Origin of the sequence: Grimontia sp. AD028 (assembly GCF_000973155.1) — a bacterium.
In the GTDB taxonomy this organism is placed as follows: Bacteria; Pseudomonadota; Gammaproteobacteria; order Enterobacterales; family Vibrionaceae; genus Enterovibrio; species Enterovibrio indicus.
The window spans coordinates 1-57,671 of the sequence record NZ_LASY01000004.1; the positions used below are offsets into that span (position 1 = coordinate 1).

The 57,671-nt window shown below is 49.7% G+C and carries 51 protein-coding genes; 20 read left to right on the forward strand and 31 right to left on the reverse strand.

Going from position 1 to position 57,671, the window contains the following annotated elements; genetic code table 11:
- The first annotated feature begins 155 nt into the window (after positions 1–155).
- The 8 genes from RN22_RS00820 to RN22_RS00855 all read left to right on the forward strand — a co-directional run bounded on the left by RN22_RS00820 (position 156) and on the right by RN22_RS00855 (position 6,940).
- Entirely contained in the window at positions 156–1,307 is a 1,152-nt protein-coding gene (locus RN22_RS00820; protein WP_046302712.1) for a methyltransferase, read from the forward strand.
- Positions 1,308–1,310: 3 nt separating this feature from the next.
- Positions 1,311–1,883, forward strand: a complete 573-nt coding sequence (locus RN22_RS00825; protein WP_002537032.1) for a YajG family lipoprotein — start codon at positions 1,311–1,313, stop codon at positions 1,881–1,883.
- Complete coding sequence (locus RN22_RS00830) at positions 1,883–2,449, forward strand: peptidylprolyl isomerase (protein ID WP_046302713.1); 567 nt, start codon at positions 1,883–1,885, stop codon at positions 2,447–2,449. Before RN22_RS00825 ends, RN22_RS00830 begins: the two co-directional genes overlap by 1 nt.
- 18 nt (positions 2,450–2,467) lie before the next feature.
- Positions 2,468–2,833, forward strand: a complete 366-nt coding sequence (locus RN22_RS00835; protein WP_002537029.1) for a hypothetical protein — start codon at positions 2,468–2,470, stop codon at positions 2,831–2,833.
- Between the two features lie 48 nt (positions 2,834–2,881).
- Positions 2,882–4,276 (forward strand): MFS transporter, encoded by a 1,395-nt coding sequence (locus tag RN22_RS00840; RefSeq protein ID WP_046302714.1) that lies wholly within the window; start codon positions 2,882–2,884, stop codon positions 4,274–4,276.
- Positions 4,277–4,532: 256 nt separating this feature from the next.
- Complete coding sequence (locus tag RN22_RS00845; protein WP_039849697.1) at positions 4,533–5,315, forward strand: outer membrane protein OmpK; 783 nt, start codon at positions 4,533–4,535, stop codon at positions 5,313–5,315.
- A 148-nt stretch (positions 5,316–5,463) separates the two neighbouring features.
- Positions 5,464–6,354, forward strand: coding sequence for a 2-dehydropantoate 2-reductase (locus tag RN22_RS00850; RefSeq protein WP_046302715.1), 891 nt, complete (start codon positions 5,464–5,466; stop codon positions 6,352–6,354).
- The gene (locus tag RN22_RS00855) at positions 6,341–6,940 is read left to right on the forward strand and encodes a DJ-1 family glyoxalase III (RefSeq protein WP_046302716.1); all 600 of its coding nucleotides are present in this window, start codon (positions 6,341–6,343) and stop codon (positions 6,938–6,940) included. Before RN22_RS00850 ends, RN22_RS00855 begins: the two co-directional genes overlap by 14 nt.
- Before the next feature lie 100 nt (positions 6,941–7,040).
- Here RN22_RS00855 and thiI read toward each other — a convergent pair whose 3' ends face one another.
- The 3 genes from thiI to pomA all read right to left on the reverse strand — a co-directional run bounded on the left by thiI (position 7,041) and on the right by pomA (position 10,322).
- On the reverse strand, positions 7,041–8,489 hold the full coding sequence (gene thiI / locus RN22_RS00860; RefSeq protein WP_046302717.1) for a tRNA uracil 4-sulfurtransferase ThiI: 1,449 nt from the start codon (positions 8,487–8,489) through the stop codon (positions 7,041–7,043).
- A gap of 131 nt (positions 8,490–8,620) precedes the next feature.
- Positions 8,621–9,550, reverse strand: coding sequence for a flagellar motor protein MotB (locus tag RN22_RS00865; RefSeq protein WP_039849695.1), 930 nt, complete (start codon positions 9,548–9,550; stop codon positions 8,621–8,623).
- A gap of 10 nt (positions 9,551–9,560) precedes the next feature.
- The gene (pomA, locus tag RN22_RS00870) at positions 9,561–10,322 is read right to left on the reverse strand and encodes a flagellar motor protein PomA (protein WP_002537012.1); all 762 of its coding nucleotides are present in this window, start codon (positions 10,320–10,322) and stop codon (positions 9,561–9,563) included.
- A gap of 414 nt (positions 10,323–10,736) precedes the next feature.
- Here pomA and xseB point away from each other — a divergent pair, with 414 nt between their 5' ends.
- The 5 genes from xseB (at position 10,737) to RN22_RS00895 (ending at position 17,841) form a co-directional block, all read left to right on the forward strand.
- Positions 10,737–10,982: an exodeoxyribonuclease VII small subunit gene (gene xseB, locus RN22_RS00875; protein ID WP_002537010.1), complete on the forward strand. Its 246-nt coding sequence runs from the start codon at positions 10,737–10,739 to the stop codon at positions 10,980–10,982.
- Entirely contained in the window at positions 10,975–11,874 is a 900-nt protein-coding gene (gene ispA, locus RN22_RS00880; RefSeq protein ID WP_046302718.1) for a (2E,6E)-farnesyl diphosphate synthase, read from the forward strand. The genes xseB and ispA overlap by 8 nt, the downstream gene beginning before the upstream one ends.
- Positions 11,875–11,900: 26 nt before the next feature.
- A complete protein-coding gene (gene dxs, locus RN22_RS00885; protein ID WP_046302719.1) occupies positions 11,901–13,766 on the forward strand; it encodes a 1-deoxy-D-xylulose-5-phosphate synthase in 1,866 nt (621 codons plus the stop codon).
- 182 nt (positions 13,767–13,948) lie between these two features.
- Positions 13,949–14,917: a substrate-binding domain-containing protein gene (locus tag RN22_RS00890; protein ID WP_046302720.1), complete on the forward strand. Its 969-nt coding sequence runs from the start codon at positions 13,949–13,951 to the stop codon at positions 14,915–14,917.
- Positions 14,914–17,841 carry a GGDEF domain-containing phosphodiesterase gene (locus RN22_RS00895; RefSeq protein ID WP_046302721.1) on the forward strand — a complete coding sequence of 976 codons (2,928 nt, stop codon included), beginning with the start codon at positions 14,914–14,916 and terminating at the stop codon, positions 17,839–17,841. Before RN22_RS00890 ends, RN22_RS00895 begins: the two co-directional genes overlap by 4 nt.
- Before the next feature lie 28 nt (positions 17,842–17,869).
- Here RN22_RS00895 and pgpA read toward each other — a convergent pair whose 3' ends face one another.
- The 9 genes from pgpA to glyA form a co-directional block, all read right to left on the reverse strand.
- Positions 17,870–18,355 (reverse strand): phosphatidylglycerophosphatase A, encoded by a 486-nt coding sequence (gene pgpA / locus RN22_RS00900; RefSeq protein WP_046302722.1) that lies wholly within the window; start codon positions 18,353–18,355, stop codon positions 17,870–17,872.
- A 3-nt stretch (positions 18,356–18,358) separates the two neighbouring features.
- Entirely contained in the window at positions 18,359–19,330 is a 972-nt protein-coding gene (gene thiL / locus RN22_RS00905) for a thiamine-phosphate kinase (RefSeq protein WP_046302723.1), read from the reverse strand.
- A gap of 57 nt (positions 19,331–19,387) precedes the next feature.
- Positions 19,388–19,843: a transcription antitermination factor NusB gene (nusB, locus tag RN22_RS00910; protein WP_002537000.1), complete on the reverse strand. Its 456-nt coding sequence runs from the start codon at positions 19,841–19,843 to the stop codon at positions 19,388–19,390.
- A 12-nt stretch (positions 19,844–19,855) separates the two neighbouring features.
- On the reverse strand, positions 19,856–20,326 hold the full coding sequence (gene ribE, locus RN22_RS00915) for a 6,7-dimethyl-8-ribityllumazine synthase (RefSeq protein WP_002536998.1): 471 nt from the start codon (positions 20,324–20,326) through the stop codon (positions 19,856–19,858).
- 170 nt (positions 20,327–20,496) lie between these two features.
- Positions 20,497–21,606: a bifunctional 3,4-dihydroxy-2-butanone-4-phosphate synthase/GTP cyclohydrolase II gene (ribBA, locus tag RN22_RS00920; protein ID WP_046302724.1), complete on the reverse strand. Its 1,110-nt coding sequence runs from the start codon at positions 21,604–21,606 to the stop codon at positions 20,497–20,499.
- 36 nt (positions 21,607–21,642) lie between these two features.
- Positions 21,643–22,305, reverse strand: a complete 663-nt coding sequence (locus tag RN22_RS00925) for a riboflavin synthase (protein ID WP_046302725.1) — start codon at positions 22,303–22,305, stop codon at positions 21,643–21,645.
- A gap of 18 nt (positions 22,306–22,323) precedes the next feature.
- On the reverse strand, positions 22,324–23,442 hold the full coding sequence (gene ribD, locus RN22_RS00930) for a bifunctional diaminohydroxyphosphoribosylaminopyrimidine deaminase/5-amino-6-(5-phosphoribosylamino)uracil reductase RibD (protein WP_046302726.1): 1,119 nt from the start codon (positions 23,440–23,442) through the stop codon (positions 22,324–22,326).
- Positions 23,443–23,450: 8 nt separating this feature from the next.
- Positions 23,451–23,900, reverse strand: a complete 450-nt coding sequence (gene nrdR, locus RN22_RS00935; RefSeq protein ID WP_002536993.1) for a transcriptional regulator NrdR — start codon at positions 23,898–23,900, stop codon at positions 23,451–23,453.
- A 121-nt stretch (positions 23,901–24,021) separates the two neighbouring features.
- Positions 24,022–25,272, reverse strand: coding sequence for a serine hydroxymethyltransferase (glyA, locus tag RN22_RS00940; protein WP_002536991.1), 1,251 nt, complete (start codon positions 25,270–25,272; stop codon positions 24,022–24,024).
- A gap of 555 nt (positions 25,273–25,827) precedes the next feature.
- On the opposite strand from glyA, the gene RN22_RS00945 reads away from it, so the two are divergent.
- Positions 25,828–26,397 (forward strand): YitT family protein, encoded by a 570-nt coding sequence (locus RN22_RS00945; RefSeq protein WP_046302751.1) that lies wholly within the window; start codon positions 25,828–25,830, stop codon positions 26,395–26,397.
- 197 nt (positions 26,398–26,594) lie between these two features.
- A complete protein-coding gene (locus tag RN22_RS00950) occupies positions 26,595–28,073 on the forward strand; it encodes an alkaline phosphatase (protein ID WP_046302727.1) in 1,479 nt (492 codons plus the stop codon).
- A 57-nt stretch (positions 28,074–28,130) separates the two neighbouring features.
- On the opposite strand, the gene glnB is transcribed toward RN22_RS00950, so the two are convergent.
- From glnB to purL, 3 genes are all read right to left on the reverse strand, one after another.
- The gene (gene glnB, locus RN22_RS00955; RefSeq protein WP_002536987.1) at positions 28,131–28,469 is read right to left on the reverse strand and encodes a nitrogen regulatory protein P-II; all 339 of its coding nucleotides are present in this window, start codon (positions 28,467–28,469) and stop codon (positions 28,131–28,133) included.
- 92 nt (positions 28,470–28,561) lie between these two features.
- Positions 28,562–28,999: a GNAT family N-acetyltransferase gene (locus RN22_RS00960; protein WP_002536985.1), complete on the reverse strand. Its 438-nt coding sequence runs from the start codon at positions 28,997–28,999 to the stop codon at positions 28,562–28,564.
- Between the two features lie 128 nt (positions 29,000–29,127).
- Positions 29,128–33,036 (reverse strand): phosphoribosylformylglycinamidine synthase, encoded by a 3,909-nt coding sequence (gene purL, locus RN22_RS00965; RefSeq protein ID WP_046302728.1) that lies wholly within the window; start codon positions 33,034–33,036, stop codon positions 29,128–29,130.
- 353 nt (positions 33,037–33,389) lie between these two features.
- Here purL and mltF point away from each other — a divergent pair, with 353 nt between their 5' ends.
- Positions 33,390–34,895, forward strand: a complete 1,506-nt coding sequence (mltF, locus tag RN22_RS00970; protein ID WP_231590823.1) for a membrane-bound lytic murein transglycosylase MltF — start codon at positions 33,390–33,392, stop codon at positions 34,893–34,895.
- A gap of 102 nt (positions 34,896–34,997) precedes the next feature.
- The gene (locus RN22_RS25090; RefSeq protein ID WP_002536980.1) at positions 34,998–35,159 is read left to right on the forward strand and encodes a hypothetical protein; all 162 of its coding nucleotides are present in this window, start codon (positions 34,998–35,000) and stop codon (positions 35,157–35,159) included.
- On the opposite strand, the gene tadA is transcribed toward RN22_RS25090, so the two are convergent.
- Both tadA and RN22_RS00980 read right to left on the reverse strand, forming a co-directional pair.
- Positions 35,156–35,674 carry a tRNA adenosine(34) deaminase TadA gene (gene tadA, locus RN22_RS00975; protein ID WP_082111329.1) on the reverse strand — a complete coding sequence of 173 codons (519 nt, stop codon included), beginning with the start codon at positions 35,672–35,674 and terminating at the stop codon, positions 35,156–35,158. The two genes, RN22_RS25090 and tadA, sit on opposite strands and share 4 nt — an antisense overlap.
- A gap of 54 nt (positions 35,675–35,728) precedes the next feature.
- On the reverse strand, positions 35,729–36,613 hold the full coding sequence (locus tag RN22_RS00980) for a LysR family transcriptional regulator (protein ID WP_046302731.1): 885 nt from the start codon (positions 36,611–36,613) through the stop codon (positions 35,729–35,731).
- A 173-nt stretch (positions 36,614–36,786) separates the two neighbouring features.
- Here RN22_RS00980 and RN22_RS00985 point away from each other — a divergent pair, with 173 nt between their 5' ends.
- On the forward strand, positions 36,787–37,917 hold the full coding sequence (locus RN22_RS00985; protein ID WP_046302732.1) for an S-(hydroxymethyl)glutathione dehydrogenase/class III alcohol dehydrogenase: 1,131 nt from the start codon (positions 36,787–36,789) through the stop codon (positions 37,915–37,917).
- Positions 37,918–37,976: 59 nt separating this feature from the next.
- Complete coding sequence (gene fghA, locus RN22_RS00990) at positions 37,977–38,819, forward strand: S-formylglutathione hydrolase (protein ID WP_002536975.1); 843 nt, start codon at positions 37,977–37,979, stop codon at positions 38,817–38,819.
- Between the two features lie 59 nt (positions 38,820–38,878).
- Here fghA and RN22_RS00995 read toward each other — a convergent pair whose 3' ends face one another.
- The 4 genes from RN22_RS00995 to guaB all read right to left on the reverse strand — a co-directional run bounded on the left by RN22_RS00995 (position 38,879) and on the right by guaB (position 45,875).
- On the reverse strand, positions 38,879–40,435 hold the full coding sequence (locus RN22_RS00995; protein WP_046302733.1) for an AbgT family transporter: 1,557 nt from the start codon (positions 40,433–40,435) through the stop codon (positions 38,879–38,881).
- Positions 40,436–40,833: 398 nt separating this feature from the next.
- A complete protein-coding gene (locus tag RN22_RS01000) occupies positions 40,834–42,393 on the reverse strand; it encodes an AbgT family transporter (RefSeq protein ID WP_046302734.1) in 1,560 nt (519 codons plus the stop codon).
- A 355-nt stretch (positions 42,394–42,748) separates the two neighbouring features.
- Entirely contained in the window at positions 42,749–44,326 is a 1,578-nt protein-coding gene (guaA, locus tag RN22_RS01005; RefSeq protein ID WP_046302752.1) for a glutamine-hydrolyzing GMP synthase, read from the reverse strand.
- An 82-nt stretch (positions 44,327–44,408) separates the two neighbouring features.
- Entirely contained in the window at positions 44,409–45,875 is a 1,467-nt protein-coding gene (gene guaB / locus RN22_RS01010) for an IMP dehydrogenase (RefSeq protein ID WP_046302735.1), read from the reverse strand.
- Positions 45,876–46,040: 165 nt separating this feature from the next.
- On the opposite strand from guaB, the gene xseA reads away from it, so the two are divergent.
- The gene (xseA, locus tag RN22_RS01015; RefSeq protein ID WP_046302736.1) at positions 46,041–47,369 is read left to right on the forward strand and encodes an exodeoxyribonuclease VII large subunit; all 1,329 of its coding nucleotides are present in this window, start codon (positions 46,041–46,043) and stop codon (positions 47,367–47,369) included.
- Between the two features lie 34 nt (positions 47,370–47,403).
- Here xseA and RN22_RS01020 read toward each other — a convergent pair whose 3' ends face one another.
- From RN22_RS01020 to ndk, 10 genes are all read right to left on the reverse strand, one after another.
- Positions 47,404–47,637, reverse strand: coding sequence for a zinc ribbon domain-containing protein (locus RN22_RS01020; protein WP_046302737.1), 234 nt, complete (start codon positions 47,635–47,637; stop codon positions 47,404–47,406).
- Between the two features lie 617 nt (positions 47,638–48,254).
- On the reverse strand, positions 48,255–49,748 hold the full coding sequence (gene der, locus RN22_RS01025) for a ribosome biogenesis GTPase Der (protein ID WP_046302738.1): 1,494 nt from the start codon (positions 49,746–49,748) through the stop codon (positions 48,255–48,257).
- An 88-nt stretch (positions 49,749–49,836) separates the two neighbouring features.
- Positions 49,837–50,994 carry an outer membrane protein assembly factor BamB gene (gene bamB, locus RN22_RS01030; RefSeq protein WP_046302753.1) on the reverse strand — a complete coding sequence of 386 codons (1,158 nt, stop codon included), beginning with the start codon at positions 50,992–50,994 and terminating at the stop codon, positions 49,837–49,839.
- A 12-nt stretch (positions 50,995–51,006) separates the two neighbouring features.
- Positions 51,007–51,612 (reverse strand): tetratricopeptide repeat protein, encoded by a 606-nt coding sequence (locus tag RN22_RS01035; protein ID WP_046302739.1) that lies wholly within the window; start codon positions 51,610–51,612, stop codon positions 51,007–51,009.
- 13 nt (positions 51,613–51,625) lie between these two features.
- Entirely contained in the window at positions 51,626–52,894 is a 1,269-nt protein-coding gene (hisS, locus tag RN22_RS01040; protein WP_046302740.1) for a histidine--tRNA ligase, read from the reverse strand.
- A gap of 53 nt (positions 52,895–52,947) precedes the next feature.
- Positions 52,948–54,066, reverse strand: coding sequence for a flavodoxin-dependent (E)-4-hydroxy-3-methylbut-2-enyl-diphosphate synthase (gene ispG, locus RN22_RS01045; protein ID WP_002536953.1), 1,119 nt, complete (start codon positions 54,064–54,066; stop codon positions 52,948–52,950).
- A gap of 15 nt (positions 54,067–54,081) precedes the next feature.
- Complete coding sequence (rodZ, locus tag RN22_RS01050; RefSeq protein WP_046302741.1) at positions 54,082–55,056, reverse strand: cytoskeleton protein RodZ; 975 nt, start codon at positions 55,054–55,056, stop codon at positions 54,082–54,084.
- Positions 55,046–55,801, reverse strand: coding sequence for a type IV pilus biogenesis/stability protein PilW (gene pilW / locus RN22_RS01055; protein WP_046302742.1), 756 nt, complete (start codon positions 55,799–55,801; stop codon positions 55,046–55,048). Before pilW ends, rodZ begins: the two co-directional genes overlap by 11 nt.
- Before the next feature lie 26 nt (positions 55,802–55,827).
- Positions 55,828–56,949 carry a bifunctional tRNA (adenosine(37)-C2)-methyltransferase TrmG/ribosomal RNA large subunit methyltransferase RlmN gene (locus RN22_RS01060; RefSeq protein ID WP_002536949.1) on the reverse strand — a complete coding sequence of 374 codons (1,122 nt, stop codon included), beginning with the start codon at positions 56,947–56,949 and terminating at the stop codon, positions 55,828–55,830.
- Between the two features lie 210 nt (positions 56,950–57,159).
- Positions 57,160–57,591 (reverse strand): nucleoside-diphosphate kinase, encoded by a 432-nt coding sequence (gene ndk, locus RN22_RS01065; RefSeq protein WP_046302743.1) that lies wholly within the window; start codon positions 57,589–57,591, stop codon positions 57,160–57,162.
- Positions 57,592–57,671 lie beyond the last annotated feature (80 nt).

The window sequence follows — 57,671 nt, forward strand, 5'->3', positions numbered from 1 at the left end:
GCCAGTCAAACTCGCTGAATGCTGCATCTTTAGGTTGTTTGGGTATATAAACAACCCGAAGTTGCTTGGATATATCCCTATTCTCTCTCCATCCCAAGCCGTTTCGTTATATTATCTGCGACAATATACTCGATTATCTCTAGCTGATACACGCCATGAAAACCACGTTAGACATTGCTGGACAAACGTTTGCACTCCACCGCTATCCTATTCAGAAGAACGAAACCCTGCAGGCATGGGATGCAGCAGATGAATACCTGATCGAGGAACTTGAGAACAGTGTGTTACCAGACAACGCACACATCTTGATTTTCAATGATGGTTTTGGGGCATTGAGCTGCTGGGCAATTCAGAAAGGATATCGTGTCACCATGGTGAGCGACTCCCATTTAGCCCAGTTAAGCACCGAGCAAAACCTCAAAGGTAATAACCTTGAAGGCGTCGATATCCTTTCATCTTTAACGCCTCTGCCGGTCGATGCCGATATCATCGTGATGAAGCTGCCAAAATATACCCGTTTTCTGGTGTGGCAACTCCAGCAGATTTCACATTCTGCGCGGATGAATGTTCAAGTATTAGCGGGTGCAAAAGCCAAAGACATCCATACATCAACACTTAAGCTGTTTGAAAAACACCTTGGTGCTACCCGTACCTCGCTCGCTAAGAAAAAAGCGCGATTGATTTTCTGTCAGAAAGAAAAGCAGCTTGAATCAGCGCCGGTTGAAACGACTTCTTTTGACGTTCCCGATTACAAAATGACACTGCAAAATCATGCCAACGTGTTTTCGTCGGAAAGTTTGGATATCGCCGCTTACCTCATGCTTGAACATATTCCTGAAGACCAAGGGATTAAGCACATCATCGATCTGGGTTGTGGGAACGGGGTACTTTCTGTGGAAGCTGCCCGTCGCAATCCACAGGCAATCATCACAGCTGTGGACGAAAGTCACATGGCAGTGGCGTCAGCATCTGCAAACTTGCTCAGTCATGGTATTAAACCAGAACGCATAAATTGCAGAGTGGACAACTGTCTGGAAGGTTTCGAACCAAACAGCGCTGACCTAGTGCTGTGTAACCCTCCATTCCATCAACTCAACACAGTGACAGACCACATTGCGTGGCAAATGTTTTGTGACGCCAGACGGGTTCTTGAACCCAAGGGACGCATTGTAGTGATTGGTAACCGTCACCTCGGCTATCATACTAAATTGAAACGTCTTTTTGGCAATGCACAAGTCATTGCTTCTAATCGTAAGTTTGTTATTGTCGAAGCATATAAACAGCCAGACTCTAAAGGGATGCGTTAACTCATGAAAAAACTTCTGCTTGTTTCCGGACTGGTATTGGGCCTGAGTGCTTGTTCGTCACCCCGCGAACCTCAGATGACAATTGCCCCACAACCTTCTATTTCTTCGGTACCCGTTGCGCAAAGTAAACCTGTTACCGTTGAAAGCCGAGATCTGCGCACAGCTCAGTTTGTGGCAGTGGTAGACAATGGCCGTAAAAATGTGCAGCCAATCCAGGCAACCTCAAACGTTCGCGTGGTACTGGAAGATGCCCTGATCCGTCAACTGAATTCTCAAGGCTACAAAGTGGTTGCCGACAGCAAAGGTAAACTACGCATGGATCTGCTGGACGCACTGGTGAAAGTGGAGCACAGCGTGTTCTCACATACCATGAATACCAATGTTCAAATCCAATTGGTTGCAGATAATGGTCAGAACAAGTTCGTGAAACGCTACACCGGTAAATCAACCACTGAAGGTTCCACCAGCGCGTCTGTTGAAGACATGGAAATGGCCTTGAATAGCCTGCTCGAAGCTGTACTGCAAGACATTGCTCGCGACCAGCAGCTGATGACCTTCATGAATGAGAACTTCTAATGAAAACCGTTTTTAAAACAGCATTATTCGCTGCCACACTATTTGCAGCCAACGCGATGGCAGCGAACCCTGTTGTCAACGTTGAAACCAGCGTGGGTAACTTCAAACTCGAGCTTTACCCAGAAAAAGCACCGAAAAGCGTCGAAAACTTCCTGAAATATGTGGAAGACGGTAGTTACGTGGGTACCCAATTCCACCGAGTAATTCCTGGATTTGTCGCACAAGGCGGTGGCTACGACGCCAAATTCCAGCCTCGTCCAAGCACCTATGGCGAAGTGGTTAACGAGTCCAAAAATGGATTGGGTAACGAACGTGGCACCATCGCTATGGCAAGGCGTCAGGCGCCAGATTCTGCCACTCGACAGTTCTACATTAACCTGCAAAACAACAGTAACTTAGATGGCAACAGCTACAACTATGGTTACACCGTGTTTGGCAAAGTCATCGAGGGTTTTAATACCGTTGAGAAGATGGCAAAGGTTAAAACCGTCACAATCCCTGAAACTCGTATGCGCGATGTTCCCCAGCAACCTATACTTATCGAGAAGATTCTCATTACCAATTAAGTAGCAGGTTGAGAGGGAATGCTAAAACTCGTTGCAGACAATCCCGAACAAAACAATGATGAGCTCGCCGGTGAACATGTTCGACAACATGCACCGGCTTTTGCTGCAGACGTCATTCGCTATGTCTTGCAGCAAGCTTCCTATGAAGATCTCAAACTTTCCTGCCGAAACCAGTTTCTTGAATGGTGGCAACTCTCTATTTCTGGAGGCTCTCCGGAAGATGATTACGAATCCGTTTATTGGTACCTGTTGTACATGATCGAGTCGCGCCGCGAAGATGAATTACGCGGGAACAGATTTGTGAACCAACGTCTCAAAGAATGCGCTTGTTATCTGATCAATAAAGGAAAACTACCGCGTTTTGCGCGTGGCATTCGTCCTTGAAGCACGGTAGCATGGGGTTACCTATGCACATAACAAGGACGTACATTCATGTCCCCTTCTTCTCACCCTACCTGGCGGGAAACGCTAAACAGCTATCTTGACCGCAGGCTCCTTTGGGTTTTCATGTTGGGCTGCGCAAGTGGCTTTCCATGGCTTTTGATCGGTTCAAATATGTCTGGCTGGCTCAAGGATGCGGGCTTAACCAGAACAGCAATCGGCTTATTCGGTTCTATTTTTGCGGTTTACGCGATTAACTGGATGTGGGCGCCACTCATCGACCGCGTGAAACTGCCCATGCTTCACCGAGTATTGGGGCAACGCCGCAGCTGGATTTTCCTGATGCAGGTGATCATGCTGGTCTGTACCCTTTTCATCGCTAATACCGATCCTTCATTCAACCTTTGGCTGACTTCGGTTCTGGCTTTCACCATAGCACTGGCTTCTGCCACCCAAGACATTGCCGTAGATGCTTTCCGTATCGACAGTTTTGGTGAGCAGGAAAAGTCAAAAATGCCGCAGGCTGCCGCCATGGCGGTGATTGGTTGGTGGACAGGTTACAGCCTTCCAGGGTATTTCGCTTTTATCAATGCCGATTCGATAGGCTGGAATGGCGTTTACTATGGTATGGCAGGTTTTATCGGGCTACTCATCTTATTTACCCTGTTTGTTGGTGAGCCAGATTCACAACGCGACGAACTCCAGGCAGAAGCAGAGTCCCGTTACGCCAAGCGTTTAAATCAAGGTGAAAACAGTGTTCTGGTGTGGTTCTCCGTCACCATCGTTGAGCCTTTTGCTGAGTTCTTCCGACGCAATGGCGTGAAAGTCGCGCTCACGCTTCTTCTCTTTGTATTCCTGTTTAAGATTGGTGAGGCCTTCTTAGGGCGTATGTCGATCGTCTTTTACAAAGAAGTGGGGTTCAGCAATGAACAGATTGGCTATTACTCTAAGCTGATCGGCTGGGGAGCCACTGTTGTTTTCACTTTGATTGGCAGCGCGATTAACGTTCGCTTCGGCGTCGTTAAAGGGCTTCTGATTGGTGGCATTGCCATGGCTGCCAGTAACCTTATGTTTGCCCTGATGGCACAGGTTGGACCGAATGAGAACCTTTTCCTGGCAACCATTATCGTCGATAACTTTACCAGTGCATTTGCAACCATTGCCTTTGTATCCTTCCTGACTTTCCTTACAGGCAGGGCGTTCTCCGCAACCCAATATGCTTTGCTGGCGTCTCTGGGCAATCTGGGGAGGACAACCCTCTCGTCCTTCAGTGGCTCACTAGTCGACTGGATTGAACAGTTTGAATGGATTCACAACATCAGCTGGCTTGATCCTTGGTCCTTCTTCTTCATCCTCACCACTATCATGGTCATTCCAAGCCTTGCCATGATTGTTGGACTCAGAAAGCACTTTAAAAAGCTGCAAGACATGCAGGAAACCGCTTAATCTGTGTTTAATCCGCGACAATTGTCGCGGATTTCATTCACCTACTCTGTTTAAACCGCCCTGTAGATCATCTTTTGAAACACTTATCTCTAATGTAATCCATTTCAACGCGATCTAAATCACATTTAGCAAACGATTGCGATTTCATTGCATTTTCTTTTTTGAACTTTCCCATAGAATGGCGCTCGTTACGGCGGAGGTCCAACCAATTAAGGTCCAGTGCCGCTCCTTTCTCACGATGTTAAGAGAACAGAAAATGCGTAAATCACTTCTAGCTCTAGGCCTAATGGCTGCTACTTCTGCACCAGCAATTGCTGCTGATTACTCAGACGACGTTCGCAAGAATGATCACACATGGATGCAATTCAATGTGATGCACACCATCGACGAGAAGCCTGGTGATGCAAACCACACCTACCTAGAAATGGAGTTCGGTGGCCGCTCTGGTATTTTCGATCTGTATGGTTATGTTGACCTGTTTAACCCTAGCAATAGCTCAAGCAGTGAGAAAGACGGCGCTGATCGCCTGTTCATGAAATTTAACCCACGTATGTCTATCGATGCTGCTACTGGTGTTGATCTGTCTTTTGGCCCAGTTCAAGAGCTGTACATTGCAAGCGAAAACATCATTGATGGTGGCGATGCGGGTTACAAAACTAAGTGGGGTATCGGTTCTGACGTAATGGTACCTTGGTTTGGCAAAATGCAGTTCAACCTGTATGCGCGTCACGACCTACAAAACCACGAATGGAACGGTTACCAAATCTCAACTAACTGGTTTAAACCTTTCATTAACTTCGAAAATGGTTCATTCATTTCTTACCAAGGTTACCTAGACTACGAGTTCGGTATGGATGACAACAATGGTGCAAACTCAAGCCACGGTGGCGCGATGTTCAATGGCATCTACTGGCATGTTGACAACTTCGCTCTTGGTTATGGCCTGAAGCTGTACAAAGACGTGTACGGTATTGAAGATAGCGCTGGATTCCCATCTTCTGGTGCGGGTCACTACTTTGCAGCTACCTATAAGTTCTAACCAAAGAGCTTAAAGCGCCGGTATTTAAGAACACTCTTAAATCAGATTTATATGAGGCAGCCACTTTGGCTGCCTTTTTACTTTTCAGCGTTCGGCTCTTGTATCAACAGTGGTATGCTTTCAGCCAGTTAAACAATAAGGATGAAGCATGCGCTTTACGCTTGTCGGTGCCGGTGCGGTCGGTGCGTTATGGGGTTTAAAACTACTTGAAGCTGGGCATCAGGTTCATTTTGTCACCCGCAAAGAAGAGTCTGACATCACGCTGGGATTCGAACATCAGAGTCCACTGATTTTTCCCTGCAACCAATCCGCTCGCATTGAAGAAAGCGACTGTGTTCTGGTTTGCGTCAAAGCCTTCCAGGTGCTGGATGCCATCCATCTTATACAGCGTTATCTTCATCCAGATACCCCAGTAGTCTTGATGCACAACGGCATGGGTACAGCTGATGCTGTTCTTCAAACACTGGACACAAACCCTCTCGTACTTGCCACGACCTCCCACGGCGCTTTAAAGCTCTCTCCATCGGTATTACGACATACTGGCCTTGGGGAAACACGCCTAGGTGGTGCGAATGTCAGTGGAAAACAGTGTGACTTTCTTGCTGACGTTTTCAGCCATGCTCTACCCAGTGCTCAATGGGAAAAAGAAATTCAGACAGCGCTTTGGCGGAAACTGGCCGTCAATTGTATGATCAATCCTATGACTGCACTGCGTCAGTGTCAGAATGGCGAGTTGCTTTCTGATAACTTGCGAGAGCAGCTAAACACATTAAGTGAAGAGATCGCTTTGGTCATGCAAGCCGAAGGATTGAACATCGCATCGGGTGACGTCTTACAACACGCATTACAGGTCGCGAAAGCCACCGCAGAAAACCACTCTTCGATGAACCGGGACGTGCACTTCAAACGTCACTCGGAAATAGACTTTATTACCGGCTACCTTATCAGCCGAGCAGAATCACACGATATAGCGGTACCGGAAAACCGGGCGCTGTATCAAGCCATCAAGAATTTGGAGCAATCCTATGACCACGCCTAGCGTATTGGTGTGCCTAGCCCAAGGCACAGAAGAAATGGAAGCCGTCACTGTTATTGACGTTATGGTACGTGCTGGATTTAACGTCACCACTGCAAGTGCTGCAGAAAATGGTGAGCTCACTTTGACGTGTTCACGTGGTGTAAAACTGACAGCAGACATTCCACTGGTCAAAGTTGCCGATGAAGAGTTTGACTGCATTGTTGTGCCGGGCGGCGTCGAAGGCGCTAGAGGCTTGGGAGAAAGTGCATTGGTTGTTGAAATGATTAAGCAGCAGCAGTGTGACCAGAAATGGGTAGCGGCAATCTGTGCGGCGCCTGCTTTGGTGATTGAGAAGAATCAGCTGTTCCCAGACGCCTATAAAACCTGCCACCCAGCATTTATAGACCATATTCCGGCAGATAAGCAGAACAGCCGTCGGGTCTTCACTGATCACGACCACAAACTGATCACCAGCCAAGGTCCGGGCACTGCGTTGGAGTTTGCTATTGAGATTGTTTACTTGCTGGCAGGCAAAGACAAAGCCCGAGAAGTCGTAGAACCAATGGTGATTATTCCTAACCTCCATTACGAAAAGAAGTTCGCATAATACTGCACCTTCAGGTTGTTTGGATAAACCACAAAAAAACCGACCTCGAAAGGTCGGTTTTTGTTTCTAAGTCTTGTCGCTGCACTTTCTCGGTTCAGCCTTACGGACGGTATACCTTCACGTTCGCATAGCCATTTTCCTGAAGGTAGAGAGCCTGCAGCCTGCTCATCACGCCGCGATCACAGTAGAGCAGATAAGTTTTACTCTGATCCAGATCGCCGAACTTGGTCGCCAGTCTGAAGAATGGAATGTGAACCACTTCCGCACCATCAATTTCCAGTGGTTTCTCATCTTCTTCTTCAGGGCTACGGATATCCAGCACCACGGCACCGTTAGCAATTTCGTCCACCAGTTCAACGTCTGGTGCTTTTTCTTTACTCTGCTTGCCGATATCTCGGATATCAATGATTCGCGCGTCGTAAACCACTTTATCCAGAATGCTGAAATCAAAGTTCGCTTCTTCTGCTTCTAACTTCGCTTTTTCCGCTTTGATGGTCGGTTTACGCGAAATCACGCCGCAGTATTCCGGCATAGTTTTCGCAAAATCTTCGGTGCCGATATCGCGCGCAAGATTGATGATGTCTTCTTTGTCCCAGTTGATCAAAGGACGCAGGATTAAGGTGTCAGATACGTTATCGATCATGCGGAGGTTGGTCAGCGTCTGGCTTGATACCTGACCCAGTGCTTCACCCGTGATCAATGCCTGAATACCATATTTCTCTGCGACCATTGATGCTGCGCGCATGAACATACGCTTCAATATCACACCCATTTGACCGTCATCCACTTTTTCTAGGATTTCAGCGACAACAGGTTCGAAGTCGATAGAGACAAACTTCACCTTGGCAGAAGAACCAAATTTCTCCCAAAGATAGTGCGCAGTCTGCTGAACACCAATCTCATGCGCCGCACCACCAAGATTGAAGAAACAGTAATGCACCTTACTACCGCGTTTGATGTGCAGATAACTGGAAACACCAGAATCGAAACCGCCTGAAATCAGACTCAGCACATCTTCCTGTGTGCCCAGAGGGAAACCACCCAGACCTTTGAAACGCTCACGAACCACATTAACGTTTTCTTTGTCTACTTCCAGGTGCACGACGATGTCAGGCTTTTTCAGCTGAACACGGGCTGATTCAACATCTTGGTTCAAACCACCACCGACGTAACGCTCTACATCTATGGAAGTGAAGTCATGATTGCCACGACGTTTGGCACGCACACAGAAAGACTTGCCTTCCAACTGATGTGCTACCGTCGCTGAAACGATTTCATAGATGTTGTGCAAATCAGTAAATGGCGTTTGCTCAACTTCCAGCACATGGTGAATACCCGGCGTGTTGGTCAATACACTCAGTGCAATATCACGCTCAGCCGCGTCTTTTAGCGAAACCTCAATATGATCACGACGGTTGAACACCGACATAGCGTCTGACTTTCGCTTAAGAATATTTCGGATGTTAGTTTCCAGAATTTTCGTGAAGCGTTTCCGTACAGATTCACTTTTGACCATCACCTCAGGGTGAATTTTGACGATAAATTTCATAACAGGTTTCGCTACGGCTTTAACAAAGGCGCGGATTATACCTCAAGCATAACGTATTCGAAATAACCACACAGAAGTGAGAACAAAAAAGGCAGCGCCATTGCACTGCCTTCTGTAAGGGCTTCAAACCATCAGTTTTCCTGAATAGGTTGAACTGGAGCACTGGTAGAAATCTCGTCAGATTCCTTAGGTTTACCCTGCATAATCGCAATTTCAACGCGGCGGTTTTGAGCGCGACCTTCCGGCGTATCATTCGGTACGCGCGGTGAAGAACCCGCCAAGCCTTCAACCCGCATTCTCATTGGGTCGAAGCCATCGACTTTTTCCATCTCCTGAGCGACGGACACCGCTCGTTGTGCAGACAGATCCCAGTTTGAACGATACAGTTCGGAATCGAGAGGGGAATTGTCGGTGTGGCCGGAAACACGAACCACCCCTGGTACGTCCTTCACCAAATCAGCGATCTGGCGTACCAGAGGCCGGAATTTAGGCTGAAGAAAAGCAGAGCCTGCTGGGAATGCACCGTTTTCGCGAATACGTATAATCAGTTGCTGACCAAGGTTTTCCACCTCAACAGCGCCCTCTTCCACTTCACGTTCAAGCGCCTGCACGACCATTTGGGCAGTGCTCGACATTTGTTCGGTGTTCTGCTCTTGCTCCTGCATGGAAGCTTCGCTTGCCGTCGAGCCCCCATCCAATTTTGCTGAATCTCGCTGGGAGCCACCTGCACGATCGGATTCGCCCTCTTGGAAATCGAGGGTACGCTGCGTCATATCGATAGTTTGCTGCATGATGACTTCAATCGGCGTTGGCTCAGGACGACCCGGACGGAACTCCTGCGCGATCACACTGGTCCCTTTCGGAATGTCTTTGACTTCCAGAAGGTTCTGTACACCAAAAGCGAATTTCATCGAGCCTGCGATCTGCTTGAACTTCAACACATCCATTTCCGAGAACGAAAGCAGGAGTACGAAGAAACACATCAGCAGTGACATCAAGTCAGCGAAAGTCCCCATCCAAGCGGGTAGCCCGGGGGGGGGACATTTGCATTCATCATCCATACCCGACTCCTTATCCGTCTACGTCAACAGTACGTTTCTTCTCGTTGAGGTAGTTTTTCAGGTAGCCGTCAATAACACGCGGGTTCTGACCATCCTGTATTGCCAACAAACCGTCCATGATTAGACGACGGTTCATTTTCTCCTGGTCTTTACGCAGGCGAAGCTTTGCCGCAATAGGAATCGCGATCATGTTCGCGAGCATGGCGCCGTAGAGTGTTGTCAAAAGTGCTACCGCCATCGCAGGACCGATCGCCTTTGGGTCATCCATGTTTGAAAGCATGGCTACCAGACCGATCAGCGTACCGATCATCCCCATCGCCGGGGCAACGTCCGCAAGTGCGCTGTAGAACTGCGCGCCACTGTCGTGTCGTTCATCGGTCATGACAATGTCTTTTTGGAGCGTCATTTTCACGACTTCAGCATCATGGCCATCTACCAGCATATCGACGCCTTTTTTCATGAAGGAATTGGTCACTTCCATCTCTTCAAGTGCCAGGAAGCCACCTTTACGCGCCGCATCCGCCATCTCTACGATTTTGGCAATGAGGTCTTCCGGATCATCGGCTTTAAACATGAAAGCCTTGCCTGCGATTTTAAATGCGCCGAAGAACTGACCCATGGTGTAGTTCATCAATACAACAAACAAGCTGCCGCCGAAAACGATCAGAGTAGATGGAACGTCTACGAACATACTGATGGTGCCACCAAGCAACATCGCCATGACGATGAAGGCAAAGGCGCCCAAAATACCTAGAAGTGTCGCCAGATCCACGGAACGATCCCCTTAAATTTTTTACTAGCCAGAAAGAGTAGTGACGTATCCCCAAGCAACCTGAATCAGCAGGTTATTAAACCGCTTGAGTATGACTGAATTCGCTGTCTGCCCTTCCGTTAACGGCAGATGTAGCGATAGATTTAGCGCGTACTTTAAATTTTATACCCTTCTCATCTCAAGATGCAGATTTTCCTCTCAAGATTAAGCTCAATGTCCGATTTCGTGAATCAGAGTTGAGCCCACTATTGGCTGACAGAATATTGCCGCCGCCCAATAAATAGGCAAAAATCAGGCCTAAATCGTCGCTAACCCCTGAAAATCTCCGCGGCAGCGCAGATTTTTACTCAAGCGTTTGACCCCTAACAGGCGCTGGGTTAACTTCTCCGCCATTCTGATAGTTCTGGATTTATCATGGCTGCTAAGAAACCTGAGAACATGACCTTTGAAGAGACCCTCAAAGAGTTAGACACGATTGTTAATGGCCTTGAAAGTGGTGATTTGCCGCTGGATGCGGCGCTAAAACAATTTGAACGCGGGATCTCTCTGGCTCGTCAGGGACAAAAAACGCTCTCTGATGCCGAGCAACGCGTCGAGATCCTGCTCGCGCAAGATGACAACGCCCCTTTGGAAAATTTTGAAGACACGCGCGATGAGTGATACCGCTTTAACGTCCACCCTCATTCATTACCAAAACCGCAGCAATGCGCAGCTCTCCCACTGGCTCGACAGTTTGGGGAATGACGACCAGCCTCTGATTCAAGCAATGAAGCATGGCGCTTTGCTGGGTGGTAAACGCGTTCGTCCTTACCTGACATACGTGACAGGTAAGCTGTTTGGCGTTTCTGAAGAAGCGCTGGATACTCCCGCTGCCGCCATAGAGTGTATTCACGCTTATTCCCTTATCCACGACGATTTACCGGCAATGGATGATGACGCTTTGCGTCGAGGTCAACCAACCTGCCACGTCGCCTTTGATGAGGCCAGTGCCATTCTTGCGGGCGACGCTCTGCAAACATTGGCTTTTACCATTCTCGCAGAAGGTGATCTTTCGTCAGAAGGTGACGCGTACCGTATCCAGATGGTCAAAGAACTGGCAGCTGCATCTGGTGCAGCGGGCATGTGTCTTGGTCAGGCGCTGGATCTTGCAGCGGAAGGAAAGAAAGTCGATCTCGAAGCACTCGAAACGATTCACCGCAATAAAACAGGTGCTCTTATCCGTTGCGCGGTCCGCCTGGGTGCATTGGCGGCAGGCGAGAAAGGCGTAACATATCTTTCACAACTGGATACATTTTCCAACGCCATCGGCCTTGCGTTTCAGGTGCAGGATGACATTCTAGACATCATCAGCGACACCGAAACCCTTGGAAAACCACAAGGTTCCGATCTCGAAGCGGAAAAAAGCACCTACCCGGCCTTGCTGGGATTGGAGGGCGCACAGCAGAAAGCTGAGCTTCTTTACCAAGAAGCACTACAAGCCCTGCAAGCGATCCCCTACAATACAGAGCAATTGGAACTGTTCGCCCGGTATATCATCGAGCGCAAGAATTAAAACAAATAGCGCCATAAAACGAATATATGACTCTCGATATTTCTAAATACCCAACGCTCGCACTGGCAGACATGCCTGACGAACTCAGAACGCTACCACGCGACGTTCTGCCGAAGCTGTGCGACGAGCTAAGAACATATCTGCTCAACTCCGTGAGCCATTCAAGCGGCCACTTTGCATCTGGCCTTGGTGCCATTGAGCTAACCGTGGCGCTTCACTATGTTTACAACACCCCATTTGATCATCTGATCTGGGATGTTGGCCATCAGGCATACCCTCACAAGATCCTGACCGGTCGCCGTGAGCGCCTGACGACTATCCGCCAAAAAGACGGGCTTCACCCTTTCCCCTGGCGTGAAGAAAGCGAATATGACGTGCTTTCTGTCGGCCATAGTTCCACTTCCATCAGTGCCGCTTTGGGGCTTGCGATTGCCGCCGCCAAAGAAGGTCGTGATCGCAAAGTAGTCTCTGTGATTGGTGACGGCGCAATCACCGCAGGCATGGCTTTTGAAGCCATGAACCATGCAGGTGATGTTCATGCCGATATGCTGGTGATTCTGAATGACAACGAAATGTCGATTTCAGAAAATGTCGGTGCGCTCAATAACCACCTGGCTCAACTGCTTTCGGGCAATTTCTACACCTCCATCCGTGAAGGCGGCAAGAAAGTGCTGTCCGGCGCACCACCGATTAAAGAGCTGGTTCGCCGCGCGGAAGAGCACCTGAAAGGCATGGTGGTACCGGGCACTCTGTTTGAAGAGCTGGGTTTTAACTATATTGGTCCTGTTGATGGCCATGATGTTGAAGAGCTGGTTAAAACCATCAAGAACATGCGAAACCTCAAAGGCCCGCAGTTCTTGCATGTCATGACTAAAAAAGGCAAAGGTTACGAGCCTGCGGAGAAAGATCCGATTGGCTATCACGCCGTGCCTAAGTTCAACCCGGCTGAAAATACTCTGCCAAAAGCCAAATCATCCGGCCCAACTTTCTCCAAAATCTTTGGTGATTGGTTGTGTGACATGGCGGCAGAGGACGAAAAGCTACTGGCGATCACCCCTGCCATGCGCGAAGGCTCAGGCATGGTTCGATTCTCCAAAGAATTCCCAGACCGCTACTTCGACGTCGCGATTGCTGAGCAGCATGCGGTTACCCTTGGTACCGGCATGGCGATTGGTGGCTACAACCCAGTGGTTGCGATTTACTCCACCTTCCTGCAACGCGGTTATGACCAACTGATCCACGATGTCGCTATCATGGACTTGCCTGTGATGTTCGCGATTGACCGTGGTGGATTGGTTGGTGCAGACGGTCAGACTCACCAAGGTGCATTCGATCTCAGCTTCATGCGCTGTATCCCGAACATGGTGATCATGGCGCCGAGTGACGAAAACGAGTGTCGCCAAATGCTGTACACCGGTCATCTTCATCAGGGCCCAAGTGCTGTTCGTTATCCTCGTGGCACAGGTTGCGGCGCGACCGTTGAAAAAGCCATGAGCGCATTGCCAATCGGTAAAGGTGTAGTTCGCCGTCAGGGCGAGAAAATTGCCATTCTGAACTTTGGCACCATGATGCCTTACGCACTGCAAGCGGCAGAAAACCTGAATGCTACCGTTGCAGATATGCGTTTCGTGAAGCCATTGGATGAAGCCCTTATCGACGAACTGGTCGCATCTCATGATGTGCTTGTCACGGTCGAAGAGAATGCGATTTCCGGCGGTGCCGGTTCTGGTGTGATTGAATACTTGATGAAGTCCCGCCAAATCAAGCCAGTACTGCAAATCGGCCTACCGGATAAGTTTATTCATCAAGGCACACAGCAAGAACTTCACGAAGAGTTGGAGATCGATGGCAAAGGCATTGAGGCCCAAATCCGACGTTATCTTGGCGAATAAATGCAAGGCCAAAGACTCTCGTTATTCTCATCAAAACGGCGCTTTCAGCGCCGTTTTCTTTTCTAAGTTTCACACCGCTCACATTCACCAACGAAAACACGCACCATCTCACATTTGAGACTACGCTTATTGGGTTGCTTAAAACTGTTATATCAATTGGTTAGTGTCATGGCGGTAAGGAAATGAAAAGAACCTATTTACTCATTCTCGGCTTTTGTCTGGGCTTTTTTATCTTTCCTGGTTCAGCGAGTGAAAACACACCCCGCGTTGCCTATCTGGTATCCGATGCGCGGATCCCTTTTTGGGACATTTTAAAGCGTGGCATAGTCCATCGTGGGGAGGAACTGGGTTTTGAGGTTGATGTTTACTCGGCGGAAAACAGCAAACAACAAGAACTGAAAAACACCATGAAAGCGCTGAAATCAGGGATTAGTGGGCTCATCATCTCCCCGACCAATTCCTCAAGTGCGGTGACTATTCTAAAACTCGCTAAAAAAGCCGGTGTTCCTGTGGTGATTGCTGATATTGGAGCCGATGATGGCGATTACATCAGTTACATCGCCTCGGATAACTTCACTGGTGCTTATGATTTGGGCTTGATCCTGTCTGAAGCATTCACCTCACGAGGCTGGCAAGACGCCACTGTTGGCATCATCTCAATTCCACAAAAACGCGAGAATGGCCGGGCAAGAACCCAAGGATTCCTCCGAGCCATCGACGAAAAAGGTTACCGGTCGGCGGGTCTCAAACAGCAAGTCGATTTCTCTTATCAAGAAACCTATGATCACGCGATTGCCCTTATCGAAGCCAATCCCGACCTTAAAGGGCTGTGGTTACAAGGTTCAGATCGCTATCAGGCAGCACTTGATGCCATCAGGGATGCAGGCAAGAAAGGCAAAATCCTATTGCTCTGCTTTGATGCTGAGCCAGAATTCCCCTCCATGCTTGAAAACAGAAAGTTGGTCGGTGCTGGTATGCAACAGCCTTTTTTAATGGGCGAGATGGCCATCTCCACCCTTCAAAAGCACCTGCAAGGAAAGCCGGTCAAGAAGACCATTTCTTTGCCTGTGTTAGCTGTGTCAGAAACCAACGTTGATTCTCTGATGCCGCAAATCAGGCGAAACGTTCTGGGGATGGAAGACAGTCGATGACGGGTAAACCTTCTCGTAAAGGTTCACTGTTTACTCACCTGGCGATCGCTATCTGTGTCGCCGTGATTGCTGTTTTCTCTTTATCCTCGGTGCTGGTTTATCTCGATCAGCGACGTGAAACCGTCACCTACATGGAAGAAAAGGTACAAGAAAGTACAGAGCGTCTCACCGAAACCATTGCCCCTTTTGTGGAATCCTACGCCCCGAATGAATACAGCAACCTCATTCGTGCTGAAGCCCGTCTTCATGACCTCTATGCGGTATTGGTGCATGACAGAGCAATGGCGAACGTTCTCGGCCAAACCGAATACGTTTATGGCTATATTCGCAATGAGAAAGGAGAGCTCGTTACCTACAACGACGATATTCCGCTGCACAGTAAGCTTTTAGAAAACACCATGTTTTCACGCTCTGCCTCCATTCTCACTAAAGAAGGAGAAATGCTTGGCAATATCGTGATCCACATGTCTGATGAGCAACTGAGAAAGAACCTGACGCAACAACTGCGGCAAACTGTTGCCTCCTCCATCGTTGCTGGTACGGTTCTCATCAGTCTTCTGCTGTACTTCTCTAACCGCTTTTTCGTCAAACCACTCGAAGACATCGCGGAGGCCATCAGCACCCGTGATATGAGTGGTATTCCCGTCGCGCATATTCCTGATTTCGCGAACAAAGAGCTCTCCTCCCTCAGCACCACCATGAACAATATGATAAGCCTCATCCGTCACTCCCATAACTCGCTGAGCCTGGAACATTCACGACTCCAAAACGTGATTGAAGGTACCCGGACGGGCACTTGGGAATGGGATGTGGTCAGCGGATATATTACCTATAACGGCGCATGGTCAGATATTTTGGGCTGGGATTTAGAGGCACTCAATGGGCCGCCAAATCAGGACTGGAAGCATTTTATCCACCCCGAAGACAAATCACTTTCTGAGCAACAACTCGCCAAGCTTTTTGCTCGGGAGCAAGACTATTACGACTGCGATATCCGCCTCAGGCATTTTTCAGGGCAATGGGTCCACGTATTGGCCAGAGGTAAAATTGTAGAATGGGATGAGCAAGGCCGCCCGCTCAAAGTGCTGGGAACCCATCAGGATATTACTGCCCATAAGAAAGCCGAAGAGAACCTGAAACTGGCCGCCAAAGTCTTCACCCATGCCAGAGAGGGTATCATCATAGCCGACAGCCAAACCCGAATTATTGAAGTGAACGAAGCGTTTTGCCGCATCACAGGTTATTCACTGGGCGAAGTGAAGGGTAAAAACCCGAGCGTTTTGCAATCGGGCAAGCAGGATGGAAAGTTCTACAAGGATATGTGGCGCTCACTTGAGAAAAAGGGGCACTGGAGTGGTGAAATTTGGAACCGACGCAAAGATGGCGAAAGGTATCCAGAACTTCTTACCATCAGCGCGGTGACAGATGAAATGGGGAACCCAATCAACTATGTCGCTGTCTTTTCTGACATCACAGCCTACAAGGAACACGAACACAAACTGGAGAAGATTGCGCATTTCGACCAGCTAACCGAACTGCCTAACCGTCTGCTTTTGGGGGACCGACTGAAACATGCCATGAAGCAGGCCAAGCGCCACAAGCAATTCATCGCTGTCATTTTCCTCGACCTTGATGGCTTCAAACCCGTCAATGATACCTATGGTCATGAAGTGGGAGACCTTTTACTTCAGCAACTCGCCATTCGGATGAAAAAAGTCCTCAGGGACAGCGACACCATCGCCCGGATTGGTGGTGATGAGTTTGTCGCCGTCTTAGCTGATCTACAGTCGCCAGAGTGCTGTCAGCCCCTGCTCCCCCGCCTCTTGGCCGCCACTTCAGAACCGATGGAGGTCAATGGCAACTTGGTTCAGGTATCGGCGAGCTTTGGTATCACCACCTATCCGCAGTCCGAGGATGTGAACTCAGACAAACTGTTGAGACAGGCTGACTACGCGATGTATCAGGCCAAGCTCAAAGGCAAACGGCGTTACCACTTCTTTGATGCTGATTTAGAGAAAAGCCTGAAAAGTCAGAACGAAAAACTCAGCCAGATCACCAATGCCATTGATAACGGCGAACTCTTGCTCCGATATCAACCCAAGGTAAACCTCCGAACCGGTGAGTTGATTGGCTTTGAAGCATTGATCCGTTGGCAGCACCCAAGCAAGGGCGAGCTCACTCCAATTGAGTTCATTCCTCAAATCGAGAACCTTGCCTTGATTATCGATGTCGGCAACTGGGTGATTGATACCGCTCTGGCAGAGTTGGTTTACTGGCAGGAAAACGGACTGAGTACCACGGTGAGCGTCAACCTCGCCCCTCACCATCTACTGCAAAAAGACTTCATCCATCACCTCCGTTTACGACTTGCCCGCTATCCTCAAATCAAGGCCGAGCAGTTAGAATTGGAGATCTTAGAGACCAGCGCATTTGAAGATTTTGAAGCCGTTTCTGAAGTCATTTGCCAGTGCCGGAAGCTCGGCGTCGCACTTGCAATTGATGACTTTGGTACAGGCTACGCCTCCCTTACCTATCTGAAACAGCTGCCCGCACAGACACTCAAAATAGACAGAAGTTTTATCCGGGATATGCTGATTGACCCTGATGATTTAGCCATTTTGGAAGGTGTGATATCACTGGCGAACACCTTCAACCGCCAAGTGCTGGCAGAAGGGGTGGAAACGAAAGAGCAGGCTCAGATGCTAGTCTGGCTGGGCTGCGATCTTGGGCAAGGGTTCGGCATTGCCAAACCTATGATCAGGGAAGAGGTTATTGGCTGGGTAGATAACTGGCACCCCGACCCAAGTTGGTGTGAAGTGCCAACATTGAACGACGCGCTCCGTCCTGCGGTTGAAACAATGGCTCAAAACCGCTCGCGAATTGAGCGGCTTCGTCAGTACCTCAACCATAGTGAGAGCGATTGATTCCAGTCGCGAAAAGCTTTCAATCCTGTCAGTTAAACAAGAAGGTATAACCTGCCCAAAGCGTTACCATCGACATCAGGCCAGCGACTACATCATCCAGCATAATGCCAAAGCCGCCATGAACTTGCTTATCCAGCCAGCTGATAGGCCAGGGTTTGACCATGTCAAAGAAACGGAAAATGATAAATCCAGCCAGCACAACCTGCCAATCAGTCACAGGGACAAGGAACATGGTGATCCAAAAGCCAACAAACTCATCCCAGACAATACTGCCATGATCGTGCACGCCCATATCATTGGAGGTACGTTCGCAAAGGTAAATCCCTACCAACGAACCCAACACAATAGCGATTGCCAATGCGATAGGAGACAAGCTCACAAGTAAATAATAAAACGGCACCGCAGCCAAGGTGCCCATGGTGCCAGGTACTATGGGAGAAAGGCCGGAGCCAAAGCCTGTTGCCAAAAGATGAACAGGATTGGAAAGACGAATTTTACTAATTGGATTATCCATACATCACTCGGAGAAATGATCCCAACCATTCAGGGACCAATCGACAGGTTTTCCCTGCCATTGCACGGTTATACCTTCACCATGGCGAACCTGACCGATACAGGTCACTGCGGTGTTGGTGTGTGCAAAAGCCGCATCCACCGCGCCACGATGGCTTTCAGGTACAGTAAAACAAAGCTCGTATTCTTCGCCACTGGTCAATGCGATTTTCCTTGCTGCTTCTTCACCGCCTGCAAACGCTACTAACTCTTCAGATACAGGAAGGGTTTCTGCATTAATAACAGCGGACACACCGCTGGCTTTCAGGATGTGCTTGAGATCCGCCACCAGACCATCAGAGATATCCAACGCAGACGAGGCAATTTCACGAAGAGCCTGTCCAGCCAGTACTCTTGGCTCAGAATAATAGTGGCGATTCAGCAGCGTGTTTTCGGTGTCATTCTTAGGCGCGTTGCCATTCAAGATAACGTCCAAACCTGCAGCACTGTCGCCAAGGTTCCCCGTCACATACAACCAGTCCCCGGCTTTCGCACTATCACGACGAATGGCTTTACCCGCAGGAACAAAACCTTGAAGCGTCATCGTAATACTCAGGGGACCTTTGGTCGTGTCACCACCCACCAATTGGACTTGATAATACTCAGCAAGCTTGTAAAAACCGTCACAGAAGGCTGCAAGCCAAGTTTCATTCGGTTCAGGGAGTGTCAAAGCAAGAGAACACCATGCCGGCATAGCGCCCATGGCAGCGAGATCGCTTAAGTTGGAAGCCAACGCTTTGTGCGCCACTTTTACGGGATCAGCATCAGGGAGAAAATGGGTTCCTGCCACCAGTGTATCGGTCGTGACGACCAGTTGACAGTTTTCCGGCACCGTGATGATAGCTGCATCATCCCCTATGCCTAAGTCCACATCGCGGCGCGTGACTGGCTGCGATTTAAAGTAACGGTTTATCAGGTCGAATTCGTTACCGGCCATCAGTCCTTTCCTAAGAAAAAGGCCAGCGTGGCTGGCCTTTGAAGTCTTAACTCGATATTACTTTTTACGCAGCGTCGGTACCGCTTTATCCAGCACACCGTTCACGAATTTGTGGCTGTCTTCCGCGCCAAAACGCTTCGCCAGCTCAATCGCTTCGTTAATAACTACTTTGTAAGGAACGTCTTCGCGTTTGCACAGTTCATACATAGCCAGACGAAGAAGTGCGTGTTCCATTTCGTCCAGATCCTGGATTGGACGAGACAGGTAAGGACGCATTTTGCTGTCCATTTCCTGATAATTCAGAACAACACCTGCCAGTAGATCACGGAAGTAATCTACGTCAGTTTCTGGTTGGCGCAGACGTGGTTCTTCCGCCTGATGCTCTTCTTCTTCATAGTTGTCTGCCGCAAGGAATTGAGCTTCGATATCAGCTACGTTGCCTTGCGTTAGTTGCCATGAGTAGATTGCTTGTAGTGCAAAATGGCGCGCGTTGCGCCGTGCGGCTGGTTTCACAGTAACCCCCGATTAGGATTCGATTTGGGACAGTACGTTTACCATTTCAAGCGCGCTTAGTGCAGCCTCTGCCCCTTTATTACCAGCCTTGGTACCCGCGCGTTCGATGGCTTGTTCAATGGTGTCTACGGTCAGCACGCCGAATGCAACAGGAGTATCAAACTCAAGCGCAACCTGTGCCAGACCTTTGTTACATTCTCCGGCCACATAGTCAAAGTGTGGCGTACCGCCTCGGATCACTGATCCCAGCGCGATAATAGCGTCGTAACGGCCGCTTTTTGCAACACGTTGCGCCACCAACGGCAACTCGTAAGCGCCTGGGCAACGTACTACAGTAATATTGTCTTCACTTACTTGGCCCTGACGCTTCAGCGCATCAATAGCACCATCCAGCAGGCTTTCGTTAATAAAGCTGTTGAAACGGGAGATAACGATAGCAACTTGAGCATTTGGTGCTGCGAATGCACCTTCGATTACCTTCATGGGCCTTCCTATGACTTATTTATCCGGATTGAGAAACCGCGGGATTCTATCACACTTTTCTGCAAAGCCGCCAGCGCTTATGCCGCTTGGGAATTTGCATCGAATCCAGCCTGTTTCGGAATAAAAAAACGCAGCTTGAGCTGCGTTTTCTTTATCAGCGTCGTTTCAGTTTAGTCGACGACATACTCGACGACTTTCAGACCAAAGCCTGAAAGTGCGTGGTAACGTTTATTGGTTGAAGACAACAAACGCATGTCCGTCACACCCAAATCCGCCAGAATTTGCGAGCCTACACCAACACGGCGACTGGTACCCTGCCATTTGGCCGCTGCCGGTTTCTCGCCTTTGTCCTGCGCTTCAAAAGTACGTACTTTGTTAATGATGGACTGAGAAGACTCTTCTTTGCCCAGAATCACCAATACACCACCATCAGCATTGATACGTTTCATCGCATCACTCAATGACCAGCTACGCTCGGCTGAACGATCAGAATGCAGCAAGTCGGTAAAGGTGTCTTGGAGGTGCACGCGTACCAGCGTTGGCTGATTGCTCACTTCTCCTTTACGCAGGGCATAGTGCACCTGGCTGTCGATGGTGTCACGGTAAGTGATCAGATCAAACTCACCATATTCCGTCGGCAGCTTACACTCTGCCACGCGCTCAATGGTGGTTTCGTTGTTGTTACGGTATTCAATCAGATCAGCGATGGTACCTAGCTTGATGCCATGCTTCTCGCCGAACTTTTCCAGATCCGGACGACGCGCCATGGTGCCGTCTTCGTTAAGGATCTCAACAATCACACCTGCAGGAGAGTAACCCGCAAGGCGCGCCAAATCACAACCTGCTTCTGTGTGACCCGCTCGGGTCAGCACACCACCATCCTGAGCCATCAACGGGAAAATATGTCCTGGCTGAACCAAGTCAGCGGCAACTGCATTGGGTGCAACGGCTGCTTCCACTGTTCGCGCACGATCGGCGGCAGAAATACCCGTTGTTACCCCCTCTGCCGCTTCAATCGAAACAGTGAAGGCCGTAGAGAACTGCGCGTTGTTATCGCTGACCATCAGCGGTAAACCAAGGCGTTGGCAACGATCTTTAGTCATGGTGAGACAAATCAGACCACGGCCATATGTCGCCATAAAGTTGATGGCTTCCGGCGTAATTTTTTCTGCTGCAATGATGAGGTCGCCTTCGTTTTCGCGATCTTCATCGTCCATCAGGATAACCATTCTGCCCTGACGGATGTCTTCAATAATCTCTGCTGCGCTGCTGATTGGCATGGTTCTGTCCCTGTTCTTACCGGCAATCCGGTTCTGTTATCTCAAAAAGCCCGACTCAGCGAGCTTTGCCATGGTCAAACCGCCAGCACCACTTTGCTGTGCAGCACGGTCGCCCATCATTAATCGTTCAAGGTAGCGGGCAATCACGTCTACTTCGATGTTGGCTTGGTATCCGACAGTGAAATCTTCGATCGTAGTTTCCAGAGCGGTATGCGGAACGATGGTGAGTTTGAATCGATTGCCATCCACTGCATTGATCGTCAGACTGATACCATCAATCGTGACCGAGCCTTTCTCGGCCAGGTATTTGGCGAACTCTGCAGGTGCTTCGAGCCAAAACTCGATCGCACGCCCCGTTTGGGTGCGTGAAACCACCGTCGCCACACTGTCGACATGACCAGAAACCATGTGGCCACCAAATCGTGTTGTTGGCAGCATGGCTTTTTCCAGATTCACTTTCTGGCCCGCTTTGTAAGTTGCAAACGCGGTACGGTTAAGTGTTTCACCCGATAGGTCCGCCACATAACCCTTTCCGGTCAATTCGACCACGGTCAGACAAACACCATTGGTAGCGATGCTGTCGCCCAGTTTCACGTCAGCCAGATCCAGCTTGCCACTTTCCACGGTCAGCGAAATATCACCGCCTTTAGGGGTAATTTTCTGGATATGGCCAACCGCTTCGATAATTCCTGTAAACATATTGATTCGCTTTGATTGTTACTCTGGCTGTGGTTTTTGCATGCGAAGACGCACATCATTGCCGATACGGGTCACGTCAGTCAGTTCGAAGGCTGGCACTTGAGTCATACAGGTCATGCCGTGCAAGTTCACCAAAGCACGACTGTCGCTTCCCATCAGTTTAGGGGCCTGATAGATAATCAGCTCATCCACCAAGCCAGCCTTCAGTAGACTGCCGGCCAGAGTGGCGCCCGCTTCCACCCAGATATGATTGATGCCATAAGATGCCAAGGCACGCAAAGAGCTATTAAGATCAAGCTGTCCCGCTTCTTTAGCGACGGTAAGCAGTTTTACCGTGTCATTATCTGAATCCGCTTGAGAAGCCGTTACGATGATAACTTCCCCGTCCAATGAGAAAAGGTGCGCATCATCTTTCACCTTTCTTTGGGTGTCGAGGATCACGCGGACCGGCTGACGCAAATTGTCTTGCGCATACTGCGCTTTCACTGCATCGGGCAGTTGTTCCCAACGCACGTTAAGAGAGGGATTGTCGTCCAATACCGTCTGACTGGTTGAGAGAATGGCACCCGCTTGAGCGCGAAACACCTGCACATCGGCGCGGGCTTCATCCCCGGTGATCCATTTACTCTGACCATTTGCCAGCGCCGTGCGACCGTCAAGACTGGAGGCAAGCTTTAACTGTACAAACGGCAAACCGGTTTTCATCACTTTGATAAAACCGGGATTCAGTGCTTCAGCTTGTGCCTGCATTAAACCTACATCAACCTGAATACCCGCATCACGCATACGCTGTATACCGCGCCCTGCCACTTTTGGGTTTGGATCGACCATGGCACAAACGACACGGCTAACACCCGCAGCAATCAATGCATCAGCACAAGGAGGCGTGCGTCCATAATGGGAGCATGGCTCAAGGGTGACGTAAGCGGTAGCACCTTTAGCGTTGTCACCCGCCGCGCGAAGCGCGTGCACTTCTGCGTGCAGTTCACCGGCACGGAAGTGAAAACCTTCGCCGACAATGTCATCACCCTGAGTGATGACACAACCAACATTAGGGTTAGGCGCGGTGGTATAGATGCCGCGTTTTGCCAGTTCGATGGCTCGCAGCATCATTTGAGAATCAAAAATTGAAAACATGTATCCGCTTATTTTTCCAGGCGGGCGATTTCTTCACCGAAGTCTCGGATATCTTCAAAGCTGTGGTACACAGACGCAAAGCGAATGTAAGCGACTTTATCGAGTTCTTTCAGTGCATCCATCACCAAATTGCCCACCAGCGTCGAAGACACTTCACGCTCGCCCGTTGCGCGAATCGTTGATTTGATGGTGTTAATAGACTTTTCGATATCGTCCGTGCTCACCGGGCGCTTTTCAAGAGCTCGCTGAATACCGCCACGCAATTTATCTTCGTTAAATGGCTCTCGGTTGCCATTGGTCTTGATGATACGCGGCATCACCAGCTCTGCAGTTTCAAACGTAGTATAACGTTCGTTACACGCCAAACACTGGCGACGACGACGCACCTGATGGCCGTCTGCGACCAGTCGTGAATCAATGACCTTGGTGTCATTCGCACCACAAAATGGACAGTGCATCTCGCCTCCTTAAACAATTGGTGAACAGTGTAACCGATTTGCAGACCTGAGAAAGCGCGAAAGTGGTGAAAACAGGCACAAAAAAAGCACCCGAAGGTGCTTTTTTCAATCAGATAACGGCTTATGCGTAAACTGGCAGACGTTTACAGATTTCCAGTACTTTCGCTTTCGTCGCTTCAATCACTTCTTGGCTTTCGATGTTATCCAGAACATCACACATCCAGTTAGCCAATTCTTTCGCGTCATCTTGCGTGAAACCACGACGGGTGATCGCTGGAGAACCAACACGGATACCAGAAGTCACGAATGGGCTACGTGGGTCGTTAGGAACACTGTTTTTGTTCACAGTGATGTTCGCTGCACCCAGTGCTGCGTCCGCTTCTTTACCCGTGATGTTCTTGTCGATCAGGTCAACCAGGAACAGGTGGTTTTCAGTACCGTTAGATACCACTTTGTAGCCACGCTCTTGGAACTGCGCAACCATCGCTTTAGCATTGTCTACTACGCGCTGCTGGTATGCTTTGAACTCTGGTTCCATCGCTTCTTTGAACGCAACAGCTTTTGCAGCGATAACGTGCATCAGAGGGCCACCCTGACCACCAGGGAATACTGCTGAGTTCAGCTTCTTGTACATGTCTTCGCCTGCGTTAGACAGGATCAGACCGCCACGAGGACCCGCCAGCGTTTTGTGCGTGGTTGTGGTAACGATGTGTGCGTGCGGAATTGGCGTTGGGTATACTCCCGCCGCAATCAGGCCAGCAACGTGCGCCATATCAACGAACAGGTAAGCACCTGCTTTGTCAGCGATTTCGCGCATGCGCGCCCAGTCAACGATTTGCGAGTACGCAGAGAAACCACCGATGATCATCTTAGGCTTGTGCTCAAGCGCCAGCGCTTCCATTTCGTCGTAGTTGATTTGGCCAGCTTCGTCGATACCGTAAGGGATCACGTTGTAGTGCTTACCAGAGAAGTTAACTGGTGAACCGTGAGTCAGGTGACCACCATGAGCCAGGCTCATGCCCAGAACGGTGTCGCCTGGGTTCAGCAGCGCCATGTAAACCGCGCTGTTTGCCTGAGAACCGGAGTGTGGCTGAACGTTCGCATACTCTGCACCGAACAGTTCACATGCGCGGTCGATTGCCAGCGCTTCAGCTTTGTCTACGTACTCACAACCGCCGTAGTAGCGCTTGCCTGGGTAGCCTTCCGCATATTTGTTAGTCAGTTGGGAACCTTGCGCTTCCATAACGCGAGGGCTGGTGTAGTTCTCTGACGCGATGAGCTCGATGTGCTCTTCCTGACGTGCAGTTTCTTCCTGGATCGCGGCAAACAGCTCCGCATCGTAATCAGCGATGTTCATGTCACGCTTTAGCATCTGTATCTCCTGACTCAGATAGTTCCCTGGGTACCAAGTTGACCGGATAACTCGCTTAGGCAAATCATCGGGTCAACCTGGTTTGGGTTGATTTACACCAAATTAAAAACGTCAGTATCCATGCGGACGCAAACGTTTTCGTCATTGCATTCCTATTGGCTGCGATTCTACAAAATTTGTTGCGCAACAGGTAGTAGGAATCACATTTTTTTTGCCTGCCTGAACATGGTCTTTTCTCATTCCAATCATGAATTGAATTCACATTGACCAATGTCACAGACTGTAAACCACAAATCTTTACACCTCGTAAGCTGCTGCTGACACAAGCGCTTACGCGAGTTTACCCCGACTCTTTCCTCCCTTATGCAATCTCATTAAGATGCCCTGCTTTTCATCTATTTACTGTGAAAGCAACACCGCGGAATGATTCCAGAGAGAATCAAACATCCCGGATTTTTGTGAGTACATTCTTGCGTCGTGAATCCCTTTAAAAACGACACATTTTTAGGAGTTATTGCGTTGAGTTATCAGCCCAAACATTCACAGTTTGAAGACATGATTGCGGTCCTGTCCGGTGCGTTCATTGTAGCGCAGGGTGTTTATTTCCTGCAGCAGGCAGGTTTGCTTACTGGCGGTACCACAGGTCTGGCACTTTTGATCACCCAGTTTACCGACCTCTCATTCGGTACCATTTACTTTCTGATGAACGTGCCTTTCTATATTATGGGATGGCAGCGTTTTGGTACCCAGTTTGCCCTTCGTAGTGTCTTTGCAGGTGGCATGGTGTCGTTAATCGTCGACCACATCTCACACGTATTTACCATTGGCTGGCTACAACCCCTGTATTGCGGTTTGATTGGCGGTCTTCTAATGGGTGTGGGCATGTTGATGATTTTCCGCCATAACGCCAGTCTCGGGGGCTTCAATGTGCTGGCACTATACTGTCAGGACAAGTTCGGCGTTCGTGCGGGCAATGTACAGATGGCAATTGATATTGCCATCCTACTGGCTTCATTTTTCTTCGTTTCGCCATGGCTGCTAGGGTGTTCTGTTGTTGGCGCTTTTGTTCTGAACCTGGTGCTGACCATGAACCATAGACCAGACCGCTACGTCGTCTGTTATTAAGCGGACTCCGTCACAAATCAGAAAGCCCCGTCGTTGGTAAGACTTCGGGGCTTTTCTTTTAATACATCTAATAAATTCAAGAATATAAAATCTGACTTTTTGGACAGCCACTGACATCGTTTTGTCATTGAAACATCACAGAGCCGAAAGCAGTGCTAAAAACAATATCTTTAATAACAACGCAGTGGACATATAAAATGAAAACAACATTTACCCTTTCCCTTCTCACTACTTGCCTTATCGCCAATACAGCTATTGCCAAGGCACCTCAGCAGGATGATGTTTGGTATACAGACGCTAAAGCAGCCATTGAGCAAGCCAAAAAAAACAAACCCATTCTTGGTAAAGCTAAAAATATCATTGTGTTTATTGGTGATGGTATGAGTGTTGGCACCATTACAGCAGGACGTATCTACGCCGGGCAACAACAGGGACAAAGCGGCGAAGAATATCGGCTCGCCATGGAAACCCTGCCAAATGTTGCGCTTTCCAAAACCTATAATACAGATATGCAAACCCCAGATTCAGCCGGTACTGCTACCGCCATTGTCACTGGTGTTAAAACCAAAGCAGGGATCGTCAATGTGAACGACAATGTCCGTCGCGGATTTTGTGATACGGTCGCAGGTAATGAGGTCGCTTCAATCTTTGAGCTCGCTGCAGATAAAGGCAAAGCTGTAGGGGTTGTTTCCACAGCTCGCATTACTCACGCCACACCAGCGACAGCCTATGCACACAGTCCCGATCGCAATTGGGAAAACGACGCCAAAGTCCCCAATATTGCCAAAGAACAAGGTTGCAAAGACATTGCTTCACAGCTGATTGAGTTTGAACATGGGGATGGATTTAAAGTTGCCATGGGCGGAGGCCGCCGTGAATTTATTCCAAGCGATGCCAAAGATCCTGAATATCCAGATAAAGGCGGTAAACGAAAAGATGGCCGTAACCTGATAGAGGAGTGGCAGGCCAAGTATAGTGATGGCCAGTTCGTTTATGACTTCGATGGTTTTGACAAAATCAAAGTGGACGAAAATACCCGTGTTTTGGGCTTGTTCGAACCAAGCCACATGCAATACGAAGCTGACCGCAAGGCTGAAAACAAAGAGCCTTCCCTTGCCCAGATGACAGACAAAGCCATCGACATTCTGAGTAAAGACAAAGACGGCTATGTTCTGATGGTAGAAGCTGGTCGTATTGACCACGGTCACCATGCCGGCAACGCAGCCCGTGCGTTAGAAGATACCAGTGCCTATGATGCAGCAATAAAAGTTGCGATGGAAAAAACTGATCCGCAAAACACACTGATCATTGTTACTGCAGACCATGCTCACACTATGATAATGAACGGCTACGCAGAACGCGGAAACCCCATCCTCGGCTTGTCCAAGCAGAAAGGAAAATTCAACAAGGATGTGGACGGCAATACCTACACCACCATTGTTTACGGCAATGGTCCGGGTGCTGTCACTGAGTCACCGCGCCCAAGCGTCTCTCAGGAGCAAGCGCTGCAGCTGGATTACCTGCAACAGTCTCTGGTTGGACTGGGCTCAGAAACCCACTCAGGTGAAGACGTGGCGATTTTTGCTCGAGGCCCACAGGCCTGGTTATTCCAAGGTGCCGTTGAGCAAAACTATATCTTCCATGTGATTGATGAAGCGGCAGAGTTGACCAAATAATGACCTAAACGAATAAGACCGCCTAACGGCGGTCTTAAATTTGGAAAATTCTGAGGCTCAAATCGCTTCTTCGTCTTCTTCACCAGTACGGATACGCACGACGCGCTCTACGTCAGTGACGAAAATCTTACCATCACCGATCTTGCCGGTTTGTGCTGTTTGCACAATGGTCTCAACGCACTGGTCTGCGGCATCAGCAGCCACGACGATTTCCAATTTAACTTTAGGCAGGAAGTCCACCATGTACTCCGCACCGCGGTACAACTCGGTGTGACCTTTTTGGCGGCCGAAACCTTTGACTTCCGAAACCGTCATACCGGTAATGCCGACTTCCGCCAGTGCTTCGCGCACGTCGTCAAGCTTAAACGGCTTGATAATCGCTTCAATTTTTTTCATGTCTCATTCCCTTAAATTCTGCGTTGCGCAACATCACTAATTGTAACCCTACACTGTTCCGTTGGCGCGGTTTTCCTTAACAATTTCCTGTATTAAACCAGAGACTTCTTCCATGTCGTGGTTTTGGTCTCGCCACACGCAAAGGGTGGCTCATAGCCGGAGTTGGTCAACAGTGCCTGCATAGGTTTACGTCCGATCACCGCACCACAGTCCACTTTTAACTCACATGCTACCGTTGCTGCGTAAGCTTCCAATGCATTTAGCAAGTTTTTACCAATGCCTTGAAGGCGGCTCGCCTGATCGACTTCAAGCAGGGTTAAGGTCGCATCTTCCACCATGATACCGTTATGGCGTTTTTCATGTTGAAGTACAGCCACAGCAACAGGTTCACCCTCTTTTTCGGCAACCAACATAGGGAGCTCTTTCGTCGATTCAGGATCGTTCAGTTTTGCCAACGAGGGAAAACGGCACTGCAGGGATTCCGGCACCTGTCCGGATGGAATAAGCGTAAAGCTGATTGCACTGTCCATTGCATTTCTCTCCATAAAATTGCCGGAACACTTTACCCTTTCGCCGATACCGGATGCAATCGGATAAAAAAACCGCCACCAGAAGGTAGCGGCTTGTGTCACAAGTTTGGCGTTTAAAACGTACTGAGTTAACCCAGCTTGACGCGCGCGTTACGGAACATACGCATCCAAGGGCTATCTTCACCCCAGTTGTCTGGGTGCCATGAGTTCGCCACAGTGCGGAATACACGCTCTGGGTGCGGCATCATGATAGTCACGCGACCGTCGCGGGTGGTGAGGCCAGTGATACCGTTAGGTGAACCGTTCGGGTTCGCCGGATAATCCTGAGTCACCTTGCCAAAGTTATCCAGGTAACGCAGTGCAACCGTGCCTGATTGCTCAATCGCAGCCAGATGCTCTGCATCACGCACTTCCACACGGCCTTCGCCATGAGAAACCGCGATAGGCATGTGAGAGCCCGCCATACCGCTCAGGAACAAAGATGGGTTTTCCTGAACCTGAACGAGGCTAAAGCGTGCTTCAAAGCGCTCAGATTCGTTGCGGACGAAACGCGGCCACAAATCAGCACCTGGGATCAAGTCGTGCAGGTTAGACAGCATCTGACAGCCGTTACACACACCCAGAGCGAACGAGTCACCACGGTGGAAGAAACGCTCGAACTGGTCACGCGCCTGATCGTTGAACAGGATAGATTTCGCCCAACCCTCACCTGCACCCAGTACGTCACCGTATGAGAAGCCGCCACAAGCTACCAGGCCGTTGAACTCTTCCAGCGAAATGTTGCCTGCCAGCACGTCGCTCATGTGAACGTCTTTAGCATCAAAGCCAGCGCGGTCAAACGCAGCTGCCATTTCAACGTGGGAGTTTACGCCCTGCTCGCGCAAAATCGCCATTTGAGGACGCGCACCTGTTGCGATAAACGGTGCCGCCACATCTTCCTGAACATCGAAAGTCAGGGTCGCTGACAAGCCAGGGTCGGTAACATCTTTCTTCGCGTCAAACTCTTGCTGAGCACCGCGTGGATTATCGCGCATTGCCTGCATTTGGTAAGTGGTTTCCGCCCAAATGGTACGAAGCTCAGTACGGTTCTGATCCAGCACCAGTGCATCACCATTCCAGACACGAACAGCGTCGTCTTCTGTCAGGGTACCAATCACATGGCTACAGGTTTCCAGACCGTGAGCAGACAGCGTCGACAGCACAGAGTCCAAATCTTCGGTGCGAACCTGAACCACAGCACCCAACTCTTCGTTGAACAGCGCTGCCAGCTCGTCGCTGCACTCGCCTTCAGCAGATAGAGTGTTGATATCCACTTCCACACCCACGTGACCAGCAAACGCCATTTCCGCCAGTGTCACATAAAGACCACCATCACCACGGTCATGGTAAGCCAGCAGTTTTTCATCACGAACCAGCGTTTGCATCGCGTTGAAGAAGCCTTTCAGCAGCTCAGGGCTGTCAACATCAGCAGGTTTGTCACCCAACTGCTTGTAAACCTGCGCAAGCGCGGTGGCACCCATGCGGTTTTGGCCTTGGCCAAGGTCGACCAGAACCAGTGCGCTGTCGCCTTTGTCAGTGCGAAGCTGAGGCGTGACTGTCTTGCGTACGTCTTCGACACGGCCGAATGCGGTGATGATAAGAGACAGTGGCGAAGTGTTTTCTTTCTGCTCACCGTTTTCGTCCCAGCGGGTTTTCATCGACATCGAGTCTTTACCCACAGGGATTGTCAGATCCAGCGCTGGACACAGCTCTTCACCCACCGCTTTCACTGCTTCATACAGACCGGCATCTTCGCCCGGGTGACCTGCGGCAGCCATCCAGTTTGCAGACAGCTTGATGCGCTTCAGGTCGCCAATGTCAGAACAGGCAATGTTAGTCAGGGATTCAGCGACTGCCAGACGCGCAGACGCAGCAAAGTCCAGCAGTGCAACTGGCGTGCGCTCACCCATCGACATGGCTTCACCGTGGTAAGTATCGTAGCTAGCTGCGGTCACAGCACAGTTCGCCACAGGCACCTGCCAAGGGCCGACCATTTGGTCACGCGCAACCAAACCGGTCACGGTGCGGTCACCGATGGTGATAAGGAAGGTTTTCTCTGCAACTGAAGGCAAACGCAGCACACGCTGGGTCGCTTCTTCGATGTTGATACCGTCACGGGCAATCGTCTGACCTTCCACTTTCAGAGAGGTCACGTCACGATGCATTTTCGGTGGTTTGCCAAGCAGAATGTCCATTGGCATGTCGATTGGTGTGTTGTCGAAGTGGCTGTCTTCCAGTGTCAGATGACGCTCTTCAGTCGCTTCACCTACCACCGCGTAAGGTGCACGTTCGCGCTTACAGATAGCATCGAACACGTCCATGTTTTCTGGCGCAACCGCCATCACATAGCGTTCTTGAGATTCGTTACACCAGATTGCCAGTGGGCTCATACCCGGCTCGTCATTCGGTACGTCACGCAGCTGGAATTTACCGCCGCGCTCGCCGTCATCCACCAGCTCAGGCAAGGCATTCGAAATACCACCTGCGCCCACGTCGTGGATAAACGCAATTGGGTTTTGCTCGCCAAGCTGCCAACAACGGTCAATGACTTCCTGACAGCGGCGTTCCATCTCAGGGTTTTCACGCTGAACAGAAGCGAAATCCAGATCTTCGGTCGACTGACCAGACGCCATTGAAGACGCGGCACCACCGCCCAAACCGATATTCATCGCAGGGCCGCCAAGAACAATCAGCTTCGCGCCAACTGGGATTTCTTTTTTCTGTACGTGCTGGTCACGGATGTTACCCATGCCGCCCGCAATCATGATCGGCTTGTGGTAACCACGTACTTCTTCACCGTTGTGCGAGGTCACCTTTTCCTCGTAAGTACGGAAGTAACCCAGCAGGTTCGGACGACCAAATTCGTTGTTAAATGCGGCGCCACCCAGAGGGCCTTCCAACATAATATCCAGCGCATTAACGATGCGGTTTGGCTTGCCGAAATCAGTTTCCCAAGGCTGCTCAAAGCCAGGGATACGCAAGTTAGATACCGTGAAGCCCACCAGACCCGCTTTTGGCTTACCACCGATGCCGGTTGCGCCTTCATCACGGATTTCGCCGCCAGAGCCGGTTGAAGCCCCAGGCCATGGAGAAATCGCCGTTGGGTGGTTGTGGGTTTCCACTTTCATCAGGATATGTGCGTCTTCCTGATGGTAATCATATTGGCGTGACTCTGGATTCGGGAAGAATCGACCCACATTTGAACCTGTCATCACAGCTGCGTTGTCTTTGTAAGCTGACAACACGTATTCACTGTTGTGTTCAAACGTATTCTTGATCATCTTGAACAGGCTCTTTGGCTGTTCAACACCATCGATGGTCCAATCTGCATTGAAAATTTTGTGGCGACAATGCTCAGAGTTTGCCTGTGCAAACATCATCAACTCAATGTCGTTCGGGTTACGACCCAGCTTGATGAAGCTTTCCACCAAGTAATCAATTTCGTCTTCCGCCAGAGCCAGACCCAACTCAACGTTGGCTTTTTCCAGAGCTTCACGTCCACCACCTAAAATATCGACTGCCGTCATTGGTGCAGGCGTTGCCGCTTGGAACAATGCAGAAGCTTCGTCGAACTGGCCAAATACCACTTCCATCATGCGATCGTGAAGCAGGCCAACCAGCGTCTTTTGCTGTGCTTCTGACAGTTCACCAGACAACTCGACATAGTAAGCAGTGCCACGCTCCAGGCGTTTTACCTGAGCCAAGCCGCAGTTGCGGGCAATATCGGTAGCTTTGGAAGACCAAGGGGAGATGGTGCCGGGGCGTGGTGTTACAAGGAAGAGGGTTCCAGTAGGCGCATGCTCAGCGATCGTTGGACCGTAAGTGAGCAAGCGATCCAGTTTTTGCTTTTCGTCCTCACCCAAAGGCGCGCTGAGATCAGCAAAGTGGATATACTCAGCATAGAGGCTGGTGACAGGCAAATCATTCGCTTTGCAGCTTTCCAGCAGTTTTTGGACTCGAAATTCGGACAGAGCGGGGGAACCACGCAAAATTTCCATGTGCGTACGTCTCTCGGTTAGCAGTGAATTAAAGTAATATTGACCTAACCCCATGATTTACATTGCGCAAATGAGATGGGAAAGCCATGTCGATACCACTTCTAAAGGCTTCGGGGCGGTATTATAGGGTAAAAAGGTGAGCGACGTAACACTTGACGCAACCGTTTGCGTAACTTTTTTTGACTGGCGTTTATTGTCACTATTCTGAGTATTCGCCAAGTAACGGTTGCTGCTTAACTTTCCGCATCCGGTCAGCTTTGATATAACAGTCGTCAAACTTTAGAGGTAGGCATAACTTTTTGAACTCGAACGCTGTAAAACGAACCTATCAACTACTTACTGGCTTTTTCCTGATGCTTTTCCTCGCGGGCTGCGAGTGGAAGTATGATGACAGAACTGCGCTGGAAAAAATCCGCGACCGCGGCGTATTGCGCGTGGGCACGCTAAATAACCAGCTTTCTTACTACATTGGTCCCGATGGCCCAACAGGCCTCGACTATGAGCTGGCCTCCCAATTCGCCCAAAGCCTGGGCGTCAAGCTAGAAATGCAACCCGCTTATACGCTGTCAGGCCTGTTCCCTGCCGTAGAGCGTGGTGATGTTGATATCATCGCGGCTGGCTTAACCATCACCAAAGACCGTCTTGAGCATTTCCGCCCTGGGCCTGCTTATTACTATGTTAGTCAGCAGTTGGTATACAAAAACGGTCACTGGCGTCCGCGTAATCTGACCGAACTCAACAAAGACGGCGCGCGCGTTGCTGTGGTGGAAGGTTCAAGCCATGCTTTGACTCTTCAAGCTATTCAGCGTGAATACCCAGAACTTATTTGGGAAAGCATCAAAGACACTGACGATGATGAGCTGCTCAAACAAGTCGCAGACGGTAAGCTGGATTTCACCATTGCCGATTCCGTAGACATTGCACTCGTACAACGTACCCACCCTTCGATTACTGTTGCTTTGAGCCTCACGGAAGATGAGCCTGTCGCCTGGTTCATGAAGAAATCACGTGATGACAGTGTTTACGCTTTGATGATTGAGTTTTTCGGTAAGAAGACCCAAAGCGGTGAATTGGCGGCACTCGAAGAGAAGTACTTCGGCCACGTCGACAGCTTTGACTTTGTCGACACCCGCGCCTTCTTGCGTGCCATTGACTCCAAACTGCCTGAATGGGAGCCACTGTTTAAGAAATACGCCGATGAATTTGACTGGCGTTTGCTGGCGGCGCTTTCTTATCAGGAATCTCACTGGAACCCCCGCGCTGTATCGCCAACAGGGGTGCGTGGCATGATGATGTTGACGCTGCCGACAGCAAAATCCGTGGGCGTGAAGAACCGACTCGACCCAGAGCAAAGCATCCGCGGTGGCGCAGAATATCTGCGAAAAATGCTGCATCGTGTGCCAGACAGTGTCAATGAACATGAAAAAATCTGGTTTGCGCTCGCTTCTTACAACATTGGTTTTGGCCACATGATGGATGCACGACGCCTGACCAAGGCGCAAGGCGGAAACCCGGATTCGTGGGCCGATGTTAAACAGCGTCTACCTCTGTTAGCGAAACGCCAATACTATAAGCAAACCCGATATGGCTTTGCGCGCGGTTATGAGGCACTAAGCTATGTTGAGAATATTCGTCGTTATTATCAAAGCATGGTTGGTTATGAGCAAGATAAAGCGGAAGCCATCACTAGTGATGCAGCCGACGATCTGGAAGGTTTGCAAACCATCAAAGTGGAAGACGTACCTGGCGAAGGTGTCAGCGAAGTGATTGATACGCTTGAGTCGACACCCGTGACAGATGAAGCAGAGAGTGCGGACAAAACACCGGAAACCCAGGAAAAAGCCGACAAGAAGAACTAGGTTTATCAGCGAATCATGCTGTCATCGTGCTTTAATAAAGGACGACTATAAATACCAATAAGCGCAGCGGGGCTGCGCTTATTTTTTCAAAAGGAACGTACGATGTTTGCTAAGAAAAGAAAGGCACAAGCTAACTTTTCCCGTAACTCCAGCGCGGCGTCGAACCGTCGTAAACGCCAACGCAATGTGGCACTGAAGAAGGTGCTATGGCGCCAACGCACGTTCGCGATACGCGAATTCGCCATGATGGACGAGAGTTTTTAATTTTCGTCAGAAGGGCTTTGCGCAGCTTTACGCGCTTCTTTTTCCGCTTTCTTTTCTGAGCGACGACGGCGGAAAAATGCCTGCAACTGCTCGCGACACTCCTCTTCCAACATCCCACCCTGATACTGAACGTGATGGTTAACGCCATCGTAGCTCAGCAAGTTCATGACACTCCCTGCGGCTCCCGTCTTATAATCGGGCGCGCCAAACACCACTTTGCCAATCCTGCTATGCACCATGGCGGACGCACACATTGGGCAAGGCTCCAAAGTGACATAAAGCACCGCATCCAACAGGCGGTAGTTTTGCAATACTTTACCTGCCTGACGTAGCGCCATCATCTCCGCATGAGCGGTGGCATCATGTTGGCCAATCAAGCGATTCCAGCCTTCTCCAATGACCACACCTTCATGCACGACAACTGCTCCGACGGGAACCTCACCTTCGGACTCTGCTTTGCCCGCCAGCTCCATCGCCCGGCGCATAAATTGCTGATCTATTTCGCTCTGTGTCACTGTGTACTTTAACCTTGCTCTTGCTATGCGCCGGAGTATATCACTCCATGCTCCTCAATCCTTAGTCTGATTCGCCAGTTTAGCCGCCAGAAAATCCACCAGCAGTTTAACGCGAAGAGGCTGCAGTCGGCGGTGTGGGAAAAGTGCCCAAATCCCCTCCTCCAAATCCTCATAAGCATTCAGTATTTTGACGACCTCACCGGAGCCCAACGCCTCCTGCAAGTAGTAATCCGGAAGCTGGATTAGCCCATTACCGCGAGTTGCAGCATCGAGCAACGCAATACCACTGTTACAACGAAGGTTTCCTCGCACCCTTACTGTACGTTCTTTTCCTTCCTCTCTAAAACGCCAGTAGTCATGTTGACCACGAAGGCAATTGTGTTGTGCCAGTTCAGAAAGGGTGTGGGGGGTACCAAATTTGGAAAGGTAATCCGGAGAACCACAGACAATAAGACGACGTGTGGCAAGACGCTTGCACACCATGGAAGAATCTACCAATCGCCCCAGTCTCAATGCGACATCACAAGATGAATCGACAAGGTCTAGCGTCGCATTGGTCAGATCTACCTCTATCTGAATTTCAGGATAGGCATCCATAAAATCTAGTATCAATGGCATCACCACTTTTTCCCCATAGGTCACGGGCGCTGTTAGCTTAATGTGTCCATTCGGCGTCTCGTGCAACTGAGTCACTGCACTCTCTGCCTCTTTCAGACCATCAGCCAGCAGCCGACAATGCTGATAGTAAATATCGCCTTCTTCTGTGGTTGAAACCTTTCGCGTGGTGCGAAATAAAAGGCGGGTATTGAGCCTCTCCTCCAGCAATGCCACCTGTCTGCTGACATGTGCGGTCGATGCGCCTAACCGCTTAGCTGCTTTGGTAAAACTGGCCGTTTCGACCACTGCTAAAAACTCTGAAACCCCTTGCCAATCTGACATTATTTCCCACCAGTAAAAGTTAATTGCAATTTATGTGGATTATCACACGAATAGAAATAAATAGACTATCACTCAAATTCAGCGTGTCACAAAAGTGAACTCGCTCCACCAAGATATATCGCCTAGGGTTAGACGTTAAGGGACTAGCCCTTTTACTAATGAGGATGCTTTCAATGGCAGAACAATTTATCAAATCACGCGCAGCAATTGCCTGGGAAGCCGGCAAACCACTTAGCATTGAAGAAGTGGATGTCATGCTGCCAAAAGCGGGCGAAGTACTGGTGCGTATTATCGCAACTGGCGTTTGCCACACCGATGCATTTACCCTGTCAGGTGATGACCCAGAAGGTATCTTCCCTGCAATTCTGGGCCATGAAGGTGGCGGTATTGTTGAACAAGTGGGTGAAGGTGTCACCAGCGTAGCGGTTGGAGACCATGTTATTCCTCTCTACACCCCAGAATGTGGCGAATGTAAGTTCTGTAAATCAGGTAAAACCAACCTGTGTCAGAAAATCCGTGAAACTCAAGGCAAAGGCCTCATGCCAGACGGCACGACCCGCTTTTACAAAGATGGTCAGCCAATCTACCACTACATGGGCTGCTCAACTTTCTCCGAGTACACAGTATTGCCTGAGATTTCTCTGGCCAAAGTGAACAAAGATGCACCACTAGAAGAAGTCTGTCTTCTCGGCTGTGGTGTGACGACCGGTATGGGCGCAGTGCTCAACACCGCTAAGGTCCAAAAAGGCGACACTGTGGCTGTGTTTGGTCTGGGTGGCATCGGTCTTTCAGCCATCATTGGTGCAGCAATGGCAGGTGCAAGCCGCATCATTGGTGTCGACATCAATGAGAGCAAGTTCGAACTGGCTCAAAAGCTGGGCGCGACTGACTGCATCAACCCAAGCAAGTACGACAAACCGATTCAGGATGTCATCGTTGAACTGACCGACGGCGGTGTAGATTATTCATTCGAATGTATCGGTAACGTTAATGTCATGCGTTCAGCACTCGAGTGCTGCCATAAAGGCTGGGGCGAGTCTGTCATCATCGGTGTTGCCGGTGCTGGTCAGGAAATCTCTACCCGTCCATTCCAACTGGTTACCGGTCGCGTATGGCGTGGTTCTGCATTCGGTGGTGTGAAAGGCCGTTCAGAGCTACCAGAGATCGTAGAGCGTTACATGGCGGGTGAATTCGCTTTGGATGACTTCATCACTCATACCATGGGTCTTGAAGGCATCAACGAAGCATTTGATCTGATGCACGAAGGTAAAAGCATCCGTACTGTTATTCACTACGACAAGTAAGCGCCGTTAAGTTAAAACCCCACGCAGGCGGCAGCTAACCGCCTGCTTTGGAGTCCTAAATGAGTCTTGAAAATATCAGCAGCAACCGCAGTTTTGGCGGCTGGCATAAGCAGTACACTCACACCTCGCGAACTGTTCATAGCAATATGCGTTTCGCCATTTTCTTGCCACCTCAAGCGTCAGAATCAAATCGTGTGCCGGTACTCTACTGGTTGTCAGGACTGACCTGCAGTGACGAAAACTTTATGCAGAAAGCCGGCGCACATCGTGTCGCTGCTGAGCTGGGTATTGCTATCGTTGCCCCTGACACCAGCCCACGTGGCGACAACATTCCTGATGACCCTGAAGGCGCGTACGATTTTGGTATCGGTGCTGGCTTCTACCTGAATGCTACCGAAGCACCATGGAACCGTTTCTACCATATGTACGATTACGTGGTGAAAGAACTTCCAGCCGTTATTGAAGCACACTTCCCAGTCAGCGATGTGAAGGCTATTTCCGGCCATAGCATGGGTGGCCACGGTGCACTGACCATTGCGTTGAAAAACAGTGATGACTACCGTTCAGTCTCTGCCTTCAGCCCAATTGTGAATCCAGCTGCTGTCCCTTGGGGAGAAAAAGCCTTTACCAATTATTTAGGTGAAGATCGCCAAACTTGGCTGGAATACGACAGTTGCGCCTTAATCAAAAAAGCCGAGAAACACTTACCGATGCTGATTGATCAAGGTGATGGTGATCAGTTCCTGCATGAACAGCTGAAACCAGGCAACCTACTGCAAGCTGCAGAAGAAGCTGGTTATCCGCTGGAGCTTCGAATGCAGGAAGGCTACGACCACAGCTACTACTTCATTTCGAGCTTTATCGAAGATCATCTCCGGTTCCATGGAGAGCATTTGAAGTAATGCTTCAAACAACAAAAAACCCGGCCAAAGCCGGGTTTTTCTTTTCTTGCTGCGCCTGATCAGAAGCCCAGAGGAATGTTGAAGCTGAAGAACACAATCAGCAAGGTTGTCCATACGGTCAGGAATGCTGCTGAGTATGGCACCATCATCGCTATCACATCACCAAACGTCAGATCAGATTTGTACTTACGCATGAAGGCCAGAATCACACCTGCATAGGTCATCATTGGCGTGATGATGTTAGTCGACGAATCTGCTACGCGGTATGCGGCCGCCACCAGATCAGGCGTCATATTCGGGTTAACCTGATACAGCATAGGAACGAAAATTGGCCCCAGCAGCATCCACTTCGAAGTCAAGCCACCAACAAACAGGTTGATAATTGCAGTGGTAAGAATGAAGCCAATGATGAGCAGGATTGGGAAGTTTTCCAGACCCAGTGAAGACAAGGTGGTCGCACCTAGGTAAGTGATGTAAACACCCAAGCCTGAGTAACTCAGTACCGCCAGGAAGTTATGGCTGAAGAAAGTCAAAACCAGAACATAACCAAAGGTGTTCATCTGCTTCACCATGGCATTCACTACGTCTTGTAAAGACTTGAACTTGCCCGTGCTGTAACCAAAGCAAATACCCGTTACCGCAAACACCATCGCAATCAGCAGGATCACGTTGTTCATGTAAGGAGTGACTGTGCGGCCTGCCTCATTGGTGTATGGCGCAAGTGGACCCATTGCCAGCGCGACAATCGCAGCCAGAGAAGCAATCAGGCCGAGACCTGCAGCGCGCAGACCCTTTTGCTCGCTCTCGCTGACAGAGAAATCGCTCTGATCCAAGTCTTCCGGTAGCGTGTACTCCATCTTTTCCAAGCGAGGTGCGACAAAGCGTTTGGTGACCCAAGCACCCAGAATCGCCAGCATGAAGGTGGAAACAAAGATGAAGAAATAGTGCATGGTCGCAGGGTTTAGCACTTCACCTGCTGCGGTCTCAAAAGGCACGCCTTGAGATTCTGCAAACACACGTGCATTCAGACCAATAATGACGTCAACCGGGGTTGCAGGAATCAGGTTTGCACTAAAGCCCGCCGAAACACCTGCGAACGCAGCTGCCATACCGATCAGTGGGTTTTTACCCACACCTGCATACAACATACCCGCCAGAGGGATCAGTACCAGGTAGCCCGCATCCGTCGCGATGGAGCTCATGATACCCAGGAATACCAGCAGCATCGGCAGCCATTTCTCATTCAGGCGAAGACCAACACGCTTAATCACTGCCCCCAGAAGGCCTGAGTTCTCAGCAATACCGACACCCAGCATCACCACAAGGATGACACCGAGTACGCCATGGCCGAACGATAGCCAGTTTTCAAGGATCGCATTATCAAACATCCAGCGAACGTTTTCTGTTGCCAGCATGCTCTTCACAGTGTGACTGACAGGATTACCATCTGCCCCTGTGGTTTGGAATTCCATTCCGCCGATCAAACCTGTAATGGCCAATGCAGCCACAAAAAGGAACATAAAAATGATCACAGGATCGGGGATTTTTTTACCTACGCGTTCAATAAACGCAATCGCGCCATTCTGTTGCGGCGCTCCTTGTGAAGCTTGACTCATGTCATACCACCTTTTCGATGAGTTCTAACCTTGATTGACCATTCGCCGAAACGAGCATGCGATGAAATCAGGTATATCCGTTACTTTTGCCGCAAGAACTTAGCAGATGCCACTTTTGGAGTAAAACTCCAATAAATGAGATTAAAAAGGGGATAATGCCAAATCAATATTAAGAGTCAGGACTTATGACAGATTGAAGACAGCACTGCAGATAATAGTGTGAGATAACGCAAACATCCCAGAAGATACATCTTTTATACAAAATCTCAAAAATCCATTAATGTATAGATGTATGTTTTGATAATGTTGCGCTGATGTAGCACGTATTATTAGAGAAGAATTCAAACGCAAGAAAAAGCCCTGCACGGCGGCAGGGCTTGGATTACAACAGATTGCTGTTACATCTGGTAGGTGTAAGGTGCTTGGATACCCAGAGGGATGCCCAGAGCCCAGTAAGCCAGAAGGAAGATTGACCAACCGATCAGCATCGCAATGGAGTAAGGCATCATCATTGACGCCAATGTGCCGATACCTGTGCTCTTCACATAACGTTGGCAGTAAACCACCACCAGTGGGAAGAACACCATCAGTGGAGAAATGATGTTAGATACGGAGTCACCTACGCGGTAAGCCGCCTGAGACAGCTCAGGAGAAATACCCAGCGCCATCAGCATTGGTACCAGGATTGGACCAATCAGCGCCCATTTTGCCGAAGCAGAACCGATCAGCAGGTTCACACACGCGGTCAACAGAATCATACCGATGATGGTCAGCTGACCCGGCATGTTCAGCGCTTTCAGGAATGCCGCGCCTTCCAATGCCAGTAAGGTGCCGATGTTCGACTGGCTGAATGCTGCCAGGAACTGCGCACAGAAGAATGACATCACCAAATATGCGCCCATGGTCGCCATGGTATCGCTCATTGCTTTAATGATATCGCCTTGCGTTTTGAAGGTACCTGCCACGCGACCATAAACCACACCTGGAATCACAAACAGGATAAAGATCAGCGGTACGATAGATTTCATCAGCGGCGCAGAGAACGCAGTCAGTTCGCCTTCAGGTGAACGCAGTGCTGAGGTTTCAGGGATAAGTGCAATCACCAGCAGAACGATACCTGCCAGCATTGCAAAACCTGCACGGTTGAACGCTTTACTTTCAATAGCGGTGAAGCTACCCAGATCCGGTGCTTTTTCTGCATCTTCATCAATTGGCAATTTGTTCAGGCGTGGCTCGATGATTTTCTCAGTAACATACCAGCCGATAGCCACAATCAGGAAAGAAGAAAGGCCAGTGAAATACAGGTTCGCCAGTGGGTTCACCACGTAGTCTTTATCCAGAACCTGCGCTGCAGATTGGGTAAAGCCCGCCAACAGAGGGTCAATACCCGCAGGAATGAAGTTGGCAGAGAAACCGCCCGACACACCCGCAAACGCCGCAGCAATACCCACCAGTGGGTGACGACCCGCAGCGTGGAAGATGATGCCACCCAAAGGAATAACCAGAACGTAACCCGCATCTGCTGCCGTGTGCGACACAATCGCTACCAGAATCAGCGCTGGCGTCAGCAGCTTCTTAGGTGTCACGTTCAGCATTTTTTTCAGGCCAGTGGTGATAAAGCCAGATGCATCTGCGACGCCCACACCCAGCATGGCTACAAGCACAATACCCATAGGTGCAAAGCTGGTGAAAGTGGTCACCATGTTCGCCAGGAAGCTTGCAAGCGCTTCGCCAGTCAGAAGGTTATTAATTTCTACAGCCTGGCCGGTAACAGGGTGGATCAGGCCGAAATCAACCTGAGAAAGAACGGCGGACAGACCCCATACAATCAAAAGTCCATAAAAGAACAGAAGCGCAGGATCAGGAATTTTATTACCTGCCCTTTCAATCCAGTTCAGGAACTTTTCCATACCGCCGCTTGGCGCGTCTGGAGTATTGCTCATGGCATGATTACTCATTTAAAGCTCCGAGTTTTTGCAGTGTGTGTTTGCATCGTAAGGAGCGGATTCTTTGATGAATTCGCAACGACGTCATAATTATTCAACAGCACAAAATACACGTAACAAACCAAATTGGTAGTGACTAATCTCAATTAAAATTACGGTTTAAGCACATAAATTCAATTTACACACAAGCGATAAACACAAAGCAAACAAAGACAATCCAAATGAACAACAACCACAATAAAATGGCTACTTTTGGCGTGAAATGGTGAGTATCAGCCACCCTAAAGATGAATGACGTATCGCTGGTGAGAGAGAAAGAAAAAGGCACGCGATGCGTGCCTTTTGAACGACTGGATTTGAAGGGAGATTATTCCCACTCGATGGTTGCAGGTGGCTTACCAGATACGTCGTAAACCACGCGGCTGATGCCATCGACTTCGTTGATGATGCGGTTTGAAACGCGACCCAGGAAGTCGTATGGCAGGTGTGCCCAGTGTGCGGTCATAAAGTCGATGGTTTCTACCGCACGCAGTGAGACAACCCAATCGTATTTACGGCCGTCACCCATTACGCCTACTGAGCGTACTGGCAAGAACACGGTAAATGCCTGAGAAACCTTGTTGTAAAGATCGGCTTTGTGCAGTTCTTCGATGAAGATAGCATCCGCACGGCGCAGCAGGTCACAGTACTCTTTCTTCACTTCACCCAGCACGCGTACACCCAGACCTGGACCTGGGAACGGGTGGCGGTAAAGCATGTTATACGGCAGACCCAGTTCCAGACCAATCTTGCGCACTTCGTCTTTGAACAGCTCTTTCAGTGGCTCAACCAGACCCATTTCCATGTCATCCGGCAGACCACCTACGTTGTGGTGAGATTTGATAACGTGCGCTTTACCGGTCTTAGAAGCAGCAGACTCGATCACATCTGGGTAGATAGTGCCTTGCGCCAGCCATTTCGCATTCTTCAGTTTCTTCGATTCTTCATCGAATACGTCTACGAACACGTGACCAATCTTCTTACGTTTTGCTTCTGGATCAGCAATACCTTCCAGCGCTGACAGGAAGCGGTCTTCCGCATCAACGTGAACTATGTTCAGGCCGAAGTGGTCACCGAACATTTCCATAACCTGCTCAGCTTCGTTCAGGCGCAGCAGACCGTTGTCTACGAATACACAGGTCAGCTTGTCACCGATCGCGCGGTGGATAAGCATAGCAACAACAGAAGAATCCACACCACCAGACAGGCCAAGGATCACTTCGTCATCACCCACTTGTTCTTTGATGCGTGCAATCGCATCTTCGATGATAGATGCTGGCGTCCATAGCTTCTCACAGCCACAGATATCCATCACGAAGCGCTCAAGCATGCGGTGACCCTGACGGGTGTGCGTCACTTCAGGATGGAATTGAACGCCGTAGAAACGCTTCTCTTCGTTTGCCATTGCTGCAAACGGACAAGTATCAGTCGACGCAACTTTCTCAAAGTCAGATGGAATTTCTACCACTTTGTCGCCGTGGCTCATCCAAACATCCAGAACGCCTTTGCCCGCTTCGTTAATGGCATCTTCGATACCTTCAAACAGGCTGCCTGGGTTATCCAGCGTCACTTTCGCGTAACCGAACTCGCGCTCGTTAGATCCTGCAACTTTACCGCCAAGCTGCTCAGACATGGTTTGCATGCCGTAGCACACGCCCAGTACTGGAACGCCCGCGTTAAACACATATTCAGGCGCACGTGGTGAACCGTCTTCTGTCACGCTCTCCGGGCCACCGGAAAGAATGATGCCGTTCGGGTTGAAGTCACGGATATCCTGCTCTTCAACATCCCAGCCCCACAGCTCACAGTAAACACCGATTTCACGGATACGACGTGCAATCAACTGGGTGTACTGAGAACCAAAGTCGAGGATCAGAATACGTTGGTCATGAATATTTTGGGTCATTTCAGCTTGTCTCAAAAAGTCATCGATACAGGGGACTTTCGCCCCCATGCTATAAATTTCGGCTTTAACTTACGGGCGTGAATTACTGGCCAGTACGGTAGTTTGGTGCTTCTTTAGTGATGGTCACATCGTGTGCGTGCGATTCCGTCATACCAGCGCCAGTGATGCGAACAAATTCTGCTTTTGTACGCAGAGCTTCAACCGTCGCGGAACCGGTCAGACCCATGCACGAGCGCAGGCCACCCATTTGCTGGTGAATGATTTCTTTCAGGCGGCCTTTGTATGCCACACGACCTTCGATACCTTCTGGTACCAGCTTGTCTGCTGCATTATCGCTCTGGAAGTAACGGTCAGAAGAACCTTTAGACATCGCACCCAGCGAGCCCATACCACGATAAGATTTGTAAGCGCGGCCTTGGTAAAGCTCTACTTCACCTGGAGATTCTTCCGTACCTGCCAGCATGGAGCCAACCATGACACAAGATGCGCCTGCAACCAGTGCTTTACACAGGTCACCAGAGAAGCGGATACCGCCATCAGCGATACATGGCACGCCATATTGCTCTGCCACTTCTACTGCGTCTGAAATCGCAGTGATTTGCGGAACACCCACACCGGTAACAATACGGGTTGTACAGATTGAGCCTGGGCCGATACCCACTTTCACTGCATCTACACCCGCTTCAATCAGGGCTTTTGCACCTGCGCCAGTTGCGACGTTACCGCCAATGATTTGCAATTCAGGGAATTTTTCACGGGTTTCACGAATGCGTTGAAGCACGCCTTCAGAGTGACCATGAGAAGAGTCGATAAGCAGCACGTCAACGCCTGCTTCAACCAGTGCAGCAACACGTTCTTCGTTACCTGCACCTGCGCCAACCGCGGCACCAACACGCAGACGGCCTTGCTCGTCTTTACATGCGTTTGGTTTGCGCTCAGCTTTTTGGAAATCTTTTGCAGTGATCATGCCCGCGATGTGGTGATCGTCATTAACCACCAGGATTTTTTCTACGCGGTGTTTTTGCATCAGCTTTTGAACTTCTTCTGGGCTTGCACCCTCTTTCACTGTTGCCAGACGCTCTTTCGGTGTCATGGCTTCTGACACTTTCAGGCTCAGGTCAGTCACGAAACGAACGTCACGGCCAGTGATGATACCCACCAGCTCATTGGCTTCGGTTACTACCGGGAAACCGGCAAAGCCATGAGTTTCAGTCAGTGCTTTTACATCAGCAATGGTTTGATCAGGCGTCACTGTGACTGGATTTGAAACCACACCGGCTTCGAAGATCTTCACCAAGCGAACTTGTTCCGCTTGTTGCTCAATAGACATGTTTTTGTGGATAAAACCGATGCCACCTTCCTGAGCAAGCGCAATTGCGAGGCGCGCTTCGGTCACTGTGTCCATCGCCGCTGAGATCAGTGGGATGTTCAGAGAGATTTTTTTCGTCAGTTGAGTGCGCAAGTCGGCAGTGTTCGGAAGAACTGTGGAGTGTGCTGGAACCAGCAGTACATCGTCAAAAGTAAGGGCTTCTTTAGCTATTCGTAACATTGCAATATCTCACGCCAATATAATATGAGGGAGTTCAAAATATTGCCGCCGCATTATACTGACGGCGCAAACGTTTGGCTACAGATTTTTACGAAAACGTTTGGCTTTCAGATTTCGCCTCTTTAACATGGCTTCATCTTGCTGAAAACAAAGACGCATTCCGCTATGAATCTCACCAACAACAATATCTATACCGTCTCCAGATTAAACGCTGAAGTACGTTTATTGCTCGAAAACGAAATGGGCATTGTTTGGCTGGTTGGCGAGATTTCAAACCTCACCATGGCAACATCTGGTCACTGGTATTTCACCCTGAAAGACCGTCAGGCTCAGGTCAAATGCGCCATGTTCAAAGGCAATAACCGACGGGTAACTTTTAAACCTTCCAACGGAAATCAGGTGTTGGTGCGTGCAAGGCTTTCTTTGTATGAGCCCCGCGGTGACTACCAAATCATTGTCGAAAGCATGCAGCCAGAAGGTGACGGTCTGCTTCAACAGCAATTTGAAAAGCTGAAAATGCAGCTTTCTGCAGAAGGTCTGTTTGCAGCCAGCCAGAAAAAACCACTCCCAGAACAACCCAAGCGGGTTGGCGTGATCACTTCCAGCACCGGCGCGGCGCTGCATGATATTTTGCATGTTCTAAAACGCCGCGATCCTAGCTTGCCTGTGGTGATTTATCCCACCCAAGTGCAGGGCAAAGATGCTGCAATTCAAATCGCGCAGGCTATTGGGCGTGCCAACAGTCGTAATGAATGTGATGTGCTGATCGTCGGTCGTGGTGGTGGTTCGCTGGAAGACTTGTGGTGCTTCAACGAAGAAATTGTTGCCCGTACCATTGCCGCCAGCTCCATCCCGATCGTCAGTGCAGTTGGCCATGAAGTTGATGTTACCATCGCGGATTTCGTCGCTGATGTCCGCGCCCCTACCCCGTCAGCTGCAGCAGAGCTTGTCAGCCGTGATACTTCTATACGTGATCAGCAACTCTTGCAGCGTACTGATCGCCTAGCACACGCTTTCAGCCGTCATTTAAGCCGCTCTCAGGAATGGCTGATTCGCTTGCAACACCGATTGGCGATGCAGCACCCCAAAGCGCAGCTTCAACAACAGTCTCAGCAGTTTGATGAGCTTGAAAGGCGTCTTCACCAATCCATGCGCTATAAACTTCAAACGGAAGCACAGCGCCTGGATAGAGCTGCGCAAAAGCTTGAGCGACACTCACCCGCGAACCAAATTCCAGGCCAGAAAGCACAACTTGGCTATGTGGAGCAGCGTCTTATCGAGGCCATGCGCCGCCAACTCCGACAACAACAGCATGCACTGGCACTTCAGATGGAAACTCTGGATGCGGTGAGCCCGCTGGCAACACTCGCACGCGGTTATTCGATCACCCGAAACGATAAAGGCGAAGTGATTCGTTCAGCATCGTCGCTTAAGTCTGGCGATCAGATCAGGTCAACGTTTGGAGATGGGGAGATCCAATCTACGGTGAACTAGAAAGGATCTTTAACCAGAAAGGTGAAACGGTGTCTCAGGACACCGTTTTTTGTTCTTCAAAAACGATTCTCGCGCTCGACTTCGATTTCAGCTCGTTGCAGCTATTGCAGAAATAGCTGGTCGCCCCACAAGCCTGAAGCTTTTCCAATAGCGCGTCGCAAGTGGCACAAAATACCTGTTTTACAAAACTTTTCTCGCAGGTTTCACAACGGTAAGTGCCGTTGTCCCACACCAAGTCACGTTCGCAATCAGGGCAATGATTTCCCATAAAGGTTTCCTTAGCTTTGACTTCGCAGTTTTTTGGTCAAAGGATGCACAAAGATCCTTTTGCCGTTATTCTAACCCTTAGATGCTGGCAAAACGAGCAGCCTAGTGCTGGATCCTATAAAGATCGTCGGATCGCAGCGATTATGGGATCCGATCAGCGATCACCCCCTAAAAAAATATTTATCAATACAACCCCCGAAAGCATAAGTTACATGTTCTGCATATGGATTTTAGAAAGGATAAAATATCGAAACGAAATTTTAAAACCATAAAATTCGATATTTTATAAATTATAGGTGTCATAGTAGCCGCGTAATAATTCGCCTTTCCTTCCTAGAACGATATTTCACGCCTAATTGCTTATTTTTTGTGACGAAGATCATCTAAATTGCATCATTTGACGGTCAGATCAGACTGAATTAGCGGTCAATCAGCCGTACCTGAGAGCCTGTATTAAGGCTAACTGCTCAAATTACGGGCGGGAAATACGGAAAGATGACACTTTTGTCTAAATTACATGGGCTGTCATTCAACCTTCATGTATCCGGATATAATCCGTTTTTACGGGCGTAAAAAAGCCGACCCTGAGGTCGGCTCTTAGTATTTAGTGGCAGAGAGTTATTTCTTGCCGCGGGTTTTCACCATGTCCATCAGACGTTTACGTTGACGCGCCTGAGAAATGGTTAGCTTCTCTTTCTTACCTTCGAACGGGTTCTCGCTGTTCTGGAACTGAATACGGATAGGTGTACCCATGATTTCCAGAGACTTACGGTAGTAGTTCATCAGGTAACGCTTGTACGAATCAGGCAGCTCTTTCACCAGGTTTCCGTGAATAACGAAAATCGGTGGATTGTAACCACCAGCGTGTGCATATTTCAGCTTCACGCGTCGGCCACGGATCATCGGTGGCTGGTGATCATCCTGAGCCATGCTCATGATGCGGGTCAGCATCGCCGTGCTGATTCGCTTGGTCGCAGACTCATACGCTTCCTGAATCGACTCAAACAGGTGACCCACACCTGTACCGTGCAATGCAGAGATAAAGTGAATACGGGCGAAATCAACAAAGCCAAGACGACGGTCAAGTTCTGACTTCACACGCTCTTTCACATCACTGTCCAGACCATCCCACTTGTTTACAGCGATGACGATCGAACGGCCTGCGTTCAATGCAAAGCCCAACAGGCTCAAATCCTGATCCGAAATGTTCTCACGCGCGTCAATGACCAGCAGCACAACATTCGAGTCTTCGATCGCTTTCAGTGTCTGGATAACGGAGAACTTCTCAACTTTCTCGTTAACACGCTTACGACGGCGAACACCTGCAGTATCGATGATGACGTACTCACGACCATCACGCTCCATTGGAATGTAGATGGAATCGCGCGTTGTGCCAGGCATGTCGTAAACCACGACGCGGTCTTCGCCAAGGATACGGTTAGTCAGAGTCGACTTACCGACGTTTGGACGACCGATGATACCGAATTTGATTGGCAGGTTACGCAAACGCTCCAATGCAGATTCTGCATCTTCTTCGGTCAGATCTTTATCTTCGTCTTCTGCATCTTGCTCGCCAGTCAGGTCGACCAAGCCTTCTTCACCTTCTTCGTTCGCGAGCTCTTCTACGAACGGCTTCAGTGCGCGGTCGATCAAAGCGAGTACACCACGACCATGTGCGGCTGCAATCTGGTACATGTCAGGCATACCCAGTTGCCAGAATTCTGCGCTGGCTGCGTCTGCATCGATGCCATCAACTTTGTTGACGACAAGGAAGGTTTTCTTTTCACGGCTACGCAGGTGGTGTGCAATCGCCTCATCGGCGACGGTCAGACCCGCACGGCCATCAACCATAAACAGCACAACATCGGCTTCTTCAATCGCTGCCAGTGACTGCTCAGCCATCTTGGTTTCTACACCCTCTTCGGTACCGTCGATACCACCAGTGTCCACCACGATGAACTCATGCTCACCCAGCATAGCTTTTCCGTACTTACGATCCCTGGTCAAACCCGGAAAATCGGCAACGAGCGCGTCGCGCGTCCTTGTTAGCCGGTTAAAGAGTGTCGACTTCCCCACATTAGGACGCCCTACCAGGGCTACTACAGGAATCATACTGACCTCTTAAAATCTCTAATTCATTAATAACAGCGGCTCCTGACCGGTCAGGATCAGGAGCCGAATAATTGATAAGCAACTGTATTTACTGTACTTGCTTCTTACTTATTGTGCCATCACGGGTTGTGACGATATAACCGCCATCTACGTTTAATGGGCTCACCGCAAAACCGCTGTCATCCAGCTGCTGCTGCGCCACAAACTCACCGGAGTTCGGATCCATCCAATGCAGATAGCCTTCTGCGTCACCCACCACAACGTAACCGGAAATAGCCACTGGTGCCGTCAACTGACGGTACTCCAAATCACGGTTCTGCCAAAGCTCAGTGCCACTGCGCGCATCTACTGCCACCACATGATCTTTGTCAGTGATAAGAAACAGATAGCTTCCCGCCACCAAAAAGTCAGTCGATGAACTGTAAGTGCGTTTCCACGCAGGGCGACCTGAACGCAGGTCAATCGCAACCAATTGGCCATTGTAACCCACCGCGTAAAGCAGTGCGCCGTCAATCACAGGTGTCGCATCAACATCAACCAAGCGGTCGATTTCAGTGGCGCCTTTCGGGCTCGCAATCGGCTGTTGCCAGATGATGTTGCCATTCTCAACGAATGCAGCACCCAGACGCCCGTTTGCCATGCCCCAGAACACACCACCTGACGTTGATACCGGAGAGCTGTCTCCACGCAATGTCAGGTTTGGCACGTCACTGGAAATACGCCAACGTTCTTCACCGGATTCTGCATCAAATGCAGCCAGTTCACCACGGCTGGTGTTAACAATCACCAGACTTTCATCTGCCAAAGGCTTAGAAAGGATTTCGCCGCCTGCGTTGCTACGCCAAACGGTTTCTCCGGTTTCTTCATCCAATGCAATCAACGCACCGGTTTCGGTCCCCAAGTAGATCTTACTGTAAGAAGCCGTCAGACCACCGGAGATCAGTGCGGCAGCATCTTCACCCAGATCGACACTCCAAAGGGTCGAACCGGTTTCAGTGTCCATGGCTTTAACCACACCTTGGCGATCAGCAGCAAACACTTTGCCATAAGCCTGAACAGGAGACAGGTTGCTGAAATAATTTCCAACACCGTTACCTACACTGGACTTCCAAACTTGAGTCGGGGTGAATTCGCTCTCAACCACTGGCACGGGTGCCATCTGGATGGAATCTTCCTCACCCGCACAGCCAATCAGCAGTGTTCCCAGCAAGGCAACTGCACCAACACGTTTCCATCCCTTACGCATCATACTCAGACCTTATTGAGACAGGTTGTCCAGTTTCATCTGAACAACAGGGTTGGTCGCTGCTGCAATGGAAGCTGCATAAGCAGAACGCGCTGCCGCTGTATCGCCTTTACGCAGTTCGATATCGCCGCGTAGCTCTTCAACCTGTGCTTTCCAGCTTTCCGCCGTTACGCTGTTCAGTTGTGTCAGCGCAGCGTCGTAGTTACCAAGCTCTGCTTCAACACGAGCCAAGCGAACTGTCGCCAGTGTTTTCAGCGTTTCGTCTTTTGAGGACTGCACTTTACGCAGTTGCTCGGCAGCTTTGGTCAGATCGCCTGCATCAACAAACGACTTCGCCAATTGCAGCTCAAGCAAAGTCGCGTAAGAGCCTTCATTATCACCGATGAAAGCTGTCGCTTTCTCTTCCGCCTGCGCATCGCCTGCAACCAGCGCGCTTACTACTTGTGTATACGCTTCTGATGCCTGCTCACGGCTGGTTTCCATTTCCGATTGGTAATAACGCCATCCATAAAGGCCGCCCAAACCGATTACTGCGCCGAGGACAACGGCTTTGCCGTTATCCCGCCACCACTTTTTAATCGCTTCGACTTGTTGTTCTTCTGTGGTGTAGACGTCCACGTTTTGTCCTCTCTTAAACTCGTTGAGCCAGTTTATCGGCTACTTCATCCTGAGAAATGGTCAGCTGTTCGCCGCCTTTAAGATCTTTGAAGGTCACTTGGTTGTTAGCGACTTCATCTTCGCCAAGTACCAGAGCCACCGACGCACCAACTTTGTCAGCGCGTTTGAATTGCTTCTTAAAGTTACCGCCGCCAAAGTGGGTCATCACGCGCAGACCAGGAACCTGCTCGCGCAGTTTCTCAGCCAGTTGCATGCCCGCTACCAGCGTGCCTTCGCCTGCTGTGACCATGTATACGTCAACTGCAGGACGGGTTTCATCAAGTTCCAGCGTTTCCATCAGAAGCACCAGACGCTCAACACCCATCGCAAAGCCGACTGCCGGAGTAGCTTTACCGCCCAGCTGCTCAACCAGACCGTCGTAGCGGCCTCCGCCACAAACTGTACCTTGAGAGCCCAGGCTTTCAGTGATCCACTCGAAAACGGTACGGTTGTAATAGTCCAGACCGCGAACCAGTTTCTCGTTTACCGTGTATTGGATACCTGCGGCGTCCAACAGTTCACAAAGACCTGCAAAATGTTGTTTTGATTCTTCATCCAGATACTCCGAAAGCTTCGGCGCATCGGTCAATACCGCTTGGATATCCGCATTCTTGGTATCCAGAACTCGCAGTGGATTGGTATGCATGCGGCGTTTGCAATCTTCATCCAAGATCGCTTCATGCTGCATCAAAAATTCCACCAGCGCTTCACGATAATTCGCACGTGCTTCCAGCGAACCGATAGAGTTAAGTTCTAGGCGCACATGTTCATGGATACCCAGCTTACGCCAAAGGCGTGCAGTCATCATGATAAGTTCTGCGTCAACGTCAGGACCATTCAGGCCAAACACTTCCACGCCAAACTGGTGGAACTGACGGTAACGGCCTTTCTGTGGACGCTCATGACGGAACATTGGACCAACGTACCACAGACGTTGCTCCTGGTTGTAAAGCAAACCGTTCTCGATACCGGCGCGCACACAGCCCGCTGTGCCTTCAGGGCGCAAAGTCAGGCTGTCGCCGTTGCGGTCCTCGAAGGTGTACATTTCTTTCTCAACCACGTCGGTCACTTCACCAATGGCGCGGCTGAATAGATGAGTCATTTCCACGATCGGCATGCGCACTTCGCTGTAACCGTATGCGCTGATAACGTCTTTAACAGTGCCTTCGACTTTTTGCCAAAGTGGAGACTGTGTTGGGAGGCAGTCGTTCATGCCTCGGATTGCTTGAATAGTTTTTGCCACGTTAACTCTCGTAACCGATCTGTTTGTTCTAGCTGTAAGTGAGCGCGCTGCGCTTACTCTTGTGTGTTCACGTCGATGCGGTTGTTTTCATCCAACATTGACGCTTTCGCCCGGATCTTCGCTTCCAGCTGATCGATCAGGTTGTCATTTTCAAAACGTTCTTTCTGGCGTTTGCCATCATCGTAATACGCGCTGCGCTTGTTACCACCAGCCACACCGATGTGTGATACCTCAGCTTCACCCGGCCCGTTAACCACACAGCCAATCACTGAAACATCCATAGGCACAACAACATCTTCCAGACGCTGTTCCAATGCGTTTACGGTACCAATCACATCAAACTCCTGACGGGAGCATGTTGGGCAGGCAATAAAATTCACACCGCGTGAACGGATACGCAGTGATTTTAAAATATCGAAACCGACTTTGATTTCTTCTACTGGATCAGCCGCCAATGAGATACGCAGGGTATCACCAATGCCTTCACTTAGCAGCATGCCAAGGCCAACTGCAGATTTCACTGAACCTGCACGCGCACCACCTGCCTCGGTAATACCAAGGTGCAGAGGTTGATCAATGCGTTTTGCCAGTTGACGGTAAGATTCAACGGCCAGGAATACATCAGACGCCTTCACACTCACTTTAAACTGGTCAAAGTTGAGGCGATCCAGAATATCAACATGGCGCATCGCCGATTCCACCAATGCTTCTGGTGTTGGCTCGCCATATTTTTCTTGAATATCACGCTCCAGCGAACCACCGTTCACGCCAATGCGGATAGGAATATTTTTGTCACGCGCCGCATCAACCACGGAGCGGATACGTTGCTCATTACCAATATTGCCTGGGTTAATACGAAGACAATCAACGCCATATTCTGCCACCTTGAGGGCAATACGGTAGTCAAAGTGAATATCAGCAACCAATGGGATGGAGCACTGCTGTTTGATCAGTTTGAACGCTTCGGCGGCGTCCATGGTCGGCACAGAAACGCGCACGATGTCTGCACCCACTTTTTCCAGTGCTTTGATCTGAGCAACCGTCGCTTCCACGTCGGTTGTGCGGGTGTTCGTCATTGATTGAACTGCGATCGGAGCGCCATCGCCAATTGGCACATCGCCCACATAAATACGCGTAGACGGACGACGTTTAATAGGAGATTCGGTATGCATTAGGTGTACTCTGGATTACTTTGGAAGGCTCAAACGCGCTACCCGTCCTGATGGGTAGCCACTCAGATCAATGTTTTTGCCATTGTAGGCAAGACTCACAGCAGCTGGTGCACCCAGCACCAACTTAAACGGTGCATCACCGGATAGTTCAACGGTTTCGCCTGCAGATTTTATCCCTGTCAGCAGACGTTTGCCACTGGCATCGCGGATATCCACCCAACAATCGCCATTAAAGGATAAAGATAAAGTCGGCTCCGTCACCACCGGGGTCGAAACAGTTTCTTCAACCTGTTCTGGCGCTTCAACCACTGTTGAAGTTTCAGCGACTTCTTGCGGTGCAGACTCTTGCTCCACTGGAGACTCGGTTTCGACTTCAGGCACAACCTCAGTGACTGTCTCTTCTGCTACAGCATTGTTTTCTTCTGCTTCAATCAGAGCAGGAGCGATGCTTTCGGTCACATCCTGAACCTGTTGATTTTCCAGACCTTCGCTTAGGTCAGTGGCTGCAGGTGTTTCTTCTGTGATTGAAGCAAGAAGGTTGGTGCCTTCTGGTAGTGAAAGCAGAGGATCATTTTGTTGGTTCTGCCACCACCAAAACGCGGTCAAACCCACAGCAGCAGCCAAAATAACCCAGGTCAAACTCATGACACGGCTATCGTCTTTGTCACGACGGGTCTTTCGCGAGAAGCTTTGCATCTTCTGCACGTTATCTTCCGCTTCAGGTGCAGGTTTGAACGTGTGCAGAAGTTCGTCAGCGTTTACGCCGACCAGCTTGGCATATGAACGAATATAACCACGTGTAAACGTGGTTATCTGTTTTTCATCGCAGCAGTTTTCTTCCAGGTCTTGAATAACGGAAACACGAAGTCTCAGGCGGTCAGCTACATCCTGAGCGGATAGCCCCATCGCCTCTCGGGCTTGTCGCAAAACCGTTCCCGGATGTGTCGACTCAACCTCAAACTGCTGTTCTTCGTTTTGTTCAGTATTCATTCGTCAGGTACTGTCTAAATTCTTTTGATTCGGGAAATTTGTCAGCCAGCAGGCTCGCGTAACGTTCCGCCTCCTTTGACCGTCCAGCTTTGTTTTCCAAGTCAGTCATTATTAACAGCGTCGCAGGCTGATAGCCATAGCGTTTGTGAAAATGAAAAAGACGTATTCTTGCTTCATTCAGCTCATCGTCTTCCACTTCCATACGGGCGAGTTTTACGGAAGATAAAGGCCTGTTAGGCTCATGGTCAATAGCTTTGGCGAACCATACTTTCGCGTTATCCCTGCTCCCCTCTTTCATTGCGCAAAGAGCGGCGTTTTCATAACTGCCGGATAACTTGTAATAGTAAGGTTGATCAATCGCCCTCGCAAACGCCCGCTGCGCTTCGTCGTATCGTTCCTGTCGACATAAAAAGACGCCGTAATTGTTCTGAACGTCACCATTTTGTGGTGAATGACGTAACGCTGTTTTGTACTGTTGTTCAGCCTGGTCGTACTCGCCAACTTCCTGAAGATAGTAGGCGAAGGAAATGAGTGAGCGATAATAAGTAGGTGCAAACTGCACCGCCGTTTCAAGATTTTGCCTCGCTCGCTCCCATTGTCCGGCCTTCAAATAGGCAAGACCAAGCGAAATTCTGGACTCAGCTGCGTCAATGCTATCAAACTTCGCGGTATTTTGCTTCTCTGTTACTGTGACACAACCAGCTAATAATCCCATCAATAACAGAGCGCTAAGCGTCCTTGCCATTATCCCATCCTAATCAGTCTGACAAATCAGACTGATTTCACTGGGATTTGCTCCTCAACATTCAGTCTGCTTTGCGTGCGTTTGGTTCGGTCTATCACATCGCCGACGAGCTGACCGCACGCCGCATCAATGTCATCACCACGGGTTTTACGAACGATAACCGTGTAGTCGTATTGCATCAGTGTTTTCTGGAAACGATCGATGCGTGAGTTACTCGGTTTCTTATATGGTGACCCAGGATAAGGGTTAAAAGGAATCAGGTTTATCTTCGCAGGCGTATCTTTTAACAGCTCTGCGAGTTGGCGCGCATGCTCCATATCATCATTGACGTGATCGAGGAGAATATACTCTACGGTGACACGGCCACGGTTCGCATTTGAAGACGCAATATAACGACGTACAGACGCTAAAAACGTTTCAATATCATAGCGATCGTTGATTGGCATGATTTGGCTACGTAGCTCATCAGTCGGCGCGTGAAGGGAAATCGCCAGAGCGACATCAATCTTACCTGCCATCTGATCCAGACCGGAAACCACACCGGAAGTTGATACAGTGACACGGCGTTTTGACAAACCGTAAGCCAGATCATCCAGCATCAGATTCAGCGCTGGGATCAGGTTCTTCATATTCAGAAGAGGCTCACCCATACCCATCATGACCACGTTGGTAATTGGACGACGGCCAGTTTCTTTTTCCACGCCGATTTCTTTAGCTGCACGCCAAACCTGTCCGATGATTTCAGACACTTTCAGATTGCGGTTAAAGCCTTGTTGGGCAGTAGAACAGAATTTACAGTCGAGCGCACAGCCTACCTGGGAAGACACGCACAAGGTTGCACGGTCATCTTCAGGGATATAAACGGTTTCAACGTCCTGATTACCAACACGCATTGCCCATTTGATGGTGCCATCAGAAGAATACTGAGCAGTGCTAACTTCTGGCGCACGGATTTCACAACGCGCATTCAGTTTTTCACGAAGCTTTTTGTTGATGTTGTTCATCTGATCAAAATCATCAACACCGAAATGGTACATCCACTTCATGATCTGATCGGCACGGAACGCCTTTTCGCCTAACTCTTCGGCGAAAAACGCACGTAGCGCCTGTCGATCGAAATCCAGCAGATTGATTTTTTCTGTTGTCATCAGATTGCCTCGTGAACAATAAATCAGTAACCACATCAACCACTCAACATTGGCTGATAAATGGCGGTTCGCCTTAAATCAAGGCGCGAAATTGTACAGCCTTTGTGATCGGGATTCCACCTGTTACTTATAGGCTTATTCTAGTGTGTAAACCTGCCAGAAACTAAAAAGGAGAGCCAAAGCTCTCCTTTTATCTTATCTATGAAGCAATTACAGAGTACGAGGACAAATCTCATCATCGGCGAAAAAGTAAGCAATTTCTCGCTCTGCTGAAGTCGGGCTGTCAGAGCCGTGTACTGAGTTAAAACGCATGCTCTCAGCAAAGTCTGCACGCAGTGTGCCGCAGGCCGCTTCTTCTGGGTTGGTCTTACCCATCAGTTCACGGTAACGCGCAATCGCGTCTTCGCCTTCGAGAACCTGTACGGTCACCGGACCAGAAGTCATGAACTCAACCAAACCGTCGTAAAATGGCTTGCCTTCATGCTCGGCATAAAAACCTTGTGCCTGTTCTTTTGTCAGGTGAAGCATTTTTGCTGCGACAATTTGCAGACCAGCCGCTTCAATACGCTGATAAATAGCGCCAATCAGATTACGTTTTACTGCGTCGGGCTTAACGATTGAAAAAGTGCGCTCAATAGTCATTCTATCTTCCTTTTATTTTTCTACAGATACGCAAGCATTGCTCTGTTATCTGTTTGTATTCACAAAGGTAGCCTACCAGA

Excerpts from the sequence above, each read along its gene's own strand:
- RN22_RS00820 (WP_046302712.1), top strand. The coding sequence starts at position 156 with ATGAAAACCACGTTAGACATTGCTGGACAAACGTTTGCACTCCACCGC.
- RN22_RS00825 (WP_002537032.1), top strand. The coding sequence starts at position 1,311 with ATGAAAAAACTTCTGCTTGTTTCCGGACTGGTATTGGGCCTGAGTGCT.
- RN22_RS00830 (WP_046302713.1), top strand. The coding sequence starts at position 1,883 with ATGAAAACCGTTTTTAAAACAGCATTATTCGCTGCCACACTATTTGCA.
- RN22_RS00835 (WP_002537029.1), top strand. The coding sequence starts at position 2,468 with ATGCTAAAACTCGTTGCAGACAATCCCGAACAAAACAATGATGAGCTC.
- RN22_RS00840 (WP_046302714.1), top strand. The coding sequence starts at position 2,882 with ATGTCCCCTTCTTCTCACCCTACCTGGCGGGAAACGCTAAACAGCTAT.
- RN22_RS00845 (WP_039849697.1), top strand. The coding sequence starts at position 4,533 with ATGCGTAAATCACTTCTAGCTCTAGGCCTAATGGCTGCTACTTCTGCA.
- RN22_RS00850 (WP_046302715.1), top strand. The coding sequence starts at position 5,464 with ATGCGCTTTACGCTTGTCGGTGCCGGTGCGGTCGGTGCGTTATGGGGT.
- RN22_RS00855 (WP_046302716.1), top strand. The coding sequence starts at position 6,341 with ATGACCACGCCTAGCGTATTGGTGTGCCTAGCCCAAGGCACAGAAGAA.
- thiI (WP_046302717.1), bottom strand. The coding sequence starts at position 8,489 with ATGAAATTTATCGTCAAAATTCACCCTGAGGTGATGGTCAAAAGTGAA.
- RN22_RS00865 (WP_039849695.1), bottom strand. The coding sequence starts at position 9,550 with ATGGATGATGAATGCAAATGTCCCCCCCCCGGGCTACCCGCTTGGATG.
- xseB (WP_002537010.1), top strand. The coding sequence starts at position 10,737 with ATGGCTGCTAAGAAACCTGAGAACATGACCTTTGAAGAGACCCTCAAA.
- ispA (WP_046302718.1), top strand. The coding sequence starts at position 10,975 with ATGAGTGATACCGCTTTAACGTCCACCCTCATTCATTACCAAAACCGC.
- dxs (WP_046302719.1), top strand. The coding sequence starts at position 11,901 with ATGACTCTCGATATTTCTAAATACCCAACGCTCGCACTGGCAGACATG.
- RN22_RS00890 (WP_046302720.1), top strand. The coding sequence starts at position 13,949 with ATGAAAAGAACCTATTTACTCATTCTCGGCTTTTGTCTGGGCTTTTTT.
- RN22_RS00895 (WP_046302721.1), top strand. The coding sequence starts at position 14,914 with ATGACGGGTAAACCTTCTCGTAAAGGTTCACTGTTTACTCACCTGGCG.
- pgpA (WP_046302722.1), bottom strand. The coding sequence starts at position 18,355 with ATGGATAATCCAATTAGTAAAATTCGTCTTTCCAATCCTGTTCATCTT.
- thiL (WP_046302723.1), bottom strand. The coding sequence starts at position 19,330 with ATGGCCGGTAACGAATTCGACCTGATAAACCGTTACTTTAAATCGCAG.
- ribE (WP_002536998.1), bottom strand. The coding sequence starts at position 20,326 with ATGAAGGTAATCGAAGGTGCATTCGCAGCACCAAATGCTCAAGTTGCT.
- ribBA (WP_046302724.1), bottom strand. The coding sequence starts at position 21,606 with ATGCCAATCAGCAGCGCAGCAGAGATTATTGAAGACATCCGTCAGGGC.
- RN22_RS00925 (WP_046302725.1), bottom strand. The coding sequence starts at position 22,305 with ATGTTTACAGGAATTATCGAAGCGGTTGGCCATATCCAGAAAATTACC.
- ribD (WP_046302726.1), bottom strand. The coding sequence starts at position 23,442 with ATGTTTTCAATTTTTGATTCTCAAATGATGCTGCGAGCCATCGAACTG.
- nrdR (WP_002536993.1), bottom strand. The coding sequence starts at position 23,900 with ATGCACTGTCCATTTTGTGGTGCGAATGACACCAAGGTCATTGATTCA.
- glyA (WP_002536991.1), bottom strand. The coding sequence starts at position 25,272 with ATGCTAAAGCGTGACATGAACATCGCTGATTACGATGCGGAGCTGTTT.
- RN22_RS00945 (WP_046302751.1), top strand. The coding sequence starts at position 25,828 with ATGATTGCGGTCCTGTCCGGTGCGTTCATTGTAGCGCAGGGTGTTTAT.
- RN22_RS00950 (WP_046302727.1), top strand. The coding sequence starts at position 26,595 with ATGAAAACAACATTTACCCTTTCCCTTCTCACTACTTGCCTTATCGCC.
- glnB (WP_002536987.1), bottom strand. The coding sequence starts at position 28,469 with ATGAAAAAAATTGAAGCGATTATCAAGCCGTTTAAGCTTGACGACGTG.
- RN22_RS00960 (WP_002536985.1), bottom strand. The coding sequence starts at position 28,999 with ATGGACAGTGCAATCAGCTTTACGCTTATTCCATCCGGACAGGTGCCG.
- purL (WP_046302728.1), bottom strand. The coding sequence starts at position 33,036 with ATGGAAATTTTGCGTGGTTCCCCCGCTCTGTCCGAATTTCGAGTCCAA.
- mltF (WP_231590823.1), top strand. The coding sequence starts at position 33,390 with ATGCTTTTCCTCGCGGGCTGCGAGTGGAAGTATGATGACAGAACTGCG.
- RN22_RS25090 (WP_002536980.1), top strand. The coding sequence starts at position 34,998 with ATGTTTGCTAAGAAAAGAAAGGCACAAGCTAACTTTTCCCGTAACTCC.
- RN22_RS00980 (WP_046302731.1), bottom strand. The coding sequence starts at position 36,613 with ATGTCAGATTGGCAAGGGGTTTCAGAGTTTTTAGCAGTGGTCGAAACG.
- RN22_RS00985 (WP_046302732.1), top strand. The coding sequence starts at position 36,787 with ATGGCAGAACAATTTATCAAATCACGCGCAGCAATTGCCTGGGAAGCC.
- fghA (WP_002536975.1), top strand. The coding sequence starts at position 37,977 with ATGAGTCTTGAAAATATCAGCAGCAACCGCAGTTTTGGCGGCTGGCAT.
- RN22_RS00995 (WP_046302733.1), bottom strand. The coding sequence starts at position 40,435 with ATGAGTCAAGCTTCACAAGGAGCGCCGCAACAGAATGGCGCGATTGCG.
- RN22_RS01000 (WP_046302734.1), bottom strand. The coding sequence starts at position 42,393 with ATGAGTAATCATGCCATGAGCAATACTCCAGACGCGCCAAGCGGCGGT.
- guaA (WP_046302752.1), bottom strand. The coding sequence starts at position 44,326 with ATGACCCAAAATATTCATGACCAACGTATTCTGATCCTCGACTTTGGT.
- guaB (WP_046302735.1), bottom strand. The coding sequence starts at position 45,875 with ATGTTACGAATAGCTAAAGAAGCCCTTACTTTTGACGATGTACTGCTG.
- xseA (WP_046302736.1), top strand. The coding sequence starts at position 46,041 with ATGAATCTCACCAACAACAATATCTATACCGTCTCCAGATTAAACGCT.
- RN22_RS01020 (WP_046302737.1), bottom strand. The coding sequence starts at position 47,637 with ATGGGAAATCATTGCCCTGATTGCGAACGTGACTTGGTGTGGGACAAC.
- der (WP_046302738.1), bottom strand. The coding sequence starts at position 49,748 with ATGATTCCTGTAGTAGCCCTGGTAGGGCGTCCTAATGTGGGGAAGTCG.
- bamB (WP_046302753.1), bottom strand. The coding sequence starts at position 50,994 with ATGCGTAAGGGATGGAAACGTGTTGGTGCAGTTGCCTTGCTGGGAACA.
- ispG (WP_002536953.1), bottom strand. The coding sequence starts at position 54,066 with ATGCATACCGAATCTCCTATTAAACGTCGTCCGTCTACGCGTATTTAT.
- rodZ (WP_046302741.1), bottom strand. The coding sequence starts at position 55,056 with ATGAATACTGAACAAAACGAAGAACAGCAGTTTGAGGTTGAGTCGACA.
- pilW (WP_046302742.1), bottom strand. The coding sequence starts at position 55,801 with ATGGCAAGGACGCTTAGCGCTCTGTTATTGATGGGATTATTAGCTGGT.
- RN22_RS01060 (WP_002536949.1), bottom strand. The coding sequence starts at position 56,949 with ATGACAACAGAAAAAATCAATCTGCTGGATTTCGATCGACAGGCGCTA.
- ndk (WP_046302743.1), bottom strand. The coding sequence starts at position 57,591 with ATGACTATTGAGCGCACTTTTTCAATCGTTAAGCCCGACGCAGTAAAA.